Source organism: Streptomyces sp. NPDC048275 (genome assembly GCF_040652275.1).
Classification (GTDB): domain Bacteria; phylum Actinomycetota; class Actinomycetes; order Streptomycetales; family Streptomycetaceae; genus Streptomyces.
In genome coordinates this window covers 1-57,671 of the sequence record NZ_JBEZLR010000037.1, presented here as the reverse complement: position 1 = coordinate 57,671, position 57,671 = coordinate 1, and the positions used below count along the sequence as shown (strand labels likewise).

Genomic DNA, 57,671 nt, shown 5'->3' with positions numbered 1-57,671 from the left:
GTACGGCGTGACGGACCAGCAGGAGATCGACACCTTCCTGAAGTCGGTCCGCGAGGCCAACAAGCGCGGCTGGTGGCACACGTACCGCGATGTCCTGCCGGACTGGTTCGCCGCGTATCTGAGTCTGGAGCAGGCAGCGCTGCAGATCCGCGCGTACGAGGCGGAGTTCGTCCACGGGCTGCTGCAGACGGAGGCGTATGCGCGCGCCCTGCTGAGCGCCGGCAACCCACACGCTCCGGCCGAGGCGACCGAGCGCCGTGTCGCCCTGCGCCTGCGTCGCCAGGAGTTGCTGTCCCGTCCGGCGCCGCCGCGCGTCTGGATCGTGATGGACGAGACCGTGCTGAGGTGGCCGGTCGGCGGCCCCGAGGTGATGCGCGCCCAGATCGACCACCTGATCGCCGTCAACGCACTTCCCCATGTGACCTTGCAGATCATGCCGTTCGAGAACGGCCCGCATCCGGCCATGCGGGCCGGTGCGTTCCATCTCTTCCGCTTCCGGGCACCAGAGTTGCCGGACATCGTCTATCAGAGCGGCATGGTGGGCGCCCTCTATCTCGACAAGGACGAGGACGTCGTGGTGTTCCGCGAGGCCCTGGACCGGCTGGGCGCCCAGTCGGCGCCCGCCAAGAAGACCGCGTCCCTCCTCGGTGCGATTCGCAAGGAGCTATGAGTGCGTCACCACACGGCCGAGCACCGCATACGCAACGGCATGCCTGCCCGGGAACTCGGCACACAGGGCTGGTACAAGCCGTGGAGCGACGACGCCGGCGGCGCCTGTGTCGAGGCGAAGAAGCTGGGCGACGGGCGGGTCGCGCTGCGTCAGTCCACCGATCCCGAGGGGCCCGCACTGGTTTTCACGCCCCATGAGATGACGAGCTTTCTGGCGGGCGTGAAGGCGGGGGCCGCCGACTTTCTGCTGTGACGCGTTGTTGTTCACGGACGCGTTGTTGCTCAAGCACCGATCACTGAACCGACGACCTGATGGGAGGGGCGGCATTGTCCGACAACGGATGGCCGGCCGACCGTATCGACACCGAGAGCGCACACTCCGCGCGCATCTACGACTACATCCTGGGCGGCAAGGACTACTACCCCGCCGACAAGGAGGCGGGCGACGCGATGTCGCAGGAGTGGCCCGCCCTGCCGATCCACATGAAGGCCAACCGCGACTGGATGAACCGTGCGGTGGCCCATCTCGCCGAGAAGGCCGGGATACGCCAGTTCCTGGACATCGGCACCGGCATCCCCACCTCCCCCAACCTCCACGAGATCGCCCAGTCGGTGGCCCCCGACTCCCGGGTCGTCTATGTGGACAACGACCCCATCGTCCTGACCCTGTCCCAGGGCCTGCTGTCCAGCACCCCCGAGGGCAAGACCGCCTACGTCGAGGCGGACATGCTCGACCCGGCCACGATCCTGAACGCCCCGGAGCTGCGTGACACCCTCGACCTCACGCAACCGGTCGCCCTCACCGTGATCGCGATCGTCCACTTCGTGCTGGACGAGGACGACGCGGTCGGCATCGTCCGCCGCCTCCTGGAGCCCCTCCCCTCGGGCAGCTACCTCGCGATGTCCATCGGCACGGCCGAGTTCGCCCCGGCGGAGGTGGGCCGGGTCGCCCGCGAGTACGCGGCGCGCAACATGCCCATGCGGCTGCGCACCCACGCGGAGGCCGAGGAGTTCTTCGAGGGCCTCGAACTCGTCGAGCCCGGCATCGTCCAGGTCCACAAGTGGCACCCGGACGGCACGGACACCGAGTTGATCCGCGACGAGGACATCGCGATGTACGGGGCGGTGGCCCGCAAGCCGTAGTCCGGCCCGACCGCTCCGGCTCACCCGCTCGCCGGGCCTGCTCGCACGAGGCTCGGCGAGCGCCCTCCACGCGCCTGCCCCGTCGTACGTCGGACCCACGAGGCCTCTGGCCCCGCTGTCGCGGCGCCGGAACGGCCCTGTTCCCTCCGTCGACTCCGCTGCACCCGAGACAACTTGACGGCGCAGCGACGCGCGGGGGGCGCCTCGTAGTACGGCCCTGCACCGTGCCCGTGTCGCCGTTGGGACATGTCGCATCTGTGGCAGCCGATACCAGTGACACACCCTGTGACGTCAGCGGATTCTGTCGTACAGCGCATGATCTCGAGCTGTACGAAAGGTGCTTGACTGATGGCATGGATCCGCCTATCGGCGGCGATATCAACCGCACTGCTGGTGACAGTCGGGGGGGTATCGCCCGTCTCGGCCGGGACGAACTCGGACGGAACGGCGGGATCCGCCGACCGCGAGAGGGCGGTCTCCGCCACCGTAAGACTGCTGACCGGTGACCGGGTGACGGTGACGTCATTGCCCGGCGGACGGCGCACCGCGTCAGTACAGCCCGGACCCGGGCGCGAGCATGTCTTCTTCCGGACGCTGGAGGAGGACGACAAGGCGCTGACCGTGCTGCCTTCCGACGCCGAAGCGCTGGTGACCGCGGGCACGCTGGACCGTCGGCTCTTCAATGTGACTGCCCTGATCGCCGATGGTTACGACGAGGCCCACGCCTCCGTGCTTCCGTTGATCGTCTCCTCGGAGCCGTCACGGGACGGGTCCAGGGACACCGCGCGGGCGGCGAAGGCTGCCGCGGCCACTGCCGACCGGCTGGTGGCGTTCAACGCGGCTGCGACACCCGCCCGCAGACTGGAGAGCCTGAACGCTCGATCGCTGCGGGTCGCCGACGACGACCTGGGCCGCTTCTGGAAGACGCTCAACCCCGGCGGAACGTCGGACGCCGCCCGTGCCGCGGTCGCTCCACGGGTCTCGCTGGACGGCAAAGTGAAGGCCGTGCTGGACCGCAGCACCGCACAGATCAACGCGCCCACCGCCTGGAAGGCCGGCTACGAGGGCCAGGGCGTCAAGGTGGCGATCCTCGACACCGGCGTCGACGCGAACCACCCCGACCTGGCCGGCCGCATCGCGGAGGCCAAGAACTTCTCCAGCAGCGCGGGCACGAACGACGCCTTCGGCCATGGCACGCACGTCGCCTCGACCGTCGGCGGCACGGGCGCCGCGTCCTCGGGAACCCGCCGCGGTGTCGCGCCCCGGGCGGACCTGCTGATCGGCAAGGTGCTGGGCGACGACGGCTATGGCTCGGAGTCGTCCGTCATCGCCGGCATGGAGTGGGCTGCCTCCCAGCACGCCAAGGTCGTCAACATGAGCCTCGGCTCGGACGCACCCACCGACGGCACCGACTCGATGAGCCAGGCCGTCAACAGCCTGACCGCGTCCACCGACACGCTCTTCGTCGTGGCGGCGGGCAACGCGGGCGAGAGCGGCCCGTCCACCATCGGCTCTCCCGGCGCGGCCGACGCGGCGCTGACCGTCGGGGCCGTCGACCGTGACGACTCCCTCGCCCCCTTCTCCAGCCGCGGCCCGCGCGTGGGCGACGCGGCGACCAAGCCCGACGTGACCGCCCCCGGGGTCGGCATCGTCGCCGCCCGCGCGTCCGGCACCACCATGGGCACCCCGGTCGACGCCAACTACACCTCCGCGTCCGGCACGTCGATGGCCACCCCGCACGTCGCCGGCGCCGCCGCGCTGCTGGCCCAGCAGCACCCCGACTGGGGCCCCCAACAGCTCAAGGACGCCCTGACCAGCACCTCGCACACGGTGCCCGGCACCAAGGTGACCGAGCAGGGCGGCGGCCGCATCGACCTGGCCACGGCCATGGGCCCGCTCACGGCCACCGGTACCGTCAACTTCGACCCGATCCAGGCCGGCGGTACGGAGGGGCAGCAGCAGACGGCGACCGTTCGCTACACCAACACAGGTGACCGCCCGCTCACGCTCGCCCTGGCCGTCGGCCTGGCCACCGACTCCGGGCGCACGCTCCCGGACGGCGTGGTCCGTCTCGGCTCCGGCACCGTGCAACTGGCCCCCGGCGCCTCGGCTGACGTGCCGCTGCGCGTCGACGCGACGAACGCCGCCCGCGGCAAGTACTACGGATACGTCACCGCGAAGTCCGCCGACGGCACCGTGCTCGCCCACACCACCGTCTCCCTCGTCGTGCAGGGCCGGCAGCACCGGCTGACCGTGGTCTACCGCGACCGCGACGGCCGGATCCAGCCTGGCTGGCTGCCGACCATCTGGGGCCCCGACGGGTTCGTGGAATACACGGACAGGGACGCGGCGGTCGCCGTCGTGGAAGAGGGCACGTACAACATCAATTCCAGTTTCTACGACGCGGCCGAAGACGGCCACGAGGCGGGCGACGTCGTCGTGCCCGATGTGAAGGTCACCAAGGACATGACGGTGACGCTGGACGCCAGCAAGGTCACCGAGGTGAAGATCCGCACGCCTCGCCCCGCCGAGCAGCACGGCATCCTCAGCACCATGTTCTACCGCCAGATCGACGGTCACGGCCTGCTCCAGGGCGCGATGTACTTCGACGAGACCAAGCGGCTCTACGTCAGCCCCGTTGCTCCGGTCACCGACGGCGCCTTCGAGTACCACTCGCGCTGGCAGATGGTGGCCCCGCAGCTGCGGGCGAAGGTCTCCGGGAGCTCGTTGGCGCTCGCGCCGTACTACGAGCCGTTCTCCCCGGCCTTCGGCGACCAGGGCGCGCGGCTGACCGCCGTGGATGCCGGTACGTCCGCGGCGCCCGACTTCCGCGGATCGCGCGGCAAGGTGGCCGTCGTACGGTACGAACCCGCCGACGACGACAGGGCGCTCGCCCAGGCCGCGGCAGCCGCAGGAGCCAAGGCGCTGCTGCTGGTGTGGCCCGAGGGCCTGGGCGTCTGGACCCGGTGGCAGCCGGACGGTGATCGGATGGCCGTGCCCACCATGCGGCTCTCCTGGAAGAGCGGGACGGCCCTCCTGGAGCGCATCACGAAGAGAGGCACCACGACGCTGGAGTTCTCCGGCACGGTGCGCAGCCCGTACCTGTACGACGTCATGCAGATTTCGAAGGGCTCCATCCCCAAGCGAGTGGTCCACACCGTCTCCGAGCGGGAGAGCGCCGTGGTCCGCAGCACGTACACCCGTACCGGTGCCTCGTCCTGGGCGAGCGAGCAGCGTTTCGGCTGGCGGCCGTACCAGGACACCGCCTGGAACCAGTACAGCCGATACGTGCCGGTGGGACAGGAACGCGTCGAGTACGTGACCGGCGGGGACACGCTGTGGAGCCACACCGTGCACCACAACGTCGTCGACATCCCTGACATGCGGTTGGGGGTTGGCATGATGGACGCCCCGCACACCTACCGGCCCGGCCAGCGCGCAACGGAGCGGTGGTTCGGAGCGCCGGTCCGTCCGTCGATCCCGCGCGGTGCGGCCCAGCCGTCGGTGCGCGACGGCGACACCCTGTCCGTGTTCGTTCCGGAGTTCACCGACTCCGAGTCGGGCCACTGGGCGTTCGGCGAGATCCCCGTCAGTGGAGGACCCGGCGGCGGCGTCCGCCTCGGCGCTCCGTCGGCCGCCGCGGACGCCATACCCGACACGGCCACGGCAGTGCTGTACCGCAACGGGAAGCAGGTCGCCAAGTCCGACAACGGTGCATGGGGCGACTTCGAGGTGCCCGCCGGCAACGCCGAGTACCGGCTGGACCTGGCAACCGCCCGCGTCTCGGACGACTGGCACTTCGGCGCCGGCACCCGCACGTCGTGGACGTTCCGCTCGGACACCGCCGCCCGTCCCGCCCTGCTGCCGCTGCTCCAGGTCGACTACGCCGTAGCCGTCGACGCGCAGAACGCGGTGAGCCGGGCACGAAAGCACAGCCTCGGCATCAACGTCCGCATGCAGGACGGCATGGCGGCACCGCACAAGGTGACGCTGAAGGTCGAGACGTCCTACGACGACGGGCGGACCTGGACCACCGCAACGACCACCGCCCGCAAGAGCAACGGCTTCACCGCCAGCGTGGTGCGTCCGGCCCGGGTGCACGGCGACGCGTACGTGACGCTGCGCGTGACCGCGAAGGACGCGGCCGGCAACGCTGTCCGGCAGACAGTGGACCGCGCCTACCTGCACCCCGGAGCACGGTGACCGTGACGGTGAGTCGCCCCTCTTGAAATCGCGGTGGGTGCCGGAGAGCGTGAGCCCGGCACCCACCGCGTCACGTGGAGGACACCCACGTATAGTCCTACTTTCAATAACGAGTGGGGTCCGCACCTCCATGCGAGCCCGTCCAGGCCAGGAGGGACCTGCATGCTCGAGGCGGCTGGCCTGACCGCGGTCGAGGAGACCGTCTACCGGCTCCTGATCACGACTGCCACAGCCTCGGCCGACGAGATCGCCTCACAAACCGGACTCGCGCCCGGGCAGGCCGAGGGCATCCTCGCGGCACTCGCCACCAAGGGACTCGCCAGCCCCACCGACCATCAGCCACGTCAGTTCACCGCATCCCCTCCCGATGTAGCTCTTCTGCCGCGCCTGCAACGCAACGCCGACGCCCTCGACCAGGCCCGCGCCGCCGTCACCGACCTACTCGAGAGCTACCGCAGCACCCGCCGCCGCCAGGACGCCGGCCAGCTCATCGAAGTCATCACCGGCGCCGAGGCACTGCGCCAACACCTGCGCCAACTGCAGGAAAACGCGCGTCACGAGATGCTCTGGTTCTGCAAGGCCCAGTACGTCGCCATGCCCTCGGGAAGCAATCGCGCCGAGTACGACGCCCTGGCCCGGGGGGTCCGCTACCGCGTCCTGTACGAGCGTGCCTTCTTCGACGACGAGGGCGCCGTCGACAACGTTGTTGAAGGCGTCCGCGCCGGCGAGATTGCCCGCTCCGTCCCCCACCTCCCCCTGCGCCTCGCCGTCGCCGACCGGACCATCGCCATCTGCCCCCTGGTGCCGGGCGGCCCCTACGGCAGCCCCAACGAACCCACGTCCGCCCTGCTACGCGGAAGCAGCCTTCTGGAGGCACTGACCGCCCTCTTCGAACGCTACTGGGAGGACGCCGTGCCGCTGCACGTCAGCGACTCCGGCACGGTCGACGACACCGCCCCCTTGTCCGAGACCGACCGCAAACTGCTCTCCCTCCTGGTCGCGGGCATCGCCGACAAGGCCATCGCCAGTCAATTGGGACTGAGCCGCCGCACCGTACAGCGCCACATCCAGCACATGATGACCCTCGCCGGCGCCGCTACCCGTATGCAGCTCGCCTGGCAAGCGGCCCGCCGAGGCTGGCTGTAGCACGCACAGAACGCGTGAAACAGGAACGACGCCCCAACTGGCTATGGGGCACTCGGTCGCTGAGCACCCTCGACATCGACCTGGTGGCGAAGACTTAATCGCTCGCCGAGGGCCACGCCGATCACTCACACTTTCGCCGTGACAAGAACCGTGAGCGCATGGGTGACCTCGGATGATGACTTCCTCGGGAGCGTCGGCCCCTTCCCTGTGGAGGTCCCCTGGTGGTCCGAGGTGGAACCCGTCGTGGGCCGTCTGGAAGAGCTGCTCGGCGTACCTGTGCTCGTCCTGCGTCTCCTCGACGTCGACGGGGGTGAAGGCGGCCGGGACGGTCATGTGACGTACCACATCGAGGCGTTGGAGCGACCGGCAGCCGGCCTGCTGGACCAACGGATTGTCGATCAGGTCCTGTTGGACGGTCATGAGGTTCTCAGGTCGCCGTGGGCGCGGGCGGACGACCTGCGCGAGCTGCTCGGCTGGGCGGACGGCGCCCTGGCGTCGGTGGAACGGCCGGTGACCGGTCCGGTGGAGCAGCGACGTACGTGGAATCTGGCCGGGCTCTTCCGCCTGCCCACCGCACGGGGCCTTGTCTGGCTCAAGACGACACCGCACTTCGCCGCCGACGAGGCCATCGCCATCGCCGCGTTCGCGCGGGTCGACCCGGGTCTCGTCCCCACGGTCCTCGGCCACGGTGAGCGGCGCCTCCTGATGGAGCACATCCCCGGCGAGGACTGCTGGCAGGCCGGACCGGAGACGGTCACCGCGGCCATGACCCGCTTCGTGTCCGCACAGGCGACACTCGCGTCCGGACGTCCACCAGGCATCCAGGAAGGGTGCCCACCGGGTTTCCGTGACGGGCGCGTGCCCGTTCTCGCCGCGCAGGTCCGCGAACTGTTCGACGGACCCGGCGCGCGGGAGCTGACCCCTCAAGAGCTCCTCGCGGCACGGGAGTTGGAGAACCGCTGGGACCAGCTCTTGGAGTGCGGCCTGCCCGACACCCTGGTGCACGGCGACTTCCACCCCGGCAACTGGCGTAGCGACGGCGGCCCGCCGGTCGTCGTGGACTTCGCCGACGCCCATTGGGGCAATCCCGTTCTGGACGGTCTGCGCGTCCACGGCTTCCTCCCCGAGTCGAGCCGCGCGGCTGCCGTCCGGGCCTGGGCCGACACATGGAAGGCCCTGGTCCCCTCCAGTGCCCCGGCGTGCGCCCTCGCCCTCGCCGAGCCGCTCGCCCATCTCGCGTACGCCGTCCGCTATCAGGAGTTCCTGGACGGCATCGAGCCGTCCGAGCGGCGGTACCACGAGGGAGATCCGGCGGGCGCGATCCGCGCGGCGCTGCGGTCCGCGGAGCATCCGAGCCCGTACTTCGCGCCCGCGGTCGGTCACGACGGCCGGTGAGCAACCTCGTGGCTGCTCGGCGCCCCTGGGAGGCAGGATCACCTCATGAACAATCGACCGACTTTCACCCTCCCGACTCCCCTGCGGCTCGAAGGGTTTGGGATACACCTGCGCGAGTGGTCCGACGACGACGGTCCGGACCTGGTCGCGATGTACGACGATCCCGAGATCGACCGCTGGACGCCGGTGGCATCGCCGTTCGACGCCGAGGCCGCACGGAAGTACCTGGCAGCGGCGCGTGACCAGCGCGCCGCCGGACACTCCGTGCAGCTCGCCGTCATCACGGACGGCGGCCCGGCACAGGGGGAGATCCTGCTGTTCCGCAGCGCTGCCGACGAACGCGACGTCGAACTCGCCTACGGTGTCGGGGCCGCTCACCGGGGGCACGGACTGGCATCCAGGGCGGTGCGACTCGTCACGGAGTACGTCGTCCTGCATATCGCGGTGCGGCGCGTGGTGCTGCGCATCGAGGAGGGCAACACGGCGAGCGAGCGGGTCGCCAAGGCGACCGGGTTCGCGCTCACCGACGACGAGCCGGTGGTCCGTACGGCGAAGGGCCGGGAGGTGGTTCTGCGGACGTGGAGCCATCCCGGCGGTGACGCCGAGCAAGCGGCCGTTTTGTAGCGCAGGTCCGCGGCGGCCAAGTCCGGCAGGGGCGGGCCCGCCCCGGGCCCGCCCCTTCGGTCGGCTCGTGCTCAGCTCACGTTGAGTGCCGTGTCGTCGATGACGAACGAGGTCTGCAGCGTGGAGCCTTCGACGCCGGTGAACTTGATCGTGACCGTCTGCCCCGCGTAGCCGCCGAGGTCGAGGGTGCGCTGGGTGTAGCCCGAGGCGGCGTTCAGGTTCGAGTACGTGGCCAGGGTGGCCAGGACTGTGCCGCCGCTGTTGAGAACCTGGGCCTTGAGGGTGTCGTACGCCGTGCTGGTGGTCGTCTCGGCCGTGTCCACGTGAAGATGGAAACTCAGGGTGGCCGCGCAGCCGGACGGGATGGTCACCGCCTGGGACAGCGTATCGGTGTTGGCCGAGCCGTAGCCGTTCAGCCAGGCCTTGTACGAGCCGGTGCGGGCGGCCTGACCGGTGCTGTTGGTGATCACGCCGCTGGTGGCGGTCCAGGAGGAACTGCCGGACTCGAAGCCGGGGTTGGCGAGCAGCTGGGCGGCGGTGCACGTGCCGCCGTCACCGCCATCGCCGCTGCCGCCGCCCGCGAGCCATTCGGTGGCGTTGAGGGCGAGGGCGGCGTTGGTGGCGCCGGTGTCGTTCCAGCCGTCGTAGAGCGTGTTGCCGGACTGGCCCGTGTCGTCGTCGATCGGGGAGCTGTCGCCCCAGAAGGCGACGCGGCCGCTGCCGAAGGTGCTGGTGGCGAAGAACGCGCCGGTGTTGCCCGAGTAACCCGTGCGGTAGAGCAGGCCCTTGACGGTGGAGTTGTCGGCGGGCTTGAGGGTGGCTGTCGTACCGCTGGCGATCAGGCTCTTGGTGACGGTTCCGAAGGAGCCGTGCAGCACGGGGTTGGTGCTGTCACTGATGGCCGAGGGGTAGTCGGAGCCGATGCTCAGCGTGTCGACGGTGAAGCCGAACGGGTCGGTGCTGTCGACGCTGTTGTTGGTCATCAGGTCGTTGAGGATCTCGACGGCATCCTCACCGTCGTTGTTGCGGTCGGCGCCGGTGTGGTCGGAGATCATGAAAAGGCCGCCGCCGTTCTTCACGAACGTCATGATGGCGGTCTTCTCCGCTGTGGTGAACAGCGTGTTGGGCTCAGGCAGCACCAGGGTGTCGAAGTTCGCCAGGTCGGTCGCCGCGGAGCCACCGTAGGTGAGGCTGCTGCCCGACGGCAGCGTCTTCAGGTTGTAGTCGCCGGTCTTCTGCAGGGCGACGCCCCACGACGAGATGGCACCCGTCCAGTCGGTCTCGGCGGACGGCGAGGAGTCCTGGCCGAGTGGGTCTGGCTGACTGGTGGAGATGATCCAGTCGGCGTTGCCCGCGGTCTCGGCGTGGGCGTTGTCGAAGAGGATGCGGTGCGGGGTCGCCGCGGCGGTCGGCGCGGCGGCGGACACCTGGACGGCCGCACCCGTGACGAGCAGTCCGAACACGGACAGCACCGTAGCGATTCTGTGGCGGGATCTTCTGATTCCGAGCATCCGGCAAACCTCCGTGAGCGTGTGGGGAGAGAGGCGGTGCGGGCGCCAAGTCTGCGCGCGTAGAATGGTAGTTGGCCGTCATTCACACGACAGGTTTTTGAACGGTACATGACAGGAGGCTGCCTGAGAAGGAGCCCGCCGCATCGGCCGACGGACGACCGAGAAGCGGAACGGACTGTCCCCGCCCACAGGGGGAAGACGCCTGACAGCGGGGGTTCTCACAAAAAGGGGCGGAGATGGAGATCTCAGGCATCATCAGCGCCATCGTCATCGGCATCATCATCGGCGTACTGGGCCGGCTCGTCGTGCCGGGACGCCAGCGCATCGGCATCCTGTGGACGATCGGCGTCGGCATCGTGGCGGCGTTCATCGGCTCGGGGATCGCCGCCGCGTTCGACGTGGCCGACACCAAGGGCGTCGACTGGATCGAGTGGCTCATCCAGATCGGTCTCGCGGCGGTGGGCGTCGCGGCGCTCGACCGGGCGAAGGTGCGCCGATGACCAATTCTGCTTAGACAGGCCCTAATTCGCTTGCGGGTCAAGGAACATGGCGGTTAGGTTCCGCGGGCTTCGCCCCCGCGCCCCCGACGCCACGGAGAGACCTTGTCCTTGCACATCACGCCGCTGACCGACACCGAACCCGCGCCGTCGAGCCGGCGCCTGGCCTGGCTGGCTCACGGCTCCGAGGGAGTCCCCCTGGGTTCCGCGTTCCTGCGGTTGTTCACGAAGCAGGGGCAGGAGCATCTCGCCGAACTCGAGGGCGGCGTCCATCCGGCCGAGCGGCGCCAGGGGGTGGGCAGCCGCCTCCTGGACGCTGCCGTCTCGGCGGCCCGGGACGAAGGGCGGCGCTCACTCCTCGCGCAGGCCGAGACCGGCTCCCCCGGCGACCTGTTCCTGGCCGCACGCGGCTTCCGCCGGGTGCTGGACTTGACCTACGCACGACTGGCGTTGGCCGACATCGATCTCGCGCGGATCAACACGCTCGCCGAACGTCCGCATCCCGGATACGAGTTGACGCAGTGGGACGGCACCGTGCCGCCCGAGCTGGCGCGGACCTTCGCCGACTCGCGGCGGGCGATGGACGACATGCCGATGGAAGGGACCGACTACGGGACCGTCGTATGGGACGTGGAGCGTGTCGTGTCGGCTGCCGAAGCCGTCGCGAAACGCGGTGAGTCGCTGCACACGGTCGCCGTGCTGAACCGCGCGGACGGTTCGATCGTCGGCTTCTCCGAGCTTGTCGTACCCGGCGACGGCCGGGGTGACGCCCAGCACTACGGCACCGGTGTCCTGCCCAAGCACCGGGGCCACGGCCTGGGGCTCTGGATGAAGGCGGAGTCGATCCGCACCGCCCGCCGACGTCACCCCGAGCTCGGCGGCCTGCTCACCGACACCGCCGACAGCAACGCGCCCATGCGCCGCATCAACGACGCACTCGGCTATCTGCCGACGCGCAGAGCCGTGGAGTATCAGCTCGACCTGTGACGGGGCCTGAGCCGGACGCCGGGGTGTGGCCTCACACCCCGGCAAGCCGCCCCCTGCGGCCGATCTGCGGTACTACCCGTACACGTACGGGGTCGTCGTGGTCAGCGGTTCGAAGCCCAGGCGGGCGAGGACCGGGCGGCTCTGGCTGGAGGCGTCGACCTGGACATAGCGATAGCCGCGGTCGGCGGCGACGCGGGCGCGATGGGCGACGAGGGCACGGTAGATGCCTCGGCCACGCCAGGACTCCACGGTGCCGCCGCCCCACAGTCCGGCGAACCGGGTGCCGGGCACCATCTCCATGCGGGCCGCGCTGACCGGCTCCTCGCCGGCGAGGGCGACGACCGCGACGACGTTGTCCGCGTCCCCGGTGAGCTGGGCGAGCAGTTGGTGGCGCATCCGGGTGCTGTCCGTGCCGAAGGCCTGTTCGTGGACGTCCGCGACGAGGTCGACGCCCGCGCGGTCGGTGACGGGCAGCAGCCGTACGCCCTCGGGCGGCTGGGCGTCGAGCGCCAGATCGCCCAGTTCGGCGATCATCAGGGTCTCCTCGGGCTGGGCGACGAACCCCGCGTCCCGCAGCCGCTGCCCGAGGTCCTCCGGCTTGTCGTGCCCGTACAGCTTCCACTCGAATTCACGGCCGAGCTTGGCGAAGTACCGCATCTGGTCGACGATCGCCGCGTCCACCCTCGTCTCGTCCAGGTCCGACCAGATCACCCCGTTCCAACCCTGCTCGGTGCCCACCTGGCGCACCACTTTGCCGACGCGCTCGACCAGGGCCCCTGGGCCGTCGGGCCGCGCGCCCTCCCGCATGTCCCGATCGAACAGGGCAAGTACCGCAACGTGATCCATGGGGTCACTCCAGCACCCCCAGCCGCGGAGGGCAACGGCATTGCCTGGCACTGGGCATGGGGCGGTGCCGCCCGAGCGGCACCGCCCCATGGATCACCCGAGGTCACACGCGGTTCAGTTGCGGGTCCACTGCTGGTTGGATCCGCCGTTGCACGACCAGAGGTCGATCAGTGTTCCGTTCGCCGTGCCGTTGCCCAACGCGTCGAGGCACAGGCCCGAGACGTTGTTGGTGAGCGTTCCGTTGGAGTTGAACGTCCACTTCTGGTTGGTGCCGCCGTTGCAGTCCCAGATGACCACCCTGGTGCCGTTGGCGGTGCCGCTGTCGTAGGCGTCGAGGCACTTGTTGCCGTAGACGACCAGCTCGCCGCGCGAGGTGTAGGTGAAAGTCTGGTTCTGGCCGCCGCCGCAGTCCCACAGCTCGGCCTGGGTGTTGTTGCTGATGGTGCTCTTGAAGAAGTCCAGGCACCGCCCGGAGCCGGTGCCGACGATCGCCGTCCCGTTGGTGCCCGGGATGGCGCGGACCGCCACGGCGTCGATGTCCGGCGCGGTGCCGGACGCCCCGAAGGTCAGCGTGTTCGAGCCCTTCCCGAGATGGGCGAGGACGGAGACGGTCCGATACGTGCTCGACGACCCGGTGGGCGGAAGGGCCAGCGTCTGCGCGTACTGACCGTTGACCTGGAGGGTCGCCTTGCGCTCCGCCGAACCGCCGTTGGCGTACGTGATGTCGATCAGCTTCGTGCCCGCGGCGGCGGTCGTGACGCCGGTGAACGTCGGCGTCGTCGCCGAGGTGGTGTCCTCGTACGTCGTCCCGGAGCCCTCGGTGCCGGAGACCGTGAGCAGCACGCCCTCGCCCGCCGGGACGCTGGTCGTGTAACTCGTCGCGTACGAGCCGACGTCGGTGGCCGACCAGACGTTGCGCACGGCGGCGGAGGCGGTGGTCAGCCCCGTGTCCTGCCAGCGGGCGGTGATGTCGGCGGCGGAGGAGGTGCGGTTCAGCAGCAGGACCGCGCGCTTCCCGGTACCGGAGAGGATCTTGCTGTAGACCTGCAGACCGGTGCTGTCCTCTGCGACCTCGACGCCCTGCAGTCCGCGCGGGTCCTGGTCGATCGCGATGACCTCACGGTTGGTGAGGATCGAGGCGGTGGACGAGCTCATGGTGGCCAGGTTGTTGCCGGCCAGCAGCGGAGCGCCGGAGATCGCCCACAGGCCCATATGGGTGCGGTTCTGCGCGGCGCTCAGCCCGTTCATGCCGACGGTCAGCATGTCGGGGTCGTTGTAGTAGCCGGTGTGCTGGGCCTCGGGGTGCAGCGACTTGTCGAAGTTGGCCAGGATGCTGGACATCGTGGGGTTGTTGGGCCAGAAGACGATGTCGGTGCTCGTACGCCACAGGGCACCCGTACCCGCCGCCCAGTTCCAGGGGTTGCCCGTGCCCCACTCGCACAGGGACAGGACAAGCGAACGCCCGGTGACCGCGGTCGCGGCGGCGTTCGCGTCGCGGATCGCCTTGTACGTCGTCTCCTGGTCGAGGCCCTCGGCGTCACCACCGCACCAGTCGATCTTGACGTAGTCGAAACCCCAGTTCTGGAAGGCCTCCAGATCCTGCTGGTTGTGGCCCTCCATCCCGGTGTTGGGCGCGGCCGGCACCGTGTCCGGGGTCGGGTAGTAGTAACCGCAGCCGTTCTTGCCCGCGTCGGTGTAGATCCCGGCCTTGAGACCCTTGCTGTGGATGTAGTCGGCGATGGCCTTCATCCCGCCGGGCCACTGGGCACTGTCGACGGTGATGTTGCCGTTGCTGTCGCGGGTGCCCACCCACCAGCCCTCGTCGATGTTGACGTACTTGTAACCGGCGGCGGCCATGCCGGACGAGACGAGGGCGTCGGCCTGGGCCTTGATGGTGTCGTAGTCGATGACGCTGGCGAAGCTGTTCCAGGACGCCCAGCCCATCGGGGCGGGCGTGACACCGATCTGGTTGGTGCTGACGGCGGCCGGCTCGGCCGCGAGCGGGGTGGCGGAGCGGCCGACTCCGGCGAGTCCGGCGACGGCGAGACACAGGACGGCGCACTGGACGACGACGCGTCTCAGGAGGCCTCCGAGGCGCGCGGTGTGCGAATGGGGGGACATGCGGCTCTCCCTTGAGCGGTTTTGTTCGCAGACTCGAACAAAAGCCAACGAGACTCGCCATATGGGAGCCGTCATTCCGAAGGCACGTCAAGTCCCTTGCGAGCAGCACCCGTTCACGTTCGGCCAACACCGTTCGTGAACGACCCCGATGCCGTGGCGGGGCGGTGGCCACGCGCCCGGGCCCACGCGATACCTTCGCCCTGTCACGGCCCGACCCGGCCGGGAAAGATCTCAAACATCGGAATGCTCATGCACAAGGACGCGATCGTCGAGGCGGCCGCCGGAGTCCATCTGGTTCACGGCAGCAACACCAACTGGGTGATCCTGGCCGAAGGCGACGCCGTCACCCTGATCGACACGGGATATCCCGGCGACCGGCAGGAAGTCCTCGCCTCACTCGACGCGCTCGGCCACTCGCCCGAGGCCCTCGTCGCCGTGCTCATCACCCACGCGCACAGCGACCATCTCGGCTCGGCCGAGTACCTCAACAGCACCTTCGGCGTCCCGGTCCACCTGCACGAGGCGGAACTGCCGCACGCGCGCCGTGAGTTCCTCCAGCAGGTGAGCGTGGGGCAGGTGTTGCGGCAGGCGTGGCGCCCCGGTGTGCTGCCCTGGGCGGTGCACGCCATCCGGTCCGGTGGCACGACGGACGTCCGGATGACCCGGCCCGAGCCGTTCCCCAAGGAGGGCACGCTCGATCTGCCCGGCCGTCCGGTACCGGTGCACACGCCCGGGCACACGGTCGGTCACTGCGTCTACCATCTGCCGGACGCGGGCATCGTGATCTCCGGCGACGCTCTGGTCAGCGGCCACGCCACGTCACGGGTCCGCGGTCCGCAACTGCTGCCCACGATGTTCCACGCCGAACGCGCGGGTGCCATCGCGTCGCTCGCCCGCATCGAGGCCCTGGCCGCGGACGTCCTGCTGCCGGGGCACGGTCCCGTGCACCGCGGTTCGGTGAGCGCGGCCGCGCAGCGCGCGCGGGAACTCGCCGGCTGACGGCACTCGCCCTGCTCGCACGGGGGCTGCTGTACAGGGACGGCCCCGCCGTGCTCCTCGTCTCGGTCGCCTTGTCGGGCGCGGCCTTCGGGGGCGCGCCCGCATCGGTCCAGACCGCGTTGGCCCATGCCTCGGGCGCCGCCCACGCCGACGTGGCCACCTCGCTGCAGACCACCGTGCACAACGCGGGCATCGCGGCCGGTTCCCGCACCGGAGGACTCGCCCTGGAGGGCGTGGGCGCGGCGGCCCTCCCCTGGCCGTCCCTCCCGCTGATCGCGGCCGCGATCACCGTCGTGGCGGTGGGACGCCGGCGGGCCCCTCCCCGCACGGCGCTTCGGCTGATATCTCCCGCCCGGCCGCGAAGTTCGGCACCGGCCGGGTCAGAAACGGCCGAAACCCGGCCGCCGGGGGCCGGGCGGCCGGATGCCCTTGACGCCTTCGATGCGTATCGGCCGCTCCGGAGCATCGTCGACAGCCGTGCCCACGACTCGTGCCCCCGGAAGCGAGGGGGGACGAGGGATCCCAGGCGGACCGACAGCGGCAGACGGCGCGTCCGGGAACGGCGGTGTCAGGGACGGGCACGCATTGAGGGCGCCATCCATCCGGGCCACGCACCGCTTCAGAGCCTCCGCGTTGATGTTGCGCACGGCGTCACCGGCCAGCGCGGTGAGATCGTTCACGATCATGAGGGCCGACGGGCCCAGGATGTACTGGCCCGTCTTGACGAGCCCTTTGACATCGTCGCTGCTGTGCCGCGTCGCCTCCGACACCGCCTTGCGCGTCACGGCTTCGGCATCCGCGTAGTCGAGCGCGGCGTAGGAGGCGATCTCGAAGGTGAGGGCGACCGCCCGTTCACCGCGGGGGATGTCCTCCTCCGCCAGGACGGGCTCGATCACGCCCACGGCCTCCTGGAGCGCGCTGTCCGTCCACTCCTTCGAACGCAGCGACTTGGCGAGTTCCTTGCCCTGCCTCAGCAGCAGTTCCACGTCGACGTTGTCGTCGGGCTCCGCCGCCGGGCCGACCTCCTGGTTCTTGTCCAGGACTTCGATCTTCTTCCCGTCGGTCGCCGGGTAACCGGCCATCACCCTGGTGACGTCGGTGAAGTCCTGCACCACCGCGGACACCTTCTCCCGCAGGATGCGAGAGTCACCGTCCTTGCTCCGCTCCGCTTCCCTGACGGACGCGAGCAGCCTCGCGCTGCTCTCGCCCAGTTCCTTGCGCATGACGGCACCCTCCCTCGAAAGACGACCCCACCCGCGGAACGTACTGCCGTCGCGTTCGTCTCCGCAGGCCTGTGAAGTGGATTCGGGTCGCCTGACGGACCACCGTGCGTCGACTAGCCGAGTTCGAGCGTGGTGACTCCGTAGACGCGCTCTCCGGCGAACGGCCTGACCGGTCCGGTGTACATACGGGCCGTCTCGAAGGAGGGCGCGAGGCCGAACTCCTCGGCCAGGGCGATGCCCGCCGCGTTCGTCTCGGGGATGTCGACGACGACCTCACCCCCGGGAACACCCACGGCCAGCCCCAAGAGGAGGGCGCGGGCATCCTCGGCGGTGTCGGCGAACAACGGTCCGATGCGCGGGCGGTCGAGGGCGGGCCGGATCACGGCGTAGCCGGTGAGCCGTCCGTCGGTGACGCGGACGAAGGCGCGATGGCCCGGTTCGGTGAGCCACCGCTCCAGGAAGCGGGGGCGGTCGGCCGGGTAGCAGGCGCTGTCGTACGCCGCGATGGACGCGAAGTCGGCCGCTTCGGCGGGCTGGACTCCCCCGGGCGTCCGCGTCGCCGGTACGGCTCCGGTGAACCGGAGGGTGCGGTGGGCGAGTTCGAAGCCGGAACGGCGGTAGTTGTCCTGTTGCGCGACCACTCCGTCGAGGCCGACGGTCCGGCCGCCGGCGTGGGCGAGGCCCGCCTTCCACGTGGTGAGGCCGTAGCCGCGGCCGCGCAGATCCGGTCGTACGAGATAGAAGCCCAGGAAGGCGTAGTCCGCACCGTAGTTGACGACCGAGACGGCCGAAACCGGCTCCGTGTCGATCCTGCCGATGAAGAAACCCTCGGGGTCCTGGGCGAAGAAGGTCCGGGCGTCGTCCTGCCCCGGATTCCACCCCTCGTCCGCCGCCCATCCGCCGATCACCGACCAGTCGTCGAGCGAGGCCTGGGTGACGACGAGGGCCTCGGGACCTGGAGAGGTCATCTGAGTGCTCCATTCGCTGGGTGTGGGGTGCGCGGTTCGCTCGGTGTGGGGGTGCGCGGTGATCGGCCGTGCCCGCAGCATTTTTGCCGATCTCCGCCGGGATTTCAGCGGCCGACACTCGACCGGGTGGCGGAGTCGGCAGGGCTGATCCGCGCTCGGCCGGCCATCAACTGGCCCGTGTCACCGCACTGTTGTCCGTATCCGTCCTAGGCTTGCCCTTCATGAGCGTCGATCAAGTGACTCTGCGCCCCGTGGCCGAGGACGACCTGTCGGTCCTGGAGCTGTTTCTGACGGATCCCGAGGCCGCCTCCTTCCAGTGGTTCGGCTGGTGGGACACCGGGCGCTGGCGGCGCCAGTGGGCACAGAACCGCATGCTCGGGGACGACGCGGGCCAGCTGATGGTGGTGCGCGGTGACGAGCGGCTGGGTTTCGTGGCCTGGCGGAAGATCGCGTCCACCCGGACCACGTACTACTGGAACATGGGCATCACCCTGCTGCCGGAGGCACGCGGCAAGGGTGTGGGCACGGAAGCCCAGCGGCAACTGGTCCATTACCTGTTCGCGCACACGCTCGTGATGCGGATCGAGGCGGACACCGAGGTGGAGAACATCGCCGAGCAACGCGCCCTGGAGAAGGCCGGATTCACGCGCGAGGGCGTGCTCCGCAGCGTGGCGTTCCGCAATGGTCGGTGGCGCGACTGCGTGCGCTACAGCATTCTGCGCGACGATGTCTCCCCGACCGCCGACATACATCGTTGACGCAGGCCGGTCAGTCTCGCCGACACGACGACGAGGCCCCACCGGTGACCGACCCGGTGGGGCCTTCCGTCCTCGGTGGACCGTCCGGTCAGCGGACCACGGCGGGCCGGAATCGCCGGTACAGGACGGCCCCGCCCAGGAGCAGCGCCGCGCTCGCGGCGATCGCGGGCACCGTCTGGTCCGTACCCGTGTGAGCGAGGGACGCCGCGGGCGCGGGCGCCGGGGCCTGCTGAGGCGTCCTGGGAGGCGCGGCCGCCACGGGGGCCGCGGGCGGCTTCGGGGTGGGCTCGGCCGGGCGGTCGGGGCGGTCACCGGAGGTGTTCGTGGACTCGTTGCCGACGGCCGCGTTGCCGGCGCCGACCACGGTCACGGCGTTGCCGCTGACGTTCACCGGGACGTGGACCGGGAGGTGCAGGCCGTTGCCCGAGAGCGCGCCCGGCGAATCCTTTCCGCTGCTGTTCGCGACGGCACCGCCGTCCGTCCCGCTCCGGCCACCGCTGCGCGGGCTTTCGCTGTCGCTCTCGTTGGCGCAGCTGTTGCCCGCCGCGGCGTTGAGGAGCCCCACCACGTTCACGGTGTTCCCGCACACGTTCACGGGAACGTGCCCCGGAAGCTCGATGGTGTTGCCGGAGATCATCCCGGGCGAACCCGCCGTGCCGCCGTCCACCGTGGAGTCGGCGTGCGCCGGCATCGTCACAGCCAGTGCGCCCGAGGCGGCGGCCACGGCGATCAAACCATTTCGGGCAACCCGTTTCATAGGTTCCCTGCCTTCCAGACATGGTCGCGAGCACTCGCCCGCACCGGGTAAAACGCCGAGAGGGCCATTCGAGTTATGGCTTATCGGGCTTTCACCCCATCGAGCGTCACGCTTATCGAACTACCGGAAGGATCGATGTCGTACTACCGAGAAAACCTCTGTGGGGCACGCAGAGTAAGGCTCGACGGCCCGAACCGCTCACTGAGAGGCGTGCCCCTGGACATCCGATTATCGTGATTCAGGGTGTATTCCCGGCCCGAAGCCGAGCGTCCCGGGAGGCATGCATGCTGTCCGTGCACCAACGCTTCGCGTTCGCCGGAGCCTCCGTCGCGACGTTGGCCCTGCTCGCGGCGGGACTGCCATCGGTGGCGACCGCCGCCGCCGACCCGGACCTGTCCCGCTTCTACCGCCAGGAGATCAAGTGGGCCGCCTGCGAGGGCGAGGGAATGCCCAAGGATCTGCGGTGCGGGAAGGTGACCGTCCCGCTGGACTACGCGAACCCGGGTGGCGGGACGCTCGACATCGCGCTGGCCCGCTACCGCGCGACGGGCAGCTCGCGGGGTTCCGTCCTGATGAACTTCGGCGGCCCCGGCGGCCCGGGTATCTCCACACTCGCCGCCGCCGGCTCGCACAACATGGGTCTCACCAAGGGCTACGACGTGGTGACCTTCGACCCTCGTGGTGTCGGCCGGTCCTCACCCGTCAGCTGCGGCCAGGGCGCCGACGAGGCCTCCGACACGACGGACCCCACCGTCGACGTCGGCGACCCCCAGGCCGTCCTCGAGGCGTTGCGGAAGGAGGCCGCCAAGTGCGCCAAGCACTCCGGCCCCGTCCTGCCCCACATAGGCACGATCAACACCTCGCGGGACATGGACGTCATACGCCACGCCCTCGGCGACAAGAAGCTCAACTATCTCGGCTTCTCGTACGGGGCGCGCCTGGGCGCGGTGTACGCCGCCCAGTTCCCGAAGAAGACGGGCCGGATGGTACTCGACGGCGTGGACACGCTCACCGAGCCGCTGTCCGAGCGGGCCCTGGTGGGCGCCGAGGGGCAACAGGTCGCCCTGGAGAACTTCCTCAACTGGTGCACAGAGGACATGGCCTGCCCGTTCGGGCAGGATCCGCGCCGCGCCAGGCAGCAGGTCGTCCAGCTCGTCGATTCGGTGGAGCAGTACCCGGTGCCGACGGACACCGGCCAGAAGTTCACGGGCCTGGACCTCGTCGCCGCCATCAGCCAGGCGCTGTACACCGAGGAGCTGTGGCCCACCCTCGAACGGGCCCTCGCCTCACTCGTCCAGGACGGCGACGCCCGCGGGCTCATGCAGCTGACGGGCATGGGTGCCCTGACCGACCTACGGCGGACGGAGGCCGTGGGGGACGGTGGGATCGTCGACCCGGCGGACATCCCGATCGACAACCTTCCCGCCGCGCTGATGGCGATCAACTGCGCCGACGACCCGGACCGGCCCACCGCCGCCCAGGTCCTCAAGGAGATCGACGAGCTGAGCGCCGCCTACGAGAAGGCCTCGCCGATCTTCGGCCCATACCGGCTCGCCCAAGTGCTGATGTGCTATGGCCGCCCCAAGGGCACCGACTACATCCGTGACCAGGTGCGCGACCTCAGCGCCCCCAAGATGCTCCTCGTCGGCACCCGCGGCGACCCCGCAACCCCGTACCGCTGGACCGTGGAGACCGCCGAGCGACTCGGCTCGTCGGCGGTCGTGCTCGACAACAAGGGCGAGGGACACACCGGGTACGGGAGCTCCAAGTGCGTACAGCAGAAGGTCGACGACTTCCTGCTGTACGGCTCCCTGCCGGACAGTGGCAGCTCCTGCGGCCCGGAGGACTGAGCGGATTCGCCCGGACGCACGGCGCACGTCACAGAACAGACGTGGGGGCGGTGACACCGACAAGTCGGATACAACCCCATGTACGCCTCGACCGTCACACTGGGTAGGCGCCGCTCTACGCACGCCGATCCGTTCGTGACCGAAACAGGGGGAACCCACCGATGCGCTTCCGATCCGTCCTCGCCCTCTCGACCGCCGCCACCGCGCTGCTCCTCGCCGTGCCCCAGAGCGGTTCGGCCGCGGCGCGGCCCGCCAAGTGCGCGGAGAGGTCCGTCACCGTGCGGGCTCAGCAGTCGCACGACCCCAAGGTGGTGCACATCAGCGTCACCAACGAATCCACCCGGACGTGCACCGTCGACCGCATCCCCACCGTCACCTTCGGTGACCTCGACGGCGCGGCCCTGCCGGTGCCGGCCGGTGACAGCGGGCCGTACCGGATGGGTGCGGGCAGGACGGCGTACGCGGCCGTGCGCACGATCGCCGACCCGGCCGACCCCGAGGCCCGTCGGGTGGGGTCGATCACCGTCTCCGCGGACCCGTCGCGCTTCGGTCGCTCGTTCACCGCGCGCGAGCTGGGTGCCGGTGACGCCGTTCTCGTGTGGGAGCCGGTCACGACCTGGTGGAAGCCCTCGCGGGCCGCCGCCGACAGGGACCTCGGTGGCCGGTAGGCAACGTCAGAACTCCACGGGGTCGCGCACGATCGGGCACGTCATGCAGTGCCCGCCACCCCGCCCCCGCCCCAGTTCGGCGCCGACGATGGTGATGACCTCGACGCCGGCCTTCCGCAGCAGCGTGTTGGTCTGGGTGTTGCGGTCGTAGGTGAACACGACGCCCGGTTCCAGGGCGACCGCGTTGTTGCCGCTGTCCCATTGCTGCCGCTCCGAGGCGTACACGTCGCCGCCGGTCTCGACGACGCGCAGCTCGGACAGCCCGAGGGCTTTGGCGACGACTTCGGTGAAGGGGCGCGCGCCCTCGTCGGTGAGTTCGATGCCGGGGGCCTTGTCGCTCGGCCGGAGGGAGAAGGTGTGGACCGCGTCCATGATGGTCGGATACAGCGTGACCAGGTCGCGGTCGGCAAAGGTGAACACCGTGTCGAGGTGCATCGCGGAACGCAGCTTCGGCATACCGGCGACGATCACGTGCTCGGCCGCGCCGCTCGCGAAGAGCGCGGCCGCGACCTGGGTGATGGCCTGCCGCGAGGTGCGCTCGCTCATGCCCATGAGCACGACGCCGGCTCCGACCGGCATGATGTCGCCGCCCTCGAACGTGGCCTGCCCCCAGTCGAGTTCGGGATCGCCCCACCACACGGTCGAGCCCGCGAAGTCAGGGTGGAAGGTGTAGATCGCCTTCATCAGCAGTGTCTCGTCGTGCCGGGCGGGCCAGTACAGCGGGTTGAGTGTGACGCCGCCGTACAGCCAGCAGGTCGTGTCACGGGTGTAGAGGGTGTTGGGCAGCGGCGGCATCAGATATTCGCGTACGCCCGTCGACTCACGGGCCAGCGCGAGGTAGCCGGGGCGGAAGTCGTCCGGGAGATCGGCCGTGGCCAGACCGCCGATCAGATACTCGGCGAGCCGGGTCGGTTCGAGCGACTCCAGGAAGGCCCGGGTGTCGTCGACGAGCCCGAGTCCGACCTCGTTCGGGGTGATCTTCCGGTCCAGGAGCCAGTCCCTGGCCACGGGCAGCGCCATGGTCCGGGCGAGCAGGTCGTGCAACTCCAGGACGTCGACGCCGCGTTCACGCAGCTTGTTCACGAAGTCGGCGTGGTCGCGCTGGGCGTTCTCCACCCACATCACGTCATCGAAGAGCAGGTCGTCGGAGTTGGTGGGGGTGAGCCGACGGTGTGCAAGGCCGGGCGCACAGACCAGCACCTTGCGCAGCCTGCCGACCTCGGAGTGGACGCCGTACGCCGGGCGGTTCGTGGTGTCGTGACTGGTCACGGTGTGCCTTTCTCCAAAGCTGAGCAGTCAGAGGCTGATCCAGCCCACCGCCAGGGCGACGATTCCCACGGCCGCGCCGACGACCGAGACGGCGAGCACGACGAATTCACGGGGTGAGAACAGCCGTCTGCCCTGCTCCCGACGGGCCATCACGAACAGGACCGTGGCGGGCGCGTAGATGATGAAAGAGACGAGGAGGTACTTGAGTCCGGCCGCGTAGAGGAGGAACGCGGTGTAGACGGTGGCGAGCAGAGCGATGACGAGGTCTCTGCCACGGTCCACTCCGGCGATCTTCACGGCGAACGCCGCCGCCAGCAGGAACGGGATCAAAGTCAGCGCGCTGGTCAGGTCGAGCGCGAAGTTGAAGGCGTCGTCGGAGAACAGCGTGACGACCAGCACGACCTGGGTCAGCAGCGTGGTCATCAGCAGCGCGGCCACAGGCACATCGGCGGGGGTGGAGCGGCCCAGGAACCGAGGCATGTCCTCGTCCTTGGCGGCGACGAAGAGCACCTCGGCGGCCATCAAAGTCCAGGCGAGATAGGCGCCGAGCACCGAGACGATCAGGCCGACGCTGACGAAGACCTGGCCCCAGTTGCCGACCGCGTACTCCAGGACTCCGGCCATCGAGGGCTGCCGCAGCTCGGCGATCTCGCCCATCGGCATGATCCCGTACGAGACGATGGTGACCGAGGCGAAGACGGCGAAGACGCTCAGGAAGCCGAGGACGGTCGCACGGCCGACATCCTCGCGGCGCTTGGCGTGCCGCGAGTACACGCTCGCGCCCTCCACCCCGAGGAACACGAAGACCGTGGCCAGCATGGTGCCCTTGACCTGCTGGAAGAGCGAACCGGCGTAGTCGGCGCCGCCGAAGTTCTCGGCGAAGACCCGGGGATCCAGATAGAAGAGCGCCAGGACGACGAAGACGAGGATCGGCACGACCTTGGCCACGGTGACGATGCGGTTGATGGCCGCGGCCTGCCTCACCCCGCGGCGGATGACGAAGAAGAACGCCCACAGGCCGACCGAGGAGAGCACCAGCGCGAGCACGGTGTCGCCCTCGCCCAGCGCCGGTGCGACAGCTCCGACGGTCGACATGATGAGCACCCAGTACGTCACGTTGCCGACGCAGGCGCTGGCCCAGTAGCCGAACGCCGCGAAGAAGCCCAGGTACTCGCCGAAGCCCGCCTTGGCGTACGCGTACACGCCCGCGTCGAGGTCGGGCCGGCGGATCGCCAGCCGCTGGAAGACGAAGGCGAGCATCAGCATGCCGGTGCCGGCCACGGCCCAGGCGATCAGCGCCCCTGCCACGCCCGTCTCCTGGGCGAAGCGGCTCGGCAGAGAGAAGACACCTGCCCCGACCATGGACCCGACGACCATCGTCGTGAGCGTCAGCAGGGTCAGTTTGGCGGCGGGTACCCGGGGGCCGGTGTCCGTCTGCGGCAGAGGCTTCTCGGACTGCGTCATGGGCGTCCTACGGCGGGGTCGGGAGCATGCCTGGCGACCCGAGCGACACTAGCAATCAATTGCCCCAAATGCCCGATATGCAAATCAGTCCTATGGTGCAGTTATGGAGCACGCTCTCAGTCCCGCAACCCTTTCCGAGCTGCGTCGGCCGCGGCCCTATCCCGCAGTTTCCGTGCTGACGCCGACGCACCGCCGCGAGCCCGACAACGCCCAGGATCCGGTCCGGCTGCGCAATGTCGTGGCCGAGGCCAAGAAGCAGATCGAATCCGATCCTGCGGTCACCCGCGAGCGGCGCACCGACCTCGTCCGGCAGCTCGATCTGGCCCTGGCGGAGGTCGATCTGACGCACGCCGAGGACGGCCTGGTCATCTTCGCCGCTCCCGGTGAGCACCAGGTGTGGTCGCTGGCCCGCGCCGTGCCCGAACGCGTGGTGCTGTCGGACACCTTCCTGACCCGCAATCTCGTCGCCGCGCAGGTCTCGGAGCGGCCCTTCTGGGTGCTCTCGCTGTCGGCCGACCGGGTGACGCTGTGGAACGGCGGCGGCGGCCATGTCATCGAGGACCACTCGGGCGGCTTTCCGCTGACCCGAGGCGTCGAGAACTTCGACGCCGAGCGCCAGGAGCGCATCGGCGACCTGCCGAGCACCTTCCGCGACGAGGGCACCCGCCGCTTCCTGCGCGACGCCGACACCGTCATGAGCGCCGTCCTGCGCGAGAGCCCTCGGCCGCTGTACATCACCGGTGAGACCGCCGCGCTCTCCTGCCTCGACGAGATCGGCACGGTCTCCAAGGACGCGACGCACATCCCGCACGGCGGCCTCGCGAACAGCACTCCCGACGCCGTATGGCAGGCGGTACGTCCCCTGGTCACCGCCGAGGAGAGGAAGAACACCGACGCGGTCGCCCGCGAGCTCGAAACGGCCCGTGGACGCAAGTCGTTCGCCGCCGGGGTCGACGAAGTGTGGCAGAACGCCTCCCAGGGCCGGATCCGGCTGCTGGCGGTGGAGGAGAACTACCGCGAGACGGTACGCGACGACGGCGGCGACCATCTCGTCCCGGCCGAGAGCGGTGACCTGGACGCCCGAGAGGACATCGTCGACGAGATCGTCGAACAGTGTCTGGAGACCGGTGCCGAGGTCCGCTTCGTCCCCGACGGGAGTCTCGGCGACGCGAAAGGCATCGCCGGGGTGCTGCGCTACTGATCTCGCCGGCCCTCCCCCGGCTCTCTCCGCCCGACCAACACCTGGGTAGCTTTCGGCCGAGAGCTTTCGGTCGAGAGGTGGGCGCATGAGTGAACTGTTGGGTGTGGCGGTCCTGGGCGCGGGTCACATGGGGGCCGACCACATACGGCGGATCGATCGGGCGGTGGGCGGTGCTCGGGTCGCGGCGGTGGCCGATCCCGACACCGGCCGCGCCAAGGAGGCCGTGGCCGGGATCGACGGCGTCACGGTGCACCCGGAGGTGACGGCCGCGCTCGACGCACCCGGCGTGCGGGCCGTGTTGATCGCCTCCCCCGGGCCCGCGCACGAGGAGGCGCTGCTCGCGGCCTTCGAGCGCGGTCTGCCGGTCCTGTGCGAGAAGCCGATGGTTCCGGAATCCGCCGGGGCACTGCGGGTGGTGGAGGCCGAGGCGCGGCTCGGGCGGCGGCTGGTGCAGGTCGGTTTCATGCGCCGTTACGACGCCGAGTACCAGCGGCTCAAGTCCCTGCTGGACAGCGGCCGGTTGGGCCGTCCGCTGATGCTCCACTGCACGCACCGCAACGTCTCCTCCCCGCCCGATTTCACCACGGCGATGCTGGTCAACAGCTCCGTCTCGCACGAGATCGACGCGGCGCGCTGGCTGCTGGGCCAGGAGCTCACGTCGGTCACCGTGCTGCGCCCGCGATCGTCCTCGCACGCGCCGCAGGGCCTCCTAGATCCCCAATTCGTGCTGTTCGAGACCGCGGACGGCGCCCTGGTCGACGTGGAGGTCTTCGTCAACTCCGGCTTCGGCTACCAGGTGCGGTGCGAGGCGGTCTGCGAGTCGGGGAGCGCCCGGATCGGGGACGAGCACACGATGGTCGTGACGGCGGCGGGCAGTGCGTCCGAGGCGGTGGCGCAGGACTACCTCGTACGATTCGCCGACGCTTACGACCGCGAGGTGCAGGCGTGGGTGGACGCCACCCGGGAGGGCCGGGTCACCGGGCCCAGCGCCTGGGACGGGTACACGGCGTCGGCCGTCGCCGAGGCGGGGGTCCGGGCACAGCGGACGGGCGGCCGGGTAGCCGTCGAACTCGCCCCGTGCCCGGAGTTGTACCGGGACATCAGCCGCTGACGCTCGACGCGTACGCGAACCGCACCGTGTCCTTCGCCACCCTTCACTAGGCCTTATCGCGTTCGTGATAGGCTCTAACTGAGCTTGCCCAGCGGACGAAGAGGCGATGACATGACCCCGAAGAGCCGAACGGGACCGGGCCCGCGCGATCGGTTCCGCGCGCAGGTACGGCAGGAGGTCAAGGCCGCCGCCCTCCGGCAGCTGGCCGAGGGCGGCCCTGAGGCCCTGTCCCTCAACGCCATCGCCAAGCAGCTGGGCATGACCGGCCCCGCGCTCTACCGCTACTTCGCCAACCGGGACAGCCTGCTGACCGAGCTGGTCATCGACGCCTACGGGGACCTCGCGTCCGCCCTCGCCCGCGCGGCCGGCGACACCACGGGGCACGCGGCGGCACGCCTGGCCGCGGTCGTGCGGGCCTACCGCGACTGGGCACGGACCGAGCCGCACCGCTACCGACTGCTGTTCCGGGCACCGCTGCCGGGCTACGACGCACAGTCCACGAGCCTGGTCGACGCCTCCCAGCCGGCCATGAACGTCGCACTGAACGTGGCAAGCGCCCTCGCGGCGTCGGACACGGCGCTCCCGGAGGGCTCCCGGAGCCAGTTCGGGGAGTGGATGAAGCGCCACGCCATCGAAGACGTCTCGGCGGCGGTCGCGGCACGGACGACCATGCTGTGGGCCCATCTGCACGGTCTGGTAAGCCTGGAGATCGAGGGCAACTTCACCTCCATGGGCATCGATCCCACCCTCTTCTACGAAGAGGAGGTACGAGATTTTGTCCAGTGGTTCTGACACCGGGCGGGCGATCCACAGGGGCCCCGCACAGATGACCCTCGAACACACGAGTTAACGCGGGGTGCGGCTGGCCGCACAGCCCGACAAGTCACGTACGTTTTCTACGACTTGACCACTCCACCCGTGTACCGAATCGATCCCGGTCGGCTCGGCCGAGTGGACTCGGGCATATGCCAGAAGCACCACCGGATCGTGTGTTGCCAAATCCCTTACAGGGCGTCGCAGGCTGTGCAACAGTCGTAACGGTCCTTCCGCCAGCCTTGGTCGTACCGTCCCCGCATCGGAGTACGTCATGCCGTCCCATCTCTCTGCGGATCGCCCAGCCGCCCAGCCGCCCCCGCGCGGCACGGTCGACGCGCTCATTACGCAGACGCGGCAGCTCCGCGGCGAGGTGGACGCCGTACGACGCGACGCGCCCCTCGATGGCACGGATCCCCAGGGGCGCTGGCAGCGCGCTCTGTGCGACCTCGCGATGCATCAACTCGACGACCTCGGCGAGCACTTGGGCCAGCTGCGGGACGGACCGCCGGCCGTGCCCGACCAACCCGTCGACGTGCCCGCCGCCCGAGCCGTGCCGGTAGCGCCCCGGCGCGCTTCACTGCTCAGCCGGGTCGGCAGCGCCGAGTGGAACCTGCTGACGGACGAGGCCAGTTGGTCCGGTGAGCTGTACCAGATCCTGGGCCGCGACCCCACCGCTCCCCCCCTCACCCTCGACGAACTGCCCTCACTGGTGCTCGACGAGGACCGGCCGACGCTGACGGCGATGGTCACGGACTGCCTCATCGACGCGAAGCCCATCGACGGAGAGTTCCGCATCGTGCGCCCCGACGGCGGTGTGCGGACCGTGCACATGATGGGCGAGCCGGTGCTCGACGCCGACGGCAGCACCGCGTCGATGTGGGCCGTGCTGCGCGATGTCAGCGAACTGCGGCGCAGCCAGCGGACGGTGAGCGAAAGCCATGACTCGCTGCAACATCACCGCCATCGCGCGCAGACCGAGCGCCGACTCGCGGTCGAGTTGCAGGAGGCCGTGCTCCCACCCTGGCGCGGATCCCTGCGATTCCCGCAGCGGGATCCCGACACTCTGGACCTCGCCGCCCACTATCTGCCCTCGTCGACCAGCTCACTGATCGGCGGTGACTGGTACGACGCGATGGAACTGCCCAACGGGGAGACCCTGTTGAGCGTCGGCGACCTCACCGGACACGGCGTCACCGTGGCCTCGGGCATGGCGATGCTGCTCGGCGCCCTGCGCGGCATGGCCGTCGCGGGCACCCAGCCGGGCCAACTCATGTCCTGGCTGAACCAGTTGCTCGACGCCGCCGTACAACCGGCCCTGGGCAGCGCCGTCTGCTGCCGTTACCGGCCGGAGACCCGCACCCTCACCTGGGCGCAGGCAGGACACCCCGCCCCGCTGCTGTTCCGCAACGGGACGGGGCGCGTGCTGGCGGCGCCGGACGGCGTGCTGCTCGGAGCAACCTCGGGTGCCACCTACGGGCAGGCCGAAGAAACCCTCGAAGACGGCGACCTGTTGCTCCTGCACACGGACGGACTGGTCCCGCGGCGATGGGGGTTCCCCCGCTCGAGCAAAGCCGAGAGTGGGGAGCAAGCCGAGAGTGAGGGAGGAGCGGCGGCCGTCCAGAGGCTGCTCGACCTGGCCCCGCGCTTCCGCGGAGCCCGCACGGCCCAGGACTGCGTACGGACAGTTGTTGAGGAATTCGGCGACACCGAGCGCGAGGACGACGCCTGCGTGCTCATCGCCAGGGTCGAGACCTGACCCCTGGAGTCGCTGTCACATGCCCCCCGCAGGTGCAGTCACGGGTGGCCCCTGAAGATTGCTGTCACGGGACGCTCACGCCCGCGCGCTGCTCCCACCCCTAGGCCTCAACGAGCCCTTGGGGAGAGCAAGTTCGATCTCCTCACGCAATTCGTGGATCTTCGGATAGCCGGAGTACTGAGCGGTGAGCCGGTACATCTCGCGCAGCCGGTCCCAGGTGCGGTGGGAGGAGTTCGCTCCCATCGACACCAGGGCCAGTCGCGCATAGCGGTCCGCCTGCTCGGGGTCGTCCGCGATGAAGCACGCCGAGGCCAGGGACAGCCAGTCGAAGATCTGCGACCGCTGCCGCCCGTTCGCCCGCAGCTCCAGCGCCTCCTTGGCGTGGCGTTGCGCCGTGGTCGCCGCGGCCGGTTCGTGCTCCGCGAGCGTTCGGTAGGCCAGGGCCTGCATGCCGTGCATGTCCGCCTCGTCGAACATCTGCATCCAGCTCGGCGGTGGCACATCACCCTTGTCGGAGACGAAGAGATCCTCCGCCTCGCCCAGGGTGCGCCGCATGGCCTGGCCCTTGCCCATCGACGCCTGTGCCCAGGCCTCGATCGTGTAGAGCATGGCGCGGGTGCGCGGCAGTGTCTCGGAACCCGAGCCCGACTTGGCGAGCTTCATCAGGTCCAGGGCGTCGTCGGGCCGGCCCAGGTGCACCATCTGACGGGCGGCGCGGGAGAGCGCCTCCCCGGCGCGGGGTCGGTCACCGCCTTCTCGGGCCGCGTGGGCGGCGATCACGAAGTACTTCTGAGCCGTGGGCTCCAGGCCGATGTCGTGCGACATCCAGCCCGCCAGAACGGCGAGATTGGCGGCGACGCCCCACAGGCGCCGCTGCAGATGGTCGGGGTGTCGGTAGGAGAGCATTCCTCCCACTTCGTTGAGCTGGCCCACCACGGCCTTGCGTTGCAGCCCGCCGCCGCGGGCCGCGTCCCAGGCCCGGAACACCTCGACCGAGCGCTCCAGTTCCTCGATCTCCTGCGACCCGATGGGGGCGGCCTCATAGCGGTCGAACCCAGCGGGGTCGGCGTGCAGGGGATGGTCGAGATCAGGGGCGTCGGCCGCGAAGACCGGATCGGTGTGCAGCCAATCGTGCATGGCACTGCTGAGTGCGGATCCCGCGGCGAGCGCGGCGCCCGCGCCCACCAAGCCGCGTCGGTTGAGCATGAGGTCCATTCCCGTGAATTCGGTGAGGACCGCAGCGGTTCGCTCGGGCGCCCACGGCACTCCGTCGGGATGCTCCACACTCCCGCCGCCCGGCCGTTTACCCACACGCCCGTGCCGCACCAGACCGAGGTCCTCGATGGTCACGACACGGCCGAGACGCTCGGTGAACAGCGCTGCCAGCACTCGCGGAACCGGATCGCGCGGGATCTCTCCCATGTCGATCCAACGCCGCACCCGTGAGGTGTCGGTCGCCAGCTGGGGGTGACCCATGGCCGCCGCCTGCTTGTTGACCAGCCTCGCGAGTTCGCCCTTGGACCAGCCGGCCAGGCCGAACAGGTCCGACAGACGAGTGTTGGGTTGTCCGTTCACGTCAAGCCCCCAGGTTCTCGGCTGAGTTGACAGTAACCCTCTGTCAGTTGCTGAGCGACTATTCGCCACGGTTCGCCAGGGTGCGCCAGATGGTGTGCCATGGAGCGTCGGGTGTCAGGTAGGAACGCGCCACCCCGACCCGGTTGCCACAGGAACACTCCCCAGGGTGCACCAAGGGGACCGGGCCGGGTAGCGCGGCAACTTGCAGGCACACGAAGGGATCTGTATCGCCCATGTACACAGCATCGTCCTCCGTGTCCGCTCCGCCCCGGTCGCTGCACCCCCGCCCGGCGGCGGGCAGCGGCCCTTACCTCGACCCCGCGCGGCCCGCGGCCCCCGTGCTCGGCGCCGGCAGGGCGCGGCGCGTTCCGGGGCTCGGCACTCAACCGCTCAGCGGGAGACTCGACTTGTCCGGCCCCCAGGGCGCGCAGCTGCGCACGGCGTTGGCGTCGGTGCACCGGATCTGTCCGGAGTTCGCTCCGGTCCAGGTGCTGCGCCGCAGCGGGCGCTCCGTGCTCCTTGTCGGCACGACAGGGCGCAGCACGGCCGTCGCCAAGTGTTTACTGGACCAATCCCCCATCTGGGCCGAGCGGATCCGGCATGAAATAGCTGCATATCGCTCGTTCGTGCGGCATCGGCCGCCGGTCCGGGTGCCCCGACTGATCGCGGCGGACCCGGACAACTGCACCCTCGTGATCGAGCGCATGCCAGGACGGGTGGCCGCGCTGCAGCGGCATCCGGCCGAGGCCCCGCCCCGCGCGGACATCCGGGCGGCACTGGGTGCGATCTGTCGGCTGAACGCGTGGCGGCCGCCGGCGGGGACGTTCGACGCCCCGCTGGACTACGCGGAGCGGATCTCCCGTTTCCATGAGCTGGGTCTGCTCACGGACCGGGACATGGGCGATCTGCAGAAGCTGGTCCACGGCATCGCGCACTCCGCGGGCCGTCAGGGCATGGGTCAGTTCTGTCACGGGGACGCGCTGCTGTCGAACATCCTCCTCTCACCGGCCGGTCCAGTGCTGGTGGACTGGGAGCACGCGGGCTGGTATCTACCGGGGTACGACCTGGCGACGCTGTGGGCAGTCCTCGGTGACGCTCCCGTGGCGCGCCGTCAGATCAGCCAGCTCGCACAGTCGGCGGGGCTTGCGGCGCGCGACGCCTTCCTGGTGAACCTGATGCTCGTACTGACCCGTGAGATCCGTTCGTACGAGATGGCCGTGCAGCGTTCGATGCACGACGCGACCCCGGCCGCACCGGGACCGGCCCACCCGGGTGCCGCGCCGTCCGGCGAGGAACAGCGGTTGCTGCTGCGGCGGCTGCACGACGACTGCCAGATGGCCCGCAGGGCCGTTCGAGCGGCGGTCGGCACTCGCTGACGGGGGAAGACGGTCCGTGGTGCGCCCGGGACAGCGGTGCACCACGGACCTTCGTCATGCCCCGCCGACCCGGTCCACGTCCACGTCCATGTTCACCTCCATGCCCACCAGAAACGATCTTCACTCGATCGAGCCCACTGGTCCACTCCACTGACGCCTTGCAGGCCGCGCCACCGCCGCCACGAAAACCCTTCGTCCCTTCACTGACATGGGAAATCACCTGCCTCTGGGCATGATTGACGGATCGTCGGAGAGCCGATACCACTGACCCACGTCCGGCTCCCGCACGCCCCACCGCGCTCGATCGTCCCAGGAGGCTGCATTGCGAGGATCCTTCACCGACCCCCGGGCCACCGCCGGGCACAGACGCGCACGCAAGGCAGCGGGCGCCGTCGCCTCGGCGGCACTGTTGCTGCCACTGCTCGGCGCGGCACCGTCGGGCAGCGGCGCGCAGGCCTCCTCCGCCCAGTTGCAGCGGGCCTTCACCGGCGCGGCCGCCGAGTACCACGTCCCGCTGAGCGTCCTCCTCGGCGTCTCCTATCTGCAGTCCCGCTGGGACGCGCACGCCGGCGCGCCGAGCGTCAGCGGCGGCTACGGCCCCATGCACCTCACCGACGCGCGCACCGCGATCGCCGAGGCACCGCACCACAGCGAGGGCCTGGAGGACGCCCGCGGCGACAGTTCGCGTCCGGCCCTGCTCCCCGACACGAAGGTGCCGGAGACTTCCCAACTCCCCGCCCGGCTCAAGACGTTGCCGAAGGCGGCCGTGCTCACCGGCCTTCCGGCCGAGCGGCTGCGTACGGACGCGGCCGCGAACATCGCGGGCGGCGCCGCGCTCCTCGCCGCCGCGCAGCAGGACCTCGGCGAGCCGCTGAGCGACGACGCGGCCGACTGGTACGGGGCGGTGGCGCAGTTCTCGGGCGCGGACGACAGCGCGACCGCGGCGACGTACGCCGATGACGTCTACGAGGTGATCCGCGACGGCGCCGAGCGCACCACGGACGCCGGTCAGCAGGTCGCGCTCACCGCCCAGCCCGGGATCGGCCCGGACAGGGCACAGCTGGGGCGGGCGAGGCTGCGTACGGTCTCCGCCAAGGGCACGGAGTGCCCGACCACCGTGGCCTGCGAGTGGATCCCCGCGCCGTACGAGGAGTTCGGCGACGGCGACTACGGAAACCACGACCTCGGCGACCGGCCCGCCACGCAGAGCATCAAGTACATCGTCATCCATGACACGGAGGGCAAATGGGACGGTGTTCTGAACATGGTCCAGGACCCGACCTATGTGTCGTGGAACTACACCCTGCGCTCGACCGACGGTCACATCGCCCAGCATGTGAAGGCGAAGGACGTGGCCTGGCACGCGGGCAACTGGTACGTCAACGCCAAGTCGATCGGGCTGGAGCACGAGGGTTTCCTCGCCTCGCCGGACGCCTGGTACACGGAGGCGATGTACCGGGCTTCGGCTCGACTGGTGAAGTACCTGTCCAAGAAGTACGGCGTTCCGCTGGACCGGCAGCACATCCTCGGGCACGACACCGTGCCCGGCCCGACGACGTCGACCATCCCCGGCATGCACACGGACCCGGGCCCGTACTGGGACTGGCAGCACTACTTCACCCTGCTGGACCAGCCCTTCAAGCCCACAGGGAAGGCGGCCGACGGACTGGTCACCGTGCTGCCGAACTTCACGGACAACCGGCCTGAGTACACCGGCTGCGTCACCGACGGCGAGCCTTGTGCGGTCCACGGTTCCAGCGCGGTGCGCCTCCACAGCCTGCCGAAGGCGAGTTCGCCCCTGATCAAGGACATCGGGCTACGGCCGGAGGGGGACGACTCGACGATCGATGTGAACGACATCGGTTCGCGGGTCTCCACCGGCCAGCAGTACGCGGTCGCCGGAAGTGACGGCGACTGGACGGCGATCTGGTACCTGGGTCAGAAGGCGTGGTTCAAGAACCCGAAGAAGCAGCCGACCGCGGTGAGCGCGTCCGGGCTGGTCGTCACGCCCAGGGCCGGTCTCACGAAGATCCCCGTGTACGGGCGTGCCTACCCGGAGAAGGAGGCGTACCCGACGGGCGTACCGGTCCAGTCGGTCTCGCCCCTGCCGTACAAGCTGCTCGCAGGCCAGAAGTACGCTGCCGGTGACAAGGTGCCGGGCGAGTACTACTACGCGCCGACCTTCGACACGGCCCCGCACAAGGTCGTGATCGGCACGGACATGTACTACGAGATCCAGTTCGGCCACCGGGTGGCGTTCGTGCGGGCGGCGGACGTGACGGCGAAGCGCTCGGGCGCATAGCTCGCCGAGGCCGGGTCCGCGGAAAGCGGACCCGGCCCCGCCGCGACGTTCGGCGGGCGGAACCGGTGGATCCCTTGTCACCAGTGGTGTGCGGCGGAATGCCTCGTCAGGGCTGCGGTGTTGATCGGATGACGACCGCCACACCTATATAGCACTGGCGTTCGACAGAAAACGTCTGAACGATGGAGGAGCCCCGTGCCACTGCCTTCGACACCCTTGCGGAAGCTGGGCTTCCTGACCATCGGGCTGTTCGACGAGTCCGATCCGCGCCGGGGTCACGAGTCGACGCTCGAGATCATCGAACTGGGTGAGCGGCTGGGCTTCGACAGTGCGTGGGTGCGGCACCGGCATCTGCAGTACGGCATTTCCTCCCCCGTCGCCGTCCTGGCCGCGGCCTCGGCGCACCAGCCGCATCGAACTGGGTACGGCGGTCATTCCGGTGGGGTGGGAGAACCCGCTCCGGCTGGCCGAGGACCTGGCGACGGTCGACATCCTGTCCGGGGGCCGTCTCAATCCGGGGGTCAGTGTCGGCCCGCCGATGCACTACGACCAGGTCAAGCACGCGCTCTACCCCGACACCGCCGACATCGAGGACTTCGGCTACGCCCGGGTGGAGCGACTGTTGGACTTCGTGCGCGGCAAACCGGCCACCGACTTCAGCGGCGTCGAGGGCTTCGAGGTGTTCGCCGACCGGGTCCAGCCGCACGCCGCCGGTCTGGGCCGCCGTATGTGGTACGGCGGCGGCAGTCTGCGGTCGGCGCGGTGGGCGGGCGAGCACGGAATGAACCTGCTGACCAGCAGCGTCGTCAAGGCGGAGGAGTCGGAGGACTTCGCCGAGGTCCAGCTGTCGCACATCCGGACCTTCCGCGCCCACCACCCCGACGGCGACCGCGCCCGCGTCTCCCAGGGACTCGTCGTCATCCCCACCGACAGCGCCTCGCCGAAGCAGCGCGAGAAGTACGAGGAGTACGCCCGCAAGCGCACGCCCCGTACCGCCGCTCCGCAGGGTCCGGCGCGCATGATGTTCGCGCCCGATCTCGTCGGTACCTCGGAGCAGATCGCCGAACGGCTCTACGCCCATGCCGCGTTCCGGGAGGTCGACGAGGTCGCGTTCGCGCTGCCGTTCACCTTCGACCACGACGACTACGTGCAGATCCTCACCGACATCGCCACCAAGCTCGGACCGGCGCTCGGCCGGCGGCCCGCGGCCTGAGCCCGGCGGTGACTCAGCCCTGCTGGAAGAGCTCCGGGGGCAGCGGCTTGAGCAGGGCGTACAGGTCGTCGGTGATGGGGCGGTCCCAGGCGGCGATGGTCACCAGCACCTTGTCGCTGCGGTCGAACTGCACGCACGAGATGCGGGTCTCGGAGAGCTTCAGGCGGCGCACGATCAAAAGGTTGTCACCCTGCATCACCGGCATGTCCTCGATCCCGGTGACGGTGACCTCCTCCTCGTTCTCCAGCGCGAGCAGCAGCTGGGCCACCTCGAAGGGGACCTCTCCCTCGGCGACCTCACGGGCCGGCGAGCCCTCCGGCAGATTGCCGATGATCATCGCGGGGCCACGGCCGCCGAACAGGTCGTACCGCAGGAAGACACCTTGGCAGCTGCCGTCGGGAGCGGGCAGCAGACCCGCGCCGAGATTGCCCGGCCAGTCGCCCGGATCCATGGCCAGAACGTCGAAGTCGGGACCGGCGGGCGTGGCGCTGCGGCGACGGAGGAAGGACATGCCGCAATGGTACGTGCCCGGCCGCGAACCGAGCCCTGGGGGCGCCACCCCTTGCGAGGGGCTACGGAGACGGCTGTTCGCCCAGCGCCGCCGCCAGCCCCGTACGGTCCGTGCCCACCTTCCGGTAGACCGCTGACAGCAGACGGACGACGGTCTGCTCGTCGATGTGCAGTTCCGCGGCGACCTGGCCGGTGCCGCGGCCCCGGGCGGTGAGTGCGGCGGCCGTGCGTTCGCGGGCGGTGAGGGTGTCGGTCTCCGTGCTGTGCAGGCGGCGTGGGCGCAGGCCGGCGGCTGCCAGCTCGTCACGGGCCGCTTCGACGAGCCCGTCTGCCCCGCACAGCACGGCCGCGTCCAGCCCCCGGTAGAGCTGCTCGGCCGCTTCCTTGGCGCGGCCCGAGCGGCGCAGTTCGGTGCCCAGGGCGACCAGGGCGCAGGCCAGTTCGTAGGCGGCGGGGGAGCGCTCCAGGTGGCCGACGGACTCTTCGAGCAGCTTGACGCGGGTGGCGCCCGAGGAGACCTCGGCGGCGGCCCGTAGCGCCTGTCCGACGGCTGAGGGGGCACCGAACTGGCGGGCGCGGTTCACCGCTTCGAGTGCCGTGGCGACCGCGCGTTCCGGTGCGTCGTGGCTCTCGGCACGGGCAAGGTGCAGCTGCCAGGGGCACCAGGACGGGTTGCGCATGCCGCGCGGGTCGAGGCGGCGCCCGGCCGCCGCCAGCTCGGTGGCGGCGTCCTTGGTGAGGCCGCGGGCGAGCAGCAGTTCGCCGTGCACGGTCTGGGCGTCGGGGAAGGTCACGGCGGCCGGGAACGGCGCCCCGAACCCGTAGTCCTCGGCGATCTGCGCGGCCTCGGTGATCCGGCCGCGGGCGAGCAGGATCTGGATGAGGGTGCCGACGGCGTACCAGTGGACGGGGGTGCCTGGCCCGACCCGCTCGGCGAGCCGGAGGCCCGCGCGGACGAAGTCCTCGGCCTCGGCGAGCCGGCCGCGGCGGTAGCGGACGTACCCGAGGATGGTGTACCCGAAGGAGAGGTGGGCGCCGTGCCAGCCCTGGGCCTCGAAGTCGGCGATTCCGGCCGCGAAGAGTTCCTCGGTACGCCCCGGGCGGTCGGCGTACATGAAGGTGAGGGCGACCAGGACGGGCACCTCGAAGCCGCGGTCGGCCTCGGCCCAGCCGAGGCCGCCGGCGAGGGCGCGTTCGGCGTGGTGGAGGGCGATGTGGGCGGGTTCCCCGCGCAGGGTCGCGTCCCAGGCGCGCAGGCCGATGACGTAGCGCTCGGTGAGGTCGCGGCCGGTGAGCCGGTCGGCGAGGCGGGTCAGGCGGCGGGACCGGGCGGGCGAGTCGGGCTCGTCGGCGCGGAAGGCGTCCCACATGAACTGTTCGGACTGCATGCGCAGCCGCACCCGGGCGTCGCCGGTCACGCGGATCTCGCGGGCGAGTGTCTCCGAGGCCTCGGCGAGCCGGTCGCTGTGGGCAAGGACCTGGGAGAGGCGGTAGACGATGTGGTGGCGCAGCTCGGGGGCGGCGATGGGTTCGTCGAGGGCGGCGCGGAGGTGGTTGACGGTGGTCGCCGGTTCGGTGAGCAGGGAGGCACAGCCCAGCTCGTAAAGGACCGCGGCCCGTTGTTCGAAGGGCGGCGGTTCACGCAGGGCGCGGGCGAGGTAGCTGCGGGCGGCGTCGGGGGCACCGGCCCGCTGGGTCTCGCGGGCGGCGGCGCGCAGTTGCTGGACGACCCAGGTGTCGCTGTCGGGGTGGGTCTCCATGAGGTGGCGGGCGGCGGCGGAGGGGCCGAGCCCTTCGTCGATGACGCACCAGGCTGCCTGGCCGTGCAGTGCCACCCGGACTCCGCCGGGGATGGCGCGGTAGACGGCGGTGGCGATGAGCGGGTGGACGAATTCCAGGGTGTCGGCGCCGGTGAGGATACGGGCGCCACGCAAGGCGTCGGCCGCGTCGGCGGCCTCCTCGGACCCGAGGCCCGCGACGGCGGCGGCCAGGGTCGGCTGGATCTCCGTGCCGAGCACGGCGCACGCCCAGGCGAAGCGGACGGTCGAGGTGCCGAGGCGTTCGAGGCGGGCGATCAGGCCACTGCCCTTGACGGCGGCGGCCAGGTCACGCAGCAGGTGCGCTCCGGCTTCGGTCGGGATCAGTCCGCGGTCGCGCACCTTCGCGGTCAGCTCGACCGCCTCGAACGGGTTGCCCGCGGTGACCGCCCAGCACTCGCGACAGAACGCGTCGTCGGCCTGGGTGCCGAGATCCTCGCGCACGAGTCGGGCGACGGCGACGGCGCTGAGCGGTTCGAGGTCGAGGGGACGCTGCCCCGCGCGTCCGGGCAGTCCCCTGAACGACTCGGCGTGGTCGGGGAGTTCATCGGGCCGGTAGGCGACGACGAGCAGCAGCGGCAGTTCCTCGGCGCGCGGCGCGAACGCGGCGAGCCAGCTCAGCGACTCGGGGTCGGCCCAGTGCGCGTCGTCGAGGACGAGCACCATCGGGGCGCGCTGCACGGCGAGGTGGGTGAGGACCCAGTCGAGGCCGTCGCGCAGGCCCTGTTGGTCGGGCGGGGCGCCTTCCGGGGCCGCGCACAGGCCGAGTGCGGGGCCGACGATCGCGTACCAACTCCCCAGTGAGGCGCGGAGTTCGGCCTCCGGGACGCCGACGAGTTGGGGCTGCAGGAGCTGGCGGGCGACGTGGAAGGAGACGCGCTGCTCCTGCTCGCCGCCGCGCGCGGACAGTACGGCGCAGCCCTGGGCGGCGGCGCGACGTCGTACCTCGCCGAGAAGCGTCGTCTTGCCGATTCCGGCGCGTCCGGCGAAGGCGAGGAGCGCTCCGCGGGGCCGCCGGGGCGCTTCGGTGCCGTCCCGGCGTAAACCGGTGAGTTCGCTCAACGCCTCTTCGACTGCGGCGAGTTCACTCTCCCGTTCGAAAAGTGTCCTTCTGCTCCGTGCGCCGCGCTGCCCCATACTCCACCCCCTGGCCACGGTGGTGCGGCCCGCGCGGGGAGCGGGCGCGTACCGTGACCTCCAGGAACCTCAGCGTACGCCCGTGGCACCGACCGGGGAGCCGTTCCGGCCTGAACCTTTCACCGTGCCCGAGGCCTCCGCGGACTTCTTGTGCCGCTCGTGGTGGCGGGCGACCCTGGCCCGGTTTCCGCACGAGGGTGTGCACCATTCCTGCCGCGGGTGTTCCTTGATGAAGTAGCGCACACAGCGCGGCGCGTGGCAGGCGCGCAGCCGCTCCCGGTCGGGGCTCGCGAGGAAGGCGACTGCGGCGCGGGCGAGTGCCCCGGTGAGCTCGCGCCCGCCGCGCACCGGCTGCTGCCGTACGACGGGATCGGCGCCCTCGGTCCAGGCGAGGAAGGGGACGGTCGGGGCGAGGGCGGCGGCGGCGTTGAGCCGCTCCACGGCCTGCGGTACGGGCAGCAGCCGGGCGGCGTCGGCCGGGCTCGGCTCGTCGGGGCGTACGGCGCGGGCGAACAGGGCCCGGACGGCGGCGCGCAGGTCGCGGACGGCGGCGAGGGTCGCCGCGTCGGCGACAAAGCCGTCGGCCCCCGGCAGCAGGTCACCGTGTCCCTGGACCCAGGCGGTGAGCCCGCCGGGTGCGGTGAGGTCGTCGGCCACCCCGCCGTTTCCGTCATGCCGGACGGTGAGTGCGAGGTCCAGGGCGAGCCGGGTGTCCGCGCTGATCGAGTCCTCCATGGCGTTAATGATAGGGGGACTCGCATCCATTAGCCGGCGGGGCCGGCCCCAGGTCGGGCGCCGGCCCCGGACTCACTTCCGTCACAGGCATCACCTCAGGTGAGGTCGAACTCTCCTTCGCGCGCCCCCGACACGAAGGCGCCCCACTCGGCGGGGGTGAAGATCAAGGAAGGGCTCTGGGGGCTGCCACTGTTGCGCATCGCGATGAAGCCCTCGACAAAAGCGATCTGGACGTCTCCGCGCCCTCGGCTGCTGGACTGCCATTCGGCATTGCTGAGGTCCAGCTCCGGCTTGTCCCAGCCCGCGAGCGGGTGCTGCTCGATGGTGCTCTCGGCCACGTCCGTGCTCCTCCCGGTTCGTCGTCCGCCGCCAGCCTAGCGATCGGTTCCGGCGGCGGACAGGCCACGTGAGGGGGACGGTTTCAGGAGGTGGGCGGCGCGGCCCCGACCAGCCACATCGAGAAGAACTGGGATCCGCCCCCATAGGCGTGTCCCAGCACCCTGCGGGCCCCGTCGACCTGGTGCTCTCCGGCCTGTCCGCGCACCTGAAGCGCCGCTTCCGCGAAACGGATCATGCCGGAGGCGCCGATCGGATTGGTGGAGAGCACCCCGCCCGACATGTTGACGGGCAGGTCACCGTCCAGCTCGGTCACGCCGGACTCGGTGAGCTTCCAGCCCTCTCCCTCGTCGGCGAAGCCGAGGTTCTCCAGCCACATGGGCTCGTACCAGGAGAAGGGCACATACATTTCCACGGCGTCGATGTCGCGGCGCGGGTCCGCGATGCCCGCCTGTCGGTACACATCGGCCGCGCAGTCCCTGCCCGCCCGCGGCGACACACAGTCCTTGCCCGCGAAGAGGGTCGGCTCGCTGCGCATCGCGCCGCCGTGCAGCCAGGCGGGCGGTCGCGGCGAGCGGGCCGCGCCCGCGCGGCCGGTGAGGATCATGGCGCAGGCGCCGTCCGAGGACGGGCAGGTCTCCGAGTAGCGGATCGGGTCCCACAGCATGGGCGAGGCCTGGACCTTCGCCAGCGTGATGTCGTGCTCGTGGAGATGCGCGTAGGGGTTCTTGAGGGCGTTGCGCCGGTCCTTGTAGGCGACCAGCGAGCCGACCGTGTCGGGCGCGCCGGTGCGCCGCATGTACGCGCGGACGTGCGGCGCGAAGAAGCCGCCCGCCCCCGCGAGCAGCGGCTGCTGGAAGGGGATCGGCAGCGACAGGCCCCACATGGCGTTCGACTCGGACTGCTTCTCGTAGGCCAGGGTCAGAACGGTGCCGTGGACGCGGCCGGCGACGAGGTTCGTGGCGACGAGCGCGGTCGATCCGCCGACGGAGCCTGCCGTGTGCACCCGCAGCATAGGCTTGCCGACGGCGCCGAGCGCGTCGGCGAGGTACAGCTCCGGCATCATGACGCCCTCGAAGAAGTCGGGCGCCTTGCCGATGACGACGGCGTCGATGTCGGCCCACGTCAACTCGGCGTCCGCCAGGGCCCGCATCGCCGCCTCGCGCACGAGTCCGGCGATGGACACGTCCCGTCGGGCCGCCACGTGCTTGGTCTGGCCGACGCCTACGACGGCCACGGGCTCCTTGCTCATCGGGAATCCCCTTCGAGTACGGCGACCAGGTTCTGTTGGAGGCAGGGCCCCGACGTGGCGTGGGCGAGCGCCCGGTCGGACTCGCCTCTGTGGATTGCGGCGGCAGCCTCGCCGATGCGGATGAGTCCGGCGGCCATGACCGGGTTGGCGGCGAGCGCTCCCCCGGAGGGGTTGACGCGCACCCCGTCGTCGAGCCGCAGCGCCTTGCGCAGGACCACCTCCTGCGAGGTGAAGGGCGCATGCAACTCTGCGGTGTCGACGGGCCGTTCGAAGGCTCCGGCTTTTTCGGCGGCGAGGCGGGTCGACGGCGAGTCGGTCAGGTCGCGTACGCCGAGGCCGTGTGCCTCGATGCGGTGGTCGAGCCCCCGTATCCACGCGGGCCGTTCGCACAGTTCCCGGGCCCGCTCCCCCGCCGCGAGGATCACGGCGGCGGCACCGTCGCCGATGGGCGGGCAGTCGCCGGTCCGCAGCGGGCGTACGACGTAGTCGCCGTGCGCCACCGAACCCCTCAGTTGGGCATGAGGGTTGGTGACGGCAAAGGCGCGACTGCGGGACGCCACGCCGGCGAGGGCGGGCTCGTCGGTCTCCCCCGCGTCGATGAGCGCCTGCGCCTGAAGTGCGGCGATCGCGACCGAGTCCGGCCACAGGGGCGCCACGTAGTACGGGTCGAGCTGCCGGGTCAGCACGTCCCGCACGGAGCCGGGCGACGACTTCCCGTACGCGTACACGAGTGCGGTGTCGGCGTCGCCGGTCAGCAGCTTCGTCCACGCCTCGTACAGCGCCCACGCCCCGTCCATCTCGACGTGCGACTCGGAGATCGGCGGCCAGGCGCCCACCCCGTCGAGCGCCATGGTGAAGGAGAAGGCGCGGCCCGCGAGATAGTCCGTCGAGCCGGAACAGGTGAATCCGATGTCGCCGGTCTTCAGGCCGGTCCGGTCCAGGACGTCATGCAGCACCGGCATGAGCATCTCCACCTCGGAGAGCTCGTCGGTGGTGCGCAGATGGTCGGTCTGCGCGAAGGCCACGACGGCGACATCCCTGATGGGCAGCATCTACAACAGCTCCTTGTACGTCTCGTAGTCCGCGTCCGGTTCGCCGGTCGGCCGGTAGTGGTCCGGGTAGCGACCACCGTCCGTCCATACCGGCTCCACCCGCAGACCCATCCGCACCTGGTCGTAGGGGATGCCGCCGATCCGGCCGTGCAGTGCGAGGTCGGCCCCGTCGAGGGCGATGTGCGCGTAGACGTACGGCACTTCGATGTCGAGGTTCTTCGCCTTGATGTTGACGATGCAGTACGTCGTCACCGTGCCGCGTGGCCCCACTTCCACCTGTTCCGATGTGGCGACACCGCAGGTGGGGCAGGCGCCTCTGGGCGGGACGTACACCTTGCGGCAGGACGGGCAGCGTTCGCCGACGGTCCGCCGGCCGGAGAGGGCGTTGATGTAGCCGGACTGGGCGCGGCCGGGCGAGTAGACGTAGTCGAGGCGGGCGGGGGCGACGATGCCGGTCACCATGTCCACGAACCGGCCGTCGTGACCGGCCGTTTCGAGTGGGTCCCCCTCGTACGGTTCAAAGCAGGCGATGTCCGTGATCGCGCCGACGCGCTGCTCGGCCCAGCGGACGCGGACCCGCATGCCCGTGCGTACGGCGTCGGGTCCGGGGATGTCGAGGGCGTGCAGCAGGGCGGTGTCGGCACCGTCGAGCTTCACCAGGACCCAGGCGAAGGGCGTGTCGAGGGGCTGGCCACGGCGCGGTTGGTGGTTCCAGGCCCAGGTGGTGACGGTGCCGGTGGGGGCGACCTCGACGAGGTCGCGGATGTCCTCGGCGGTGACGGGGTCGTACTCGACGGGTGGGACCAGGGTGCGGCCGTCCCTCGTCCGCACCCCGAGGACCACGCGTTCACGCAGGCCGGTGAGGAAGGCGCTCTGGACGGGGCCGAGCGAGCGGGTGAAGGGGAACTCGAGGACGAGGGGGGCTTTGAGGACTTCGGGCACGGGGGGCTCCTCGTGGGGACGGCTCAGGCGCGCCGGTAGACGGGCGGGCGCTTCTCGGCGAAGGCTCGGGAGCCCTCCTTGGCGTCGGCGGTGTCGAAGATCGGCCAGCCGCGCCCCAGTTCGGCGGCGAGACCGTCGGTCTCGGTCATCTCGGCGGTCTCGTACACGGACGCCTTGACCGCCTCGACGGCCAGCGGACCGCAGGCATTGATCCGCTCGGCGATCGCGAGGGCCTCGTCGAGTGCCGTCCCGTCGGGCACGACATGTCCGATCAGGCCGATGGCGGCGGCCTCCGATGCCGGGTACGGGCGTCCGGTGAGCAGCATTTCGAGCGCGTGCGTGCGCGGGATCTGGCGCTGGAGACGGACCGTGGAGCCGCCGATCGGGAACAGCCCGCGCTTCACCTCGAAGAGCCCGAAGGTCGCCGACTCACCGGCGACGCGGATGTCGGTGCCCTGAAGGATCTCGGTGCCCCCGGCGACGCAGTGCCCCTCGACGGCGGCGATGACCGGCTTGCGGGGGCGGTGGTGGCGGAGCATGGCCTTCCAGTGCAGGTCGGGGTCGGCGGTCAGCCGCTCCCGGTACTGCTGGCCCTCCATCCCCCGTCCGGCCAGTGCCTTGAGGTCCATCCCGGCGCAGAAGACACCTCCCGCGCCGGTGAGCACGATCGAGCGGATCGCGTCGTCCTCGTCGGCCTCGATCCAGCCGTCGTACAGACCGACCAGCATCGGCAGTGAGAGCGCGTTCTTGGCCTCGGGCCTGTTGAGCGTGAGCACCAGTGTCGCGCCTGCGCGCTGCACGGTGAGGTGTTCGGTCCCACCCATCGCCGTCCTCCCGTCTTGGACCGTCTTGGAGCGTCTTGGACCGTCCCGGACGGTCCCGGACCGTCTCGGATGCGAGAACAGGTTGCAGGAGGCGAGGGGCCAGTACAAGAGTTTTCTGACAGACAGTCAGATTTTCTCCGCGCGGACCCTTCACAGTTGTGGCCGGCTTTGCTCTGATGACCGTCGGGCCGATGGGCCGCCACGCACGTTCGACGTCAGGAGGAGCGGTGGAGTACAACCTTGCCGACCTGTTCGAGTCGGTCGTCGACGTGGTCCCTGACCGCGAGGCGCTCGTCTACATCGACCACCCCGGCACGGGCGCGGAGCGGCGCCTGACGTACGCGCAGCTGGACTCGGCGGCGAACCGCATCGCCCATCACCTGGTCGACAGCGGCATCCGCCCCGGTGAACACCTGGGGCTGCATCTCTACAACGGTGTCGAGTATCTGCAGACCGTGCTGGGCTGCCTCAAGGCGCGGATCGTGCCGGTCAACGTCAACTACCGCTATGTAGAAGAGGAGTTGGTCTACCTCTACCGGGACGCGGATCTGGTGGCCCTCGTCTTCGACGCGGAGTTCACGGACCGGGTGGCGGCGGCACTGCCCCGGGCCTCGGCCCTGCGGCATCTGATACGGGTGGGGACTCCTGGATCCGGCTCCGCGTCGCCGCCCGCCGTGGTGGACTTCGCCGCTGCCGAGGCCGCCGGTTCCCCCGCGCGAGGCTTTCCGGCACGCTCGGCGGACGACCAGTTCATCATCTACACCGGCGGCACCACCGGGATGCCCAAGGGCGTGATGTGGCGGCAGGAGGACCTGTTCTTCTCCGGGTTGGGCGGCGGCGCTCCGACGGGCGAACCGGTCAAGAAGCCGGAGGAGCTCGCCGAGCGGGTGGCGGCAGCCGGCGAGGGCATCACCTTCTTCCCCACGCCCCCGCTGATGCACGGCACCTCGACGCTGACGGCGTTCATCGGGTTCAACTTCGGCCAACGGGTCGTGATCCACCGCAAGTTCGTGGCCGAGGAGGTGCTGCGGACGATCGCGAAGGAGAAGGTCACCAGCATGTCGCTGGTCGGCGACGCGATGCTGCGGCCGCTGATCGACGCGCTCAGCGGCCCCATGAAGGGCACGGACTGCTCCTCGATGTTCAGCGTGTCCTCGTCCGGCGCGATCATGTCGGAGACGGTGCGCGAGCAGTTCCAGGCGCTGGTCCCGGGCGTGATGCTGCTCAACAACTTCGGTTCGTCGGAGTCCGGCTTCAACGGCACGGCGACCACCGACTCGGGCCCGGACCGGGGTTTCAGGATCCGCGTCAACTCCCGTACGCAGGTGGTGGATCCAGCCACGTACGAGCCAGTCGCCGTCGGCGAGCCGGGACGGGTGGCACAGCGCGGCCATGTGCCCCTCGGCTACTACAACGACCCCGGGAAAACCGCCGAGACCTTCTTCCAGAAGGACGGCGAGCGGTGGGTACTGCTCGGCGACATGGCCACCGTCGACGAGGACGGCATCGTCACCGTCCTCGGCCGCGGCTCCCAGTGCATCAACACCGGCGGCGAGAAGGTCTATCCGGAAGAGGTCGAGCAGGCCCTCAAATCCCATCCGGACGTGTACGACGCCCTGGTCGCCGGGGTGCCGGACGCGAAGTGGGGCCATCACGTGGCGGCGGTCGTCCAGCTTCGCGCGGGTGCGGACCGGCCGTCCCTCCAGGACATCCAGGCTCACTGCCGAAGCCACCTCGCCGGCTACAAGATCCCCCGCCGGCTGGTCATCACAGACACCATCCAGCGGTCTCCGAGTGGCAAGGCGGACTACCGGTGGGCACGGTCGGTGGCGGTGGAGGCCGCTCGCTGACCCACCGTGCGGATCAGCCCCGCGGCGCCCGCCGTCAGGTTCCTTCCCCGCGGTCGGATCCGCCTTCTGGGTACGTCGGGTGGGCGGGGTCCAGGAGGCGGGGAGTGGGAGTGGGCTCAGCAGGCGGCGGATACGCGTCGGCGTACCTGAAGTACTGCCGGGTCGCGTGGGCGACGACGGCCGGGAGTACGTCGATGAAGGCCTTCAGCCTGGGTACGCCGTTGACGGCCATCCGGAAGTCGGTGCGTCGGCCCCGTTCCAGAATCAGCGGCAGGGTCCGCTCCATCTCCTCCGCGACATGCCGGCCCGCCGCGCCCTGGCACTGACTGTCGGCGCCGCTCCACGGGACGATCGCACTGACCCAGGGTCGGGCATGCGCGTCGAACACCTTGAGCCTGCGGCGCAGCTCCTGGTCGGTGAGGGCCCAGCGGTCGATCAGCAGGATCCGGGGGGCCACTTCCCCGCCCTTCCTCTCGCCCTCCTGTTCCTGCTCGAGCGAGTCGACCTCTTCCTCGTTGAACGAGGACACGGTCACCCGGTAGTCCAGGGACCGGATCAGTTCCTCGGCCAAGGAGACCAGTGGGCGCGGCGACTCCGACGGGTAGGGGTTCCAGTCCCGGGCATCGGCACCGTACGGCCGCGCGTCGCGGTGTTCGGGGATGCCGTCCCGGGTGGGGGCCACCACGGTCAGATGGATGCGCCGGGGGCCCTCGCCGCGTGGTGCGAAGGCGCTGGGCGTGGTCTCGTACGAGGCGGGGCGACCGGGTGGCAGCGGTGATTCGTGGACCACCCGCACGATACGCCGCGCCAGTCCCAGCACGGTCTCCTCGTACTCGTCCCGCCACCGGTTGAGTTTGATCAGCCCGTAGATTCCGTCGGCCTCGTACCGGTCACCCAGGTTCTCCACTCCCATACGTATGTTCCTTACGGAGTGAGGGAGTTGGTCGTGGTCGACGGGCGTCCACAGGGCGGGGACGATCGCGGGCGCGGCATCGGAACGGGTCGCCCGCGCCTGCACCATGCGCTCGGCGAACGCGTACCACTCCCGCCCGCAGCTCTCGCTCGTGAAGTACCGCGGCGACAGGAGCGGCACGAACACCTGGCAGGACGCGAGATTCTCACTGAGCTGCTGGGGCCAGCCGAACCCCGGCCGCATCTCCCGGTCCATGAACCCCGCGGAGACACCCGCCGGAACATCCGTGAGCGTCATGACGTGGTCGCACAGATCCCGGAAGAACACCCGCACCCAATGGTCGGGATCCCCACTGGCCAGATCCCAACCAGGGGTGTGCGCGTAACTCAGGAAGAAATAGGGGCGGCCGTCCGACGTCGGTTCCCGTTCCGGTGGAGACGGCAGGGCGGGCACCACTACGGCAGCGGGCTTTTGCCGGTCCGCACCGGCGCGTACGGATTCCTCGGTCAGCAGGCCCATCATCTCCAGCGTCCTTCGCGACGCTTGCCCGAACGACCGTATTTCGGCAGGAAGTTCGACCGGACTGTCCGGGTCGTGCGCCACCGCGGGAAGCTGTCCGCCCCAGTTCGCCTGGGCCGACACGGAGCGGCTCAGCGCCCTGCCGATGCGCCACACCTCGTGTTCCGCGAGATCCTCGCGCAGGTGTCGCTGCACGGCCTCCGGCAGGCTCAGTTCGACCGTGCCGCCGGTATCCGTGGCGAGCGAGAAGAGTCCACTGGTGAGCAGTTCGGCGACATCGGCCACCGTCGACTCGGGTACCAGCTCCTGACGGATGAGATGCAGCAGACGCATGCTCAGCCGGTCGAAGGCGGAGCACAGGACGGCCAACCGCGCGGCCGGAGGCGACGCCGTGTTCAGGAAACCCTTCGCGGTCACGGACTGGGAGCCCCGTTCGGCCCGCCCCTCGGGCCGCCCTCGCTGCGGGACGAGAACGGCGCCGCACCCGTGGGGAGCCGTCCGCATCAAGGTGCTCGACCAGCGGTTCAGGGAATTCGGGGACATCGACAGTACGGGGATGGGCAGCCAGTCGTTCCCCTCACCGCTGTCGCTCTCGAGCGGGAGCAGCGGCGGTGGATCGAAGTCCAGCCGGGAGTTCGCCGAACCCGGCACGCCGTTCGAGACCCGGACCGTCGGCAGATCGAGCCCCGTTCTCCGCCACAGCTTCAACGGCAGCGGGTTGAGCAGCGCGACCGGCGTCGACAGCGCCCAGTCCCGCAGCTGCCGCCACACCGCCGCGTCTCGCCAGGCCGGGGCCGCACAGTCGGACACGGCCACCACCAGCCGCCGGCCGTCGGGGGACCTGAGCTGTCCCGGGCTCATCAACCGGCCCTGCCCGTCACGGAGTTCCAGGCCCTCGTCCCCGAATCCGAGGCCACGCACCTGAAGCGTCCGGAAAGCGCCGAGCCGGTCCAGGATGGCCGTCAAGTCGGCGATCGTCTCCCGCCACACCCGCATCGCCGGAGAGCGATCCACCACCAGGACGAGGTCGAACCACCGCTCGGGTGCGGGGGTGAACACCGGGAGGAGCTCGCCGCTGCGGGCGTAGTCGTCCACCGTCGCGTCCACGTCGAGGGCCGATCTGCGGCCCTGCCGCCAAGGCCGCTTCCACGGCCGCAGGGCCCGGGTCACTTCCAGAGCCAGCGGCAGGCCGGAGGCCCGTGCCGCCGCGACCGGGTCGCCCCGCACCCGGGAGCTCGCCCCGTCCAGGCGTTCGTGCAGCGTGCGTCCCGCGCCGACGGGTGGTGGGGCGACACCCTCGGGCTCGGGCGCGGTCGCCGCCTCAGCGGGTTGGTGCGGCGACGGCGCGGCGAACACGTCGTCCGCGTCCGCCTCCACGCGCGACGCGAGCCAGAGCACGTCGGCCAGCGCCGTGGCGTCGAATTCCGGCGCCGCCGCACTCAGCGCCGCCACCGCCCGCGCGAGCGAGTCCGGCCCCGCTCCGCCCTCCTCAGGCACGGGACAGCTCGCGCAGGACCAGGTCCAGGACTTCCTGCCGGTCCGCACCGGCGAGGGTGCCGCCCCCGGTCAACAGGTGTGCCGCGTTCAGCAGTTGATCGACCGCCAGGCTCTCGCCCGCCGCCAGGCGCTCGACGAACGTCTGGATCAGTGGGTCGATCGCCCTGGACCGCCGCGTCCCCCCGTCGATCTTCAGATGCGCCTCCACCACCTTGCGAAGTTCCTCGACCGACGGCTTCGGCATGGTGAAGCGGATGCAGCGGCGCAGGAAGGCCGCCGGGAAATCGCGTTCTCCATTGCTCGTCATCACGATGAAGGGAAAGCTCGTGCACCGCACGAACCCGTTCTCGACAGGGCTGTGCGCGGGAGCGCTCGCGTCCCCGCCCCATTCGCGCACCGTCACGACATCCCGTGCGTAGCGAGCGAGTTCGGGGATCTCGAACTCGCCGCGCTCCAGTACGTCGAGGAGGTCGCTCGGCAGGTCCAGATCGCTCTTGTCGATCTCGTCGATCAGCAGGGCACGGGGATGCTCGACGGGCAGCAGCGCCGTTCCCAGTGGCCCCAGCTGCAGGAAGGGTGCGATGTCGTCGCCGCCGTCGGGACCGGCGAGCCGCTGCGCGTGGATACGGCCCAGGGCGTCGTAGCGGTACAGCGCCTCCTTGAGCGTGCTCCGTGAGGTGATGTGCCAGCGCAGTACGTCGCCGAGCTTCAGCTCCTGGGCGACCTGTTCGATCACCGTGGACTTGCCGGAGCCCGCGGCGCCGGTCACCAGCAGCGGCCGGCGCAGTACCAGCGCGGCGTTGACGGCCTTGACCAAGCCCGGCGGCGGCTGGAACTCCCGGTGCAGGGCCGGCCGGGGAAAGCTCCGCCACGGTGGTGGATCACCGAGGTCGACGTCGCGTGGCGTGCCGTCCCCCACATAGAAGTTCTGCCAGGTCATGCGATGTTCTCCCCCTCGGTGGTGAACTGTTCGAACCAGTCGCAGAAGTCGAGCCAGTCGGTGTCGTGCCAGACCGTCCGCCACCCGGCCAGATGCTCGCGGCCGTCGGGATCGGTCCACTTCTTCCGACCCCAGCTGCGGCGGTAGGCCTCGCTGAATTCCGCGGGGAGCAGATGCCAGAACCGGTCGAGGCTGCCTCGGAACTTGTCCGGCACACAGCCGTCGACACCGGGCCAGAGCACGATCGGGGCGTACGCCAGCAGCACCTCCATCACCTGCTCGAACCGCTGCGGCCGGTGCTCCAGCGCCACCGCTCGGGCATACGCGCCGTTGCCGAGCCGTCTTCTCAGCTCCTGAGTCTGCTCGGTCTCCTGCGCCCCGAGCCAGTCGACGGGCGCGCGGCTGGTGCCGCTCGTGTTCATTCCGGCCAGCTTCTCCCTGGCGCGTTCATTGATCCACCACAGGTGGTCCGGCGGGCACAGCCGCTCGCTCCAGCGCAGTACGACGTCGTACGCGACACCCAGCCGTTCCCCGAAGTCCGTCTCCTCGGGCCGCCAGCGCAGCAGCAGCGGGGCGGAGGCGGCGATCTCGACCCTGCGCAGGCGTACCCCGATCTCCCTGGCCCGCGAGGTCGCCCACTTCAGGACACCGGCCAGCCGCTGTTCGACGCCCGCCTGGTCCGGCGCGCAGTCGAACTCCTTGTGCGCGTACATCTCGCCGCGGTCCAGCAGCCACACCCCGAGCGTCTCGGGCCATTCGTCGGCGACGGCCGCGTGCAGGCTGACGACCAGGCGAAGCCGTGTCCCCGCACCGCGTCGTCGGATGGTCGCGAAGGCGTCGGCGAGTTCGACGTCGGCACCCACCGCGTGTGCCCATGCCGTCAACTCCGTACGCTGCTCGGGAAGTTGGTCCTCCACGGCAAGCGCGGCGACAAAGGTCGCCAACGGAGCGGTGCGGGTCCCCTCGACGAGCGGAACACGCAGTCGCAGGTATTCCACCGCGTCCCGCAGCAGTTCACTCCCCTGGGTGTCCGGCAGCCGCGCCGCGGCGGGGCCCGCGGCCGACCACAGGGCCCGCCGCAGCCGCTCGGAGGTCAGGCGACTCCCCGGCCAGCCGGTGAGCAGATCGACGGTGCGCAGACCGTCCCGGGCACCGTCGACGACGCCCAGCGCCCAAGCCAGCTCGACGGCGCTGCCGGCCGAGGGCTGCCGCAGTTCGTCGCGCAGCCGCTCCAGGGTCTCGGCACCGGTGATGGGCTGCGCCAGCAGGGCGGAGCATCCCAGGGGGGCCAGCGCCTGTTCGAGTTCCTCGGTCGCCACCGGCCCCAGCGCCGATCCGGACCGCAGATGGTGGCTCGCGTTGCGGGCGAGCCAGGGGCGCTCGCCGGCCGGGGCGCCGTCGTACTCCACCAGGCGTGCGTCCTGCCCGGGGGCCGCGTCCCGTACGGCGTCGAGCACCACGTCGGCGCGCAGGTGTTCCCCCGCGCCGCCGATACCGCCCGCGAGGACCTGCGCGACGCCCCGGGAGAAGGCGAGCCGGTGGGCCGTCTGCGCGGCGCCGACCGACATGAGCATGGACAGGCGGGCCGCGCCCTGGCGCACTCCGCCGTCCAGCGACTTGAGGTCCGGTATCGCGCCGCCGGCGTGGCAGGTGTCGACAAGGGCGAACACACCGGGAAGCCCCGGTGTCTCCAGGACCTGCGTCAGCAGTTCCCCGACGTTCACCGCGGAGGCGATCTCATCCGCGCGGGAGTCCCCCGCCATCAGGTAGAGCGTGGAGTTCTGGCCGGGGGTGATGCCGTGCCCGATGAGCGCCAGGACGAGCATGGCCTGCGCCCGTCCCGCCCGTTCGGCCGCGCCCCGGACCGCCGCTTCGATCCCCGCCTGACCGACGGACCGGCCGCACAGCAGTGAGGATTCGCCGCCAGGGCTTGGCGCGCACGCTCCCCGCCACTGGTCCGTGAGCAGCCCGTGCAGGGATCCCGCCACCTCCTCCAGTCCGTCGAGCGGTCCCAGTACCGGGCACTGTGGCGCGACGACGAGCACATGGCGGCGGGGAGTCGGTCTCCTCGTCATGACCGCGCGGCCGTCTCGATCGCCTCGACGACCGGCCCGGCGACAGCGGACTGGGCCAGGTACGTGGCGGCCGGGTGCACCCACACGCCGTCCGAGTCCACGCGCCGGGTGACGGGCAGTACGGAGCGGTCGTTGGGGCGTACGACCCGCTCCAGCCTCGGCCGTGCGGCGATGAGGTCGTCCCGGTCCCAGAAGTTGAGCCAGCGCTCGACCGGGCCGGGGACCTGGAGCGGCTGGGGGCGGATCCGGGGTCGTACGGCTGCGCTCATCCCGATCGGGGAACCGAGGGTGACCAGAAGCGGTACGCGTCCTCGATACCCGTGCAGCGTCTCCAGCGAGACGACGGTGCCCAGGGAGTGCGCGACAACGAGGGTGGGGCCGGAGGCGTCGAGGTTCTGCTCGACGCGGCGACGGATCCGGGCGTCGAGGGTGAGCCCCTCCTCGTCCCGCTCTCCACGACGCAGATAGCGGGCCACCTGGCGTAGGTGACCGACCATCAGACCGGCGCTGGCCCAGCCGCCGAACGTCCGCAGCCCGGGCAGCGACAGCAGGGTGTTGGCGGCGGTGAGGACCTGTCGGGCAACGGCTCCCGGGCCCTGCGCGCCGCCCTCGGGCGCGAGTTGGGCCCGGGCGCGGCGCAGCGCTCGTGCCTCGTCGTCCGCGGCGGGCTCCGCCAGCCGCTCGTCGAGGGCCTCGAGGAGCAACTCGCCGACGAGCTCCGCCTCGTCCTCCACGTCGGATGCGGCACCTTGCGCCTGCGGCACCCCGAACAGGTCTCCGTAGTAGGCGAATCGCGCGTCCGCCGCCCACCCCCGCAGCAGATCGAGGACCCGGCGCGAATGCCCCGCGGCGCGGGCGCCGTCGGCCAACGCGCGCAGCCACGCGTCGAGTTCGGCGACCGGGTCCCGCGGGCCGCCGATGCCGTGCACGAACACCAGCCGAGGCTTCATGCTTCCCCCCGAAAGCCCCCGCCCGGGTCCTCCGGGCGATTCCTCCAGGTTAGCAACCACCCCGCGGAGATACCCTTCTCCGTTCGGAACACCTACCCCGGGCGGTCAGGCGTCACGGAACCGGTCCCGCAGCTCCCGCTTGAGGATCTTCCCGCTCGCGTTGCGTGGCAGCTCGTCCACGAAGAGCACCCGCTTGGGCGCCTTGAAGTGGGCGAGTTTCTCGCGTGCGTGCGCGTGGAGTTCGGCCTCCGTGACCTCACCGCGCGCGACCACGACCGCCGTGACCGCCTCGATCCACCGCTCGTCGGGAAGCCCGATCACGGCCACCTCGGCGACCCCTTCATGCGTGTACAGCGCGTCCTCCACCTGGCGTGAAGCGACCAGTACACCACCGGAGTTGATGACGTCCTTCACGCGGTCGACGACGGTGAAGAACCCGTCGGCGTCGCACACGGCGAGGTCGCCGGAGTGGAACCATCCGTCGCGGAAGGCCTCCTCCGTCTCCTCCGGCTTGTCCCAGTAGCCCTCGCACAGCTGCGGTGAGCGGTAGACGATCTCGCCCCGCTCTCCGTCGGGCACGTCCGCACCGGACTCATCGACGACCTTGGCCTCGACGAAGAGCACCGGCCGCCCGCACGAGTCCATCCGCCCCTTGTGCTCGTAGGGCCCGAGGACCATGGACAGCGGGCCGATCTCGCTCTGCCCGAAACAGTTGTAGAACGCCAGCTTCGGCAGCCGTTCCCGCAGTCGTTCGAGCACCGGCACCGGCATGATCGACGCCCCGTAGTACGCCTTGCGCAGCCCGCTGAGGTCGCGGGTCGCGAAGTCGGGACGGTTCGACAGGCCGATCCACACGGTGGGCGGAGCGAACAGGCTGTCCGCACGGCCCGCCTCGACCAGGTCGAGGATCTGCTCGCCATCGGGCGCGTCGAGGATGACGTTCACGGCGCCGACCGCGAGGTACGGCAGCAGGAAGACATGCATCTGCGCCGAGTGGTAGAGCGGCAGCGAGTGCACGGGCAGGTCGCCCGCCTGCAGATCGAGAGCGGTGATCGCGCTCAGATACTCGTGCACCAGCGCGCGGTGCGTCATCATCGCGCCCTTGGGCAGCGCGGTGGTGCCCGACGTGTACAGCAACTGCGCCAGGTCCTCGCCGCGCGGCTCGGGGCCGTCGTACGCGGAGGTCGTGGCGAGGCGCGCCAGCAGCGAGTCGTCGGTGTCGCGCAGTGCGAGCACCCGTGTTCCCTCGGGCAGGTTCACGGTGAGGTCCACATCGGCCAGGACGAGTCCGCAGCCCGCCTGGTCGACGATGTACGCCAGGTCGTCACCGGTCAGGTTCTGGTTGACCGGCACGTGCACCAGCCCGGCGCGGGCGCACGCGAGGAAGCCGATCAGGTAGGCGTCCGAGTTGTGGCCGTAGGCGCCGACGCGGTCGCCGGCCGCCAGTCCCGAGGAGCGCAGCAGCTGGGCCGCGCGGGAGACGGCGTCGTCGAGTGCGGCGTAGGTCCACGTCCGGTCGCGGTAGTGGACCGCGACGCGCTCCGGGGTCCGCCGGGCGCTGCGCCGCAGTACCCCGTCGACCGTGACGCTTCGTCCCGCCGTCATGACCTGCTCCTTCGTCCGCCTGCTCTGGCGTGATCCTCGTTGCGGCCCGCGAGCGAGGTCAAGCATCCCGCACCCTTGGCGCGAAAAGGATCAACCCCACCGTGGGACGTACTGACACCCGGTCAAACGTCTGTGACTGTTGTTACGCTCAACCGCCCCTTCCCTCAATGACGTTGGGAGGCACGATGCGCACCCGCCTCAGACGGCTCGTCGTCATGGCCGTCGCTCTGCTCACCGCCTCGGCCGCGTTGCCCGCGGCCGCCGCGGACGGCCAGGACCGCCGGGACCGTCCGTCCCACGGCAATCTGTCCGCCGTGATCCGCTACACCGAGTACGGCATTCCGCACATCGTCGCGAAGGACTACGCGAACCTCGGCTTCGGCACCGGCTGGGCGCAGGCCGCCGACCAGGTGTGCACCCTCGCCGACGGCTTCGCGACCGTACGCGGCGATCGCTCCCGCTACTTCGGCCCCGACGCGGCGCCGGACGGTTCGCTCTCGTCGGCGACCAGGAACCTCTCCAGCGACCTGTACTTCCGTGGTGTGCGGGAGGCGGGCACGATGGAGAAGCTGCTCGCCGAGCCCACGCCGCGAGGTCCGAGCCGCGAGGTCAAGGACCTGATGCGTGGGTGGACCGCCGGCTACAACGCCTGGCTGGCCCAGAACCGGATCACCGACCCGGCCTGCAAGGGCGCCGCCTGGGTGCGGCCGGTGACCGAAGTGGACGTGGCCGCGCGCAACTTCGCGCTGGCCGTGCTCGGCGGCCAGGGCCGCGGGGTCGACGGCATCGCGGCCGCACAGCCGCCGACGACGGCGTCCGCGAGCGTTCTCGACCCGAAGAGCACCGTCCGCGCCGCGCAGGATCTCTTCGACACCGCCGACATGGGATCCAACGCGGTCGCCTTCAGCGGTGCCACGACAGCGAACGGGCGCGGCCTGCTGCTCGGCAATCCGCACTATCCCTGGCAGGGCGGGCGGCGTTTCTGGCAGTCGCAGCAGACGATCCCCGGCGAGCTGAACGTCTCGGGGGGCTCGCTGCTGGGCTCGGCGACGATATCCATCGGGCACAACGCGCGGGTGGCGTGGAGCCACACCGTCGCGACGGGCATCACGCTCAACCTCCACCAGCTGACGCTGGATCCGGCCGACGCGACGACATATCTCGTGGACGGCAAGCCGGAACGGATGGTGAAGCGGACCGTCACCGTCGAGGTGAAGGGCGGTACGCCGGTGACGCGCACCCAGTGGTGGACCCGGTACGGCCCGGTCGTCACCTCGCTCGGCGCGCAACTGCCACTTCCCTGGTCATCGACCACGGCGTACGCGCTCAACGACCCCAACTCCCTGAATCTGCGCGCCTCCGACACCGGGCTCGGCTTCAGCAAGGCCCGCAGTACGGCCGACGTCCTGACGACCCTGAAGCGCACGCAGGGGCTGCCCTGGGTGAACACGATCGCCGCCGACTCGGGCGGGCACTCGCTGTTCACGCAGTCCCAGGTCCTTCCGCGCATCACCGACGAGTTGGCGCAGCGCTGCTCGACGGCGCTCGGCAAGGTCACCTATCCGTCGTCAGGTGTCGCGATCCTCGACGGCTCGCGCGGCGACTGCGCGCTGGGCAGCGACCCCGACGCCGTACAGCCGGGGATCTTCGGGCCCGCGAAGATGCCGGTGCTCGAGGACGCGCCGTACGCGGAGAACTCCAAGACCATGATCAAGGCGTGATTGATGTGCGTCGCTGACCTGCCAGGAGAGACCCCGCTCCACCAGGGGCTTGCGGTCCTCCGCACATCTCCCCCCTGGGTGGCAGGCACGTCACGGCCCCGGCAGCAATCCCCCCTGGTACCGGAACCGGGGCATGTCCGGTCTAGGCCGCGACCCTCTCCACGAGAACCGCGGCCGCTCTTCCATCGAGTCCCAGCCATCGCCCGTGAGGTCGTCCGGCGCGCGGTCCTGGAACTGGTGCTCCACCACGGCCGCGCCATTCCCGCTCACGGTGTCCAGCGCGACCGCGGCCGTCACGATGACGTCCGCGAGCTCCTTCGACACGCCCCCCGCGTGAGGCACCCTTCCGCGGGATGGCGCCGAGCGCGCCGTGAAGGGCCTCCGCGACCTCGCCCAGCTCCCGACTGGTCTTGAGCACGCGCACCGGCTCCGCCGCACGCCAGCAGATGCTCGCCCTCCTGGGCCAACTGGAGGCCGCCTGCACCGCCACCGACGACCTCGCCAAGGCGGTGGCGGAGACTTTCCCCCAGCACCCGGACGCTGACGTG

General features: G+C 70.4%; 43 protein-coding genes and 2 pseudogenes (1 of these 45 running past the window's edge). 22 read left to right on the top strand and 23 right to left on the bottom strand.

Annotation, left to right across the window (positions count from 1 at the left end; translation table 11 throughout):
* The 7 genes from AB0D57_RS22485 to AB0D57_RS22455 form a co-directional block, all read left to right on the top strand.
* Nucleotides 1–670: the 3' portion of a helix-turn-helix transcriptional regulator gene (locus AB0D57_RS22485; RefSeq protein ID WP_362075608.1), read on the top strand. The gene continues 206 nt to the left of window position 1, outside the view; the window shows 670 of its 876 coding nt (coding positions 207–876); the start codon falls outside the window, past its left edge; its stop codon occupies nucleotides 668–670.
* A 39-nt stretch (nucleotides 671–709) separates the two neighbouring features.
* Nucleotides 710–922 (top strand): DUF397 domain-containing protein, encoded by a 213-nt coding sequence (locus AB0D57_RS22480; RefSeq protein ID WP_362075680.1) that lies wholly within the window; start codon nucleotides 710–712, stop codon nucleotides 920–922.
* A gap of 74 nt (nucleotides 923–996) precedes the next feature.
* Nucleotides 997–1,812 (top strand): SAM-dependent methyltransferase, encoded by an 816-nt coding sequence (locus AB0D57_RS22475; protein ID WP_362075605.1) that lies wholly within the window; start codon nucleotides 997–999, stop codon nucleotides 1,810–1,812.
* Nucleotides 1,813–2,160: 348 nt separating this feature from the next.
* Nucleotides 2,161–6,015, top strand: a complete 3,855-nt coding sequence (locus tag AB0D57_RS22470; RefSeq protein ID WP_362075603.1) for a S8 family serine peptidase — start codon at nucleotides 2,161–2,163, stop codon at nucleotides 6,013–6,015.
* A gap of 162 nt (nucleotides 6,016–6,177) precedes the next feature.
* Entirely contained in the window at nucleotides 6,178–7,161 is a 984-nt protein-coding gene (locus AB0D57_RS22465; RefSeq protein ID WP_362075600.1) for a helix-turn-helix domain-containing protein, read from the top strand.
* Nucleotides 7,162–7,299: 138 nt separating this feature from the next.
* Entirely contained in the window at nucleotides 7,300–8,556 is a 1,257-nt protein-coding gene (locus AB0D57_RS22460) for an aminoglycoside phosphotransferase family protein (protein ID WP_362075597.1), read from the top strand.
* Between the two features lie 45 nt (nucleotides 8,557–8,601).
* Nucleotides 8,602–9,180 carry a GNAT family N-acetyltransferase gene (locus AB0D57_RS22455; RefSeq protein WP_362075594.1) on the top strand — a complete coding sequence of 193 codons (579 nt, stop codon included), beginning with the start codon at nucleotides 8,602–8,604 and terminating at the stop codon, nucleotides 9,178–9,180.
* Nucleotides 9,181–9,251: 71 nt separating this feature from the next.
* On the opposite strand, the gene AB0D57_RS22450 is transcribed toward AB0D57_RS22455, so the two are convergent.
* Nucleotides 9,252–10,691, bottom strand: coding sequence for a hydrolase (locus AB0D57_RS22450; protein WP_362075591.1), 1,440 nt, complete (start codon nucleotides 10,689–10,691; stop codon nucleotides 9,252–9,254).
* Between the two features lie 236 nt (nucleotides 10,692–10,927).
* Between AB0D57_RS22450 and AB0D57_RS22445 the strand changes: the two genes are divergently transcribed.
* Nucleotides 10,928–11,191: a GlsB/YeaQ/YmgE family stress response membrane protein gene (locus tag AB0D57_RS22445; protein ID WP_362075588.1), complete on the top strand. Its 264-nt coding sequence runs from the start codon at nucleotides 10,928–10,930 to the stop codon at nucleotides 11,189–11,191.
* A 102-nt stretch (nucleotides 11,192–11,293) separates the two neighbouring features.
* On the top strand, nucleotides 11,294–12,175 hold the full coding sequence (locus AB0D57_RS22440; RefSeq protein ID WP_362075585.1) for a GNAT family N-acetyltransferase: 882 nt from the start codon (nucleotides 11,294–11,296) through the stop codon (nucleotides 12,173–12,175).
* Between the two features lie 72 nt (nucleotides 12,176–12,247).
* On the opposite strand, the gene AB0D57_RS22435 is transcribed toward AB0D57_RS22440, so the two are convergent.
* Complete coding sequence (locus AB0D57_RS22435) at nucleotides 12,248–13,021, bottom strand: GNAT family N-acetyltransferase (RefSeq protein WP_362075582.1); 774 nt, start codon at nucleotides 13,019–13,021, stop codon at nucleotides 12,248–12,250.
* A gap of 114 nt (nucleotides 13,022–13,135) precedes the next feature.
* The gene (locus AB0D57_RS22430) at nucleotides 13,136–15,142 is read right to left on the bottom strand and encodes an RICIN domain-containing protein (protein ID WP_362075579.1); all 2,007 of its coding nucleotides are present in this window, start codon (nucleotides 15,140–15,142) and stop codon (nucleotides 13,136–13,138) included.
* A gap of 249 nt (nucleotides 15,143–15,391) precedes the next feature.
* Here AB0D57_RS22430 and AB0D57_RS22425 point away from each other — a divergent pair, with 249 nt between their 5' ends.
* Nucleotides 15,392–16,141: an MBL fold metallo-hydrolase gene (locus tag AB0D57_RS22425; protein ID WP_362075576.1), complete on the top strand. Its 750-nt coding sequence runs from the start codon at nucleotides 15,392–15,394 to the stop codon at nucleotides 16,139–16,141.
* A gap of 380 nt (nucleotides 16,142–16,521) precedes the next feature.
* Here the strand turns inward: AB0D57_RS22425 and AB0D57_RS22420 are convergent, their stop codons facing one another.
* Both AB0D57_RS22420 and AB0D57_RS22415 read right to left on the bottom strand, forming a co-directional pair.
* Nucleotides 16,522–17,364: a hypothetical protein gene (locus AB0D57_RS22420; protein WP_362075573.1), complete on the bottom strand. Its 843-nt coding sequence runs from the start codon at nucleotides 17,362–17,364 to the stop codon at nucleotides 16,522–16,524.
* A 113-nt stretch (nucleotides 17,365–17,477) separates the two neighbouring features.
* Entirely contained in the window at nucleotides 17,478–18,332 is an 855-nt protein-coding gene (locus tag AB0D57_RS22415) for a GNAT family N-acetyltransferase (RefSeq protein ID WP_362075570.1), read from the bottom strand.
* 221 nt (nucleotides 18,333–18,553) lie between these two features.
* On the opposite strand from AB0D57_RS22415, the gene AB0D57_RS22410 reads away from it, so the two are divergent.
* Nucleotides 18,554–19,090 carry a GNAT family protein gene (locus AB0D57_RS22410; protein ID WP_362075567.1) on the top strand — a complete coding sequence of 179 codons (537 nt, stop codon included), beginning with the start codon at nucleotides 18,554–18,556 and terminating at the stop codon, nucleotides 19,088–19,090.
* 88 nt (nucleotides 19,091–19,178) lie between these two features.
* Here the strand turns inward: AB0D57_RS22410 and AB0D57_RS22405 are convergent, their stop codons facing one another.
* Complete coding sequence (locus AB0D57_RS22405) at nucleotides 19,179–19,847, bottom strand: chaplin (RefSeq protein WP_362075564.1); 669 nt, start codon at nucleotides 19,845–19,847, stop codon at nucleotides 19,179–19,181.
* 284 nt (nucleotides 19,848–20,131) lie between these two features.
* Between AB0D57_RS22405 and AB0D57_RS22400 the strand changes: the two genes are divergently transcribed.
* Nucleotides 20,132–21,697, top strand: coding sequence for an alpha/beta hydrolase (locus tag AB0D57_RS22400; RefSeq protein WP_362075561.1), 1,566 nt, complete (start codon nucleotides 20,132–20,134; stop codon nucleotides 21,695–21,697).
* A 161-nt stretch (nucleotides 21,698–21,858) separates the two neighbouring features.
* On the top strand, nucleotides 21,859–22,365 hold the full coding sequence (locus AB0D57_RS22395; protein WP_362075558.1) for a DUF4232 domain-containing protein: 507 nt from the start codon (nucleotides 21,859–21,861) through the stop codon (nucleotides 22,363–22,365).
* A 6-nt stretch (nucleotides 22,366–22,371) separates the two neighbouring features.
* Here AB0D57_RS22395 and AB0D57_RS22390 read toward each other — a convergent pair whose 3' ends face one another.
* On the bottom strand, nucleotides 22,372–23,634 hold the full coding sequence (locus tag AB0D57_RS22390; RefSeq protein WP_362075555.1) for an arginine deiminase: 1,263 nt from the start codon (nucleotides 23,632–23,634) through the stop codon (nucleotides 22,372–22,374).
* Nucleotides 23,635–23,661: 27 nt separating this feature from the next.
* Nucleotides 23,662–25,098 (bottom strand): basic amino acid/polyamine antiporter, encoded by a 1,437-nt coding sequence (locus AB0D57_RS22385; protein ID WP_362075552.1) that lies wholly within the window; start codon nucleotides 25,096–25,098, stop codon nucleotides 23,662–23,664.
* A gap of 103 nt (nucleotides 25,099–25,201) precedes the next feature.
* Here AB0D57_RS22385 and AB0D57_RS22380 point away from each other — a divergent pair, with 103 nt between their 5' ends.
* The 4 genes from AB0D57_RS22380 to AB0D57_RS22365 all read left to right on the top strand — a co-directional run bounded on the left by AB0D57_RS22380 (nucleotide 25,202) and on the right by AB0D57_RS22365 (nucleotide 29,982).
* Entirely contained in the window at nucleotides 25,202–26,299 is a 1,098-nt protein-coding gene (locus AB0D57_RS22380) for a chemotaxis protein (RefSeq protein WP_362075549.1), read from the top strand.
* Between the two features lie 85 nt (nucleotides 26,300–26,384).
* Nucleotides 26,385–27,410: a Gfo/Idh/MocA family oxidoreductase gene (locus AB0D57_RS22375; protein ID WP_362075546.1), complete on the top strand. Its 1,026-nt coding sequence runs from the start codon at nucleotides 26,385–26,387 to the stop codon at nucleotides 27,408–27,410.
* Nucleotides 27,411–27,521: 111 nt separating this feature from the next.
* Nucleotides 27,522–28,202: a TetR/AcrR family transcriptional regulator gene (locus tag AB0D57_RS22370; RefSeq protein ID WP_362075543.1), complete on the top strand. Its 681-nt coding sequence runs from the start codon at nucleotides 27,522–27,524 to the stop codon at nucleotides 28,200–28,202.
* A 295-nt stretch (nucleotides 28,203–28,497) separates the two neighbouring features.
* Nucleotides 28,498–29,982, top strand: a complete 1,485-nt coding sequence (locus tag AB0D57_RS22365) for a SpoIIE family protein phosphatase (RefSeq protein ID WP_362075540.1) — start codon at nucleotides 28,498–28,500, stop codon at nucleotides 29,980–29,982.
* Between the two features lie 75 nt (nucleotides 29,983–30,057).
* Here AB0D57_RS22365 and AB0D57_RS22360 read toward each other — a convergent pair whose 3' ends face one another.
* Nucleotides 30,058–31,557, bottom strand: a complete 1,500-nt coding sequence (locus AB0D57_RS22360) for a hypothetical protein (RefSeq protein ID WP_362075537.1) — start codon at nucleotides 31,555–31,557, stop codon at nucleotides 30,058–30,060.
* A gap of 233 nt (nucleotides 31,558–31,790) precedes the next feature.
* On the opposite strand from AB0D57_RS22360, the gene AB0D57_RS22355 reads away from it, so the two are divergent.
* From AB0D57_RS22355 to AB0D57_RS22345, 3 genes and pseudogenes are all read left to right on the top strand, one after another.
* Nucleotides 31,791–32,933 (top strand): aminoglycoside phosphotransferase family protein, encoded by a 1,143-nt coding sequence (locus AB0D57_RS22355; protein WP_362075534.1) that lies wholly within the window; start codon nucleotides 31,791–31,793, stop codon nucleotides 32,931–32,933.
* Nucleotides 32,934–33,255: 322 nt separating this feature from the next.
* Nucleotides 33,256–35,235, top strand: coding sequence for an N-acetylmuramoyl-L-alanine amidase (locus AB0D57_RS22350; protein WP_362075531.1), 1,980 nt, complete (start codon nucleotides 33,256–33,258; stop codon nucleotides 35,233–35,235).
* Between the two features lie 195 nt (nucleotides 35,236–35,430).
* A pseudogene (locus AB0D57_RS22345) lies at nucleotides 35,431–36,448 on the top strand (LLM class flavin-dependent oxidoreductase).
* A gap of 13 nt (nucleotides 36,449–36,461) precedes the next feature.
* Here AB0D57_RS22345 and AB0D57_RS22340 read toward each other — a convergent pair.
* From AB0D57_RS22340 to AB0D57_RS22305, 8 genes are all read right to left on the bottom strand, one after another.
* On the bottom strand, nucleotides 36,462–36,959 hold the full coding sequence (locus AB0D57_RS22340; protein ID WP_362075528.1) for a hypothetical protein: 498 nt from the start codon (nucleotides 36,957–36,959) through the stop codon (nucleotides 36,462–36,464).
* A 61-nt stretch (nucleotides 36,960–37,020) separates the two neighbouring features.
* Entirely contained in the window at nucleotides 37,021–39,912 is a 2,892-nt protein-coding gene (locus AB0D57_RS22335; RefSeq protein WP_362075525.1) for an AAA family ATPase, read from the bottom strand.
* Between the two features lie 69 nt (nucleotides 39,913–39,981).
* On the bottom strand, nucleotides 39,982–40,647 hold the full coding sequence (locus AB0D57_RS22330) for an ABATE domain-containing protein (protein ID WP_362075522.1): 666 nt from the start codon (nucleotides 40,645–40,647) through the stop codon (nucleotides 39,982–39,984).
* Between the two features lie 95 nt (nucleotides 40,648–40,742).
* A complete protein-coding gene (locus AB0D57_RS22325; RefSeq protein ID WP_351122882.1) occupies nucleotides 40,743–40,985 on the bottom strand; it encodes a DUF397 domain-containing protein in 243 nt (80 codons plus the stop codon).
* An 83-nt stretch (nucleotides 40,986–41,068) separates the two neighbouring features.
* Nucleotides 41,069–42,235: a thiolase domain-containing protein gene (locus AB0D57_RS22320; protein ID WP_362075518.1), complete on the bottom strand. Its 1,167-nt coding sequence runs from the start codon at nucleotides 42,233–42,235 to the stop codon at nucleotides 41,069–41,071.
* Entirely contained in the window at nucleotides 42,232–43,287 is a 1,056-nt protein-coding gene (locus AB0D57_RS22315) for a thiolase domain-containing protein (RefSeq protein ID WP_362075515.1), read from the bottom strand. The genes AB0D57_RS22320 and AB0D57_RS22315 overlap by 4 nt, the downstream gene beginning before the upstream one ends.
* Nucleotides 43,288–44,229, bottom strand: coding sequence for an OB-fold domain-containing protein (locus AB0D57_RS22310; RefSeq protein ID WP_362075512.1), 942 nt, complete (start codon nucleotides 44,227–44,229; stop codon nucleotides 43,288–43,290).
* A gap of 23 nt (nucleotides 44,230–44,252) precedes the next feature.
* Entirely contained in the window at nucleotides 44,253–45,053 is an 801-nt protein-coding gene (locus AB0D57_RS22305; protein ID WP_362075509.1) for a crotonase/enoyl-CoA hydratase family protein, read from the bottom strand.
* Between the two features lie 227 nt (nucleotides 45,054–45,280).
* On the opposite strand from AB0D57_RS22305, the gene AB0D57_RS22300 reads away from it, so the two are divergent.
* Nucleotides 45,281–46,903 carry an acyl-CoA synthetase gene (locus tag AB0D57_RS22300; protein ID WP_362075506.1) on the top strand — a complete coding sequence of 541 codons (1,623 nt, stop codon included), beginning with the start codon at nucleotides 45,281–45,283 and terminating at the stop codon, nucleotides 46,901–46,903.
* A gap of 34 nt (nucleotides 46,904–46,937) precedes the next feature.
* On the opposite strand, the gene AB0D57_RS22295 is transcribed toward AB0D57_RS22300, so the two are convergent.
* The 5 genes from AB0D57_RS22295 to AB0D57_RS22275 form a co-directional block, all read right to left on the bottom strand.
* A complete protein-coding gene (locus tag AB0D57_RS22295; RefSeq protein ID WP_362075503.1) occupies nucleotides 46,938–49,832 on the bottom strand; it encodes a TIR-like protein FxsC in 2,895 nt (964 codons plus the stop codon).
* The gene (locus tag AB0D57_RS22290; protein ID WP_362075500.1) at nucleotides 49,825–50,772 is read right to left on the bottom strand and encodes an ATPase; all 948 of its coding nucleotides are present in this window, start codon (nucleotides 50,770–50,772) and stop codon (nucleotides 49,825–49,827) included. Before AB0D57_RS22290 ends, AB0D57_RS22295 begins: the two co-directional genes overlap by 8 nt.
* Nucleotides 50,769–52,847 (bottom strand): hypothetical protein, encoded by a 2,079-nt coding sequence (locus AB0D57_RS22285; protein ID WP_362075497.1) that lies wholly within the window; start codon nucleotides 52,845–52,847, stop codon nucleotides 50,769–50,771. Before AB0D57_RS22285 ends, AB0D57_RS22290 begins: the two co-directional genes overlap by 4 nt.
* Nucleotides 52,844–53,797 (bottom strand): alpha/beta hydrolase, encoded by a 954-nt coding sequence (locus AB0D57_RS22280; RefSeq protein ID WP_362075494.1) that lies wholly within the window; start codon nucleotides 53,795–53,797, stop codon nucleotides 52,844–52,846. The genes AB0D57_RS22285 and AB0D57_RS22280 overlap by 4 nt, the downstream gene beginning before the upstream one ends.
* A gap of 105 nt (nucleotides 53,798–53,902) precedes the next feature.
* Nucleotides 53,903–55,402, bottom strand: a complete 1,500-nt coding sequence (locus tag AB0D57_RS22275; RefSeq protein WP_362075491.1) for an acyl-CoA synthetase — start codon at nucleotides 55,400–55,402, stop codon at nucleotides 53,903–53,905.
* Between the two features lie 185 nt (nucleotides 55,403–55,587).
* Here AB0D57_RS22275 and AB0D57_RS22270 point away from each other — a divergent pair.
* A pseudogene (locus AB0D57_RS22270) lies at nucleotides 55,588–57,102 on the top strand (penicillin acylase family protein); the annotation flags it as partial.
* A gap of 111 nt (nucleotides 57,103–57,213) precedes the next feature.
* Here the strand turns inward: AB0D57_RS22270 and AB0D57_RS22265 are convergent.
* On the bottom strand, nucleotides 57,214–57,447 hold the full coding sequence (locus AB0D57_RS22265; RefSeq protein ID WP_362075488.1) for a hypothetical protein: 234 nt from the start codon (nucleotides 57,445–57,447) through the stop codon (nucleotides 57,214–57,216).
* Nucleotides 57,448–57,671 lie beyond the last annotated feature (224 nt).

Excerpts from the sequence above, each read along its gene's own strand:
- AB0D57_RS22315 (WP_362075515.1), bottom strand. The coding sequence starts at position 43,287 with ATGCTGCCCATCAGGGATGTCGCCGTCGTGGCCTTCGCGCAGACCGAC.
- AB0D57_RS22450 (WP_362075591.1), bottom strand. The coding sequence starts at position 10,691 with ATGCTCGGAATCAGAAGATCCCGCCACAGAATCGCTACGGTGCTGTCC.
- AB0D57_RS22335 (WP_362075525.1), bottom strand. The coding sequence starts at position 39,912 with ATGGGGCAGCGCGGCGCACGGAGCAGAAGGACACTTTTCGAACGGGAG.
- AB0D57_RS22425 (WP_362075576.1), top strand. The coding sequence starts at position 15,392 with ATGCACAAGGACGCGATCGTCGAGGCGGCCGCCGGAGTCCATCTGGTT.
- AB0D57_RS22330 (WP_362075522.1), bottom strand. The coding sequence starts at position 40,647 with ATGGAGGACTCGATCAGCGCGGACACCCGGCTCGCCCTGGACCTCGCA.
- AB0D57_RS22285 (WP_362075497.1), bottom strand. The coding sequence starts at position 52,847 with ATGACGAGGAGACCGACTCCCCGCCGCCATGTGCTCGTCGTCGCGCCA.
- AB0D57_RS22420 (WP_362075573.1), bottom strand. The coding sequence starts at position 17,364 with ATGCGCAAGGAACTGGGCGAGAGCAGCGCGAGGCTGCTCGCGTCCGTC.
- AB0D57_RS22375 (WP_362075546.1), top strand. The coding sequence starts at position 26,385 with ATGAGTGAACTGTTGGGTGTGGCGGTCCTGGGCGCGGGTCACATGGGG.
- AB0D57_RS22410 (WP_362075567.1), top strand. The coding sequence starts at position 18,554 with ATGAGCGTCGATCAAGTGACTCTGCGCCCCGTGGCCGAGGACGACCTG.
- AB0D57_RS22480 (WP_362075680.1), top strand. The coding sequence starts at position 710 with ATGCCTGCCCGGGAACTCGGCACACAGGGCTGGTACAAGCCGTGGAGC.
- AB0D57_RS22395 (WP_362075558.1), top strand. The coding sequence starts at position 21,859 with ATGCGCTTCCGATCCGTCCTCGCCCTCTCGACCGCCGCCACCGCGCTG.
- AB0D57_RS22380 (WP_362075549.1), top strand. The coding sequence starts at position 25,202 with ATGGAGCACGCTCTCAGTCCCGCAACCCTTTCCGAGCTGCGTCGGCCG.
- AB0D57_RS22405 (WP_362075564.1), bottom strand. The coding sequence starts at position 19,847 with ATGAAACGGGTTGCCCGAAATGGTTTGATCGCCGTGGCCGCCGCCTCG.
- AB0D57_RS22370 (WP_362075543.1), top strand. The coding sequence starts at position 27,522 with ATGACCCCGAAGAGCCGAACGGGACCGGGCCCGCGCGATCGGTTCCGC.
- AB0D57_RS22340 (WP_362075528.1), bottom strand. The coding sequence starts at position 36,959 with ATGTCCTTCCTCCGTCGCCGCAGCGCCACGCCCGCCGGTCCCGACTTC.
- AB0D57_RS22470 (WP_362075603.1), top strand. The coding sequence starts at position 2,161 with ATGGCATGGATCCGCCTATCGGCGGCGATATCAACCGCACTGCTGGTG.
- AB0D57_RS22385 (WP_362075552.1), bottom strand. The coding sequence starts at position 25,098 with ATGACGCAGTCCGAGAAGCCTCTGCCGCAGACGGACACCGGCCCCCGG.
- AB0D57_RS22320 (WP_362075518.1), bottom strand. The coding sequence starts at position 42,235 with ATGAGCAAGGAGCCCGTGGCCGTCGTAGGCGTCGGCCAGACCAAGCAC.
- AB0D57_RS22465 (WP_362075600.1), top strand. The coding sequence starts at position 6,178 with ATGCTCGAGGCGGCTGGCCTGACCGCGGTCGAGGAGACCGTCTACCGG.
- AB0D57_RS22355 (WP_362075534.1), top strand. The coding sequence starts at position 31,791 with ATGTACACAGCATCGTCCTCCGTGTCCGCTCCGCCCCGGTCGCTGCAC.
- AB0D57_RS22275 (WP_362075491.1), bottom strand. The coding sequence starts at position 55,402 with ATGACGGCGGGACGAAGCGTCACGGTCGACGGGGTACTGCGGCGCAGC.
- AB0D57_RS22415 (WP_362075570.1), bottom strand. The coding sequence starts at position 18,332 with ATGACCTCTCCAGGTCCCGAGGCCCTCGTCGTCACCCAGGCCTCGCTC.
- AB0D57_RS22290 (WP_362075500.1), bottom strand. The coding sequence starts at position 50,772 with ATGACCTGGCAGAACTTCTATGTGGGGGACGGCACGCCACGCGACGTC.
- AB0D57_RS22280 (WP_362075494.1), bottom strand. The coding sequence starts at position 53,797 with ATGAAGCCTCGGCTGGTGTTCGTGCACGGCATCGGCGGCCCGCGGGAC.
- AB0D57_RS22305 (WP_362075509.1), bottom strand. The coding sequence starts at position 45,053 with ATGGGTGGGACCGAACACCTCACCGTGCAGCGCGCAGGCGCGACACTG.
- AB0D57_RS22455 (WP_362075594.1), top strand. The coding sequence starts at position 8,602 with ATGAACAATCGACCGACTTTCACCCTCCCGACTCCCCTGCGGCTCGAA.
- AB0D57_RS22435 (WP_362075582.1), bottom strand. The coding sequence starts at position 13,021 with ATGGATCACGTTGCGGTACTTGCCCTGTTCGATCGGGACATGCGGGAG.
- AB0D57_RS22430 (WP_362075579.1), bottom strand. The coding sequence starts at position 15,142 with ATGTCCCCCCATTCGCACACCGCGCGCCTCGGAGGCCTCCTGAGACGC.
- AB0D57_RS22445 (WP_362075588.1), top strand. The coding sequence starts at position 10,928 with ATGGAGATCTCAGGCATCATCAGCGCCATCGTCATCGGCATCATCATC.
- AB0D57_RS22365 (WP_362075540.1), top strand. The coding sequence starts at position 28,498 with ATGCCGTCCCATCTCTCTGCGGATCGCCCAGCCGCCCAGCCGCCCCCG.
- AB0D57_RS22400 (WP_362075561.1), top strand. The coding sequence starts at position 20,132 with ATGCTGTCCGTGCACCAACGCTTCGCGTTCGCCGGAGCCTCCGTCGCG.